General features: G+C 67.2%; 48 protein-coding genes (2 of these 48 running past the window's edge). 16 read left to right on the top strand and 32 right to left on the bottom strand.

Features of this window, described 5'->3' with window-relative positions; all coding sequences use genetic code 11:
- A protein-coding gene (gene hisG, locus ACT54L_RS14210; RefSeq protein ID WP_476086271.1) for an ATP phosphoribosyltransferase crosses the window boundary here: on the top strand, positions 1–676 show its 3' portion. Its footprint begins 305 nt before the window's first position; 676 of the gene's 981 nt are visible here — the last part of the coding sequence; its start codon lies off the left edge, out of view; the stop codon is at positions 674–676.
- Here the strand turns inward: hisG and ACT54L_RS14205 are convergent.
- The gene (locus ACT54L_RS14205) at positions 640–1,854 is read right to left on the bottom strand and encodes an acyltransferase family protein (protein ID WP_476086270.1); all 1,215 of its coding nucleotides are present in this window, start codon (positions 1,852–1,854) and stop codon (positions 640–642) included. The two genes, hisG and ACT54L_RS14205, sit on opposite strands and share 37 nt — an antisense overlap.
- A 226-nt stretch (positions 1,855–2,080) precedes the next feature.
- Between ACT54L_RS14205 and pepN the strand changes: the two genes are divergently transcribed.
- From pepN to ACT54L_RS14190, 3 genes are all read left to right on the top strand, one after another.
- Positions 2,081–4,714: an aminopeptidase N gene (gene pepN, locus ACT54L_RS14200; RefSeq protein WP_476086269.1), complete on the top strand. Its 2,634-nt coding sequence runs from the start codon at positions 2,081–2,083 to the stop codon at positions 4,712–4,714.
- Between the two features lie 228 nt (positions 4,715–4,942).
- Complete coding sequence (locus ACT54L_RS14195; protein WP_476086268.1) at positions 4,943–5,221, top strand: hypothetical protein; 279 nt, start codon at positions 4,943–4,945, stop codon at positions 5,219–5,221.
- A gap of 130 nt (positions 5,222–5,351) precedes the next feature.
- Positions 5,352–6,293, top strand: a complete 942-nt coding sequence (locus tag ACT54L_RS14190) for a LysR family transcriptional regulator (RefSeq protein ID WP_476086267.1) — start codon at positions 5,352–5,354, stop codon at positions 6,291–6,293.
- Here ACT54L_RS14190 and ACT54L_RS14185 read toward each other — a convergent pair.
- Positions 6,263–6,814, bottom strand: a complete 552-nt coding sequence (locus ACT54L_RS14185) for a formaldehyde-activating enzyme (RefSeq protein WP_476086266.1) — start codon at positions 6,812–6,814, stop codon at positions 6,263–6,265. The two genes, ACT54L_RS14190 and ACT54L_RS14185, sit on opposite strands and share 31 nt — an antisense overlap.
- A gap of 236 nt (positions 6,815–7,050) precedes the next feature.
- Between ACT54L_RS14185 and ACT54L_RS14180 the strand changes: the two genes are divergently transcribed.
- On the top strand, positions 7,051–9,366 hold the full coding sequence (locus ACT54L_RS14180; protein WP_476086265.1) for a sensor histidine kinase: 2,316 nt from the start codon (positions 7,051–7,053) through the stop codon (positions 9,364–9,366).
- Between the two features lie 155 nt (positions 9,367–9,521).
- On the opposite strand, the gene ACT54L_RS14175 is transcribed toward ACT54L_RS14180, so the two are convergent.
- The 10 genes from ACT54L_RS14175 to ccmI all read right to left on the bottom strand — a co-directional run bounded on the left by ACT54L_RS14175 (position 9,522) and on the right by ccmI (position 23,481).
- Positions 9,522–12,494: a bifunctional [glutamine synthetase] adenylyltransferase/[glutamine synthetase]-adenylyl-L-tyrosine phosphorylase gene (locus tag ACT54L_RS14175; RefSeq protein WP_476086264.1), complete on the bottom strand. Its 2,973-nt coding sequence runs from the start codon at positions 12,492–12,494 to the stop codon at positions 9,522–9,524.
- 125 nt (positions 12,495–12,619) lie between these two features.
- On the bottom strand, positions 12,620–14,023 hold the full coding sequence (locus ACT54L_RS14170) for a sensor histidine kinase (RefSeq protein ID WP_476086263.1): 1,404 nt from the start codon (positions 14,021–14,023) through the stop codon (positions 12,620–12,622).
- Positions 14,024–14,075: 52 nt separating this feature from the next.
- Positions 14,076–14,792 (bottom strand): response regulator transcription factor, encoded by a 717-nt coding sequence (locus ACT54L_RS14165; RefSeq protein ID WP_476086262.1) that lies wholly within the window; start codon positions 14,790–14,792, stop codon positions 14,076–14,078.
- A gap of 284 nt (positions 14,793–15,076) precedes the next feature.
- Complete coding sequence (locus ACT54L_RS14160; RefSeq protein ID WP_476086261.1) at positions 15,077–16,627, bottom strand: Do family serine endopeptidase; 1,551 nt, start codon at positions 16,625–16,627, stop codon at positions 15,077–15,079.
- A 166-nt stretch (positions 16,628–16,793) separates the two neighbouring features.
- Complete coding sequence (locus ACT54L_RS14155; protein WP_476086260.1) at positions 16,794–17,777, bottom strand: Bug family tripartite tricarboxylate transporter substrate binding protein; 984 nt, start codon at positions 17,775–17,777, stop codon at positions 16,794–16,796.
- Between the two features lie 124 nt (positions 17,778–17,901).
- Positions 17,902–18,834, bottom strand: a complete 933-nt coding sequence (locus ACT54L_RS14150; RefSeq protein ID WP_476086259.1) for a dihydrodipicolinate synthase family protein — start codon at positions 18,832–18,834, stop codon at positions 17,902–17,904.
- A 392-nt stretch (positions 18,835–19,226) separates the two neighbouring features.
- Complete coding sequence (locus ACT54L_RS14145) at positions 19,227–19,703, bottom strand: cytochrome c-type biogenesis protein (protein WP_476086258.1); 477 nt, start codon at positions 19,701–19,703, stop codon at positions 19,227–19,229.
- A gap of 2 nt (positions 19,704–19,705) precedes the next feature.
- Entirely contained in the window at positions 19,706–21,691 is a 1,986-nt protein-coding gene (locus ACT54L_RS14140) for a heme lyase CcmF/NrfE family subunit (protein WP_476086257.1), read from the bottom strand.
- Complete coding sequence (gene ccmE / locus ACT54L_RS14135; RefSeq protein WP_476086256.1) at positions 21,688–22,221, bottom strand: cytochrome c maturation protein CcmE; 534 nt, start codon at positions 22,219–22,221, stop codon at positions 21,688–21,690. Before ccmE ends, ACT54L_RS14140 begins: the two co-directional genes overlap by 4 nt.
- Positions 22,222–22,284: 63 nt before the next feature.
- The gene (gene ccmI, locus ACT54L_RS14130) at positions 22,285–23,481 is read right to left on the bottom strand and encodes a c-type cytochrome biogenesis protein CcmI (RefSeq protein WP_476086255.1); all 1,197 of its coding nucleotides are present in this window, start codon (positions 23,479–23,481) and stop codon (positions 22,285–22,287) included.
- Positions 23,482–23,663: 182 nt separating this feature from the next.
- On the opposite strand from ccmI, the gene ACT54L_RS14125 reads away from it, so the two are divergent.
- The 3 genes from ACT54L_RS14125 (at position 23,664) to ACT54L_RS14115 (ending at position 26,044) form a co-directional block, all read left to right on the top strand.
- Positions 23,664–24,041: a YidB family protein gene (locus tag ACT54L_RS14125; RefSeq protein WP_476086254.1), complete on the top strand. Its 378-nt coding sequence runs from the start codon at positions 23,664–23,666 to the stop codon at positions 24,039–24,041.
- 92 nt (positions 24,042–24,133) lie between these two features.
- Positions 24,134–24,838, top strand: coding sequence for an SDR family oxidoreductase (locus ACT54L_RS14120; protein ID WP_476086253.1), 705 nt, complete (start codon positions 24,134–24,136; stop codon positions 24,836–24,838).
- Between the two features lie 18 nt (positions 24,839–24,856).
- Positions 24,857–26,044 carry an MFS transporter gene (locus ACT54L_RS14115; protein ID WP_476086252.1) on the top strand — a complete coding sequence of 396 codons (1,188 nt, stop codon included), beginning with the start codon at positions 24,857–24,859 and terminating at the stop codon, positions 26,042–26,044.
- A 5-nt stretch (positions 26,045–26,049) separates the two neighbouring features.
- Here ACT54L_RS14115 and queD read toward each other — a convergent pair whose 3' ends face one another.
- The gene (gene queD, locus ACT54L_RS14110; RefSeq protein ID WP_476086251.1) at positions 26,050–26,406 is read right to left on the bottom strand and encodes a 6-carboxytetrahydropterin synthase QueD; all 357 of its coding nucleotides are present in this window, start codon (positions 26,404–26,406) and stop codon (positions 26,050–26,052) included.
- Positions 26,403–27,035 (bottom strand): 7-carboxy-7-deazaguanine synthase, encoded by a 633-nt coding sequence (queE, locus tag ACT54L_RS14105; RefSeq protein ID WP_476086250.1) that lies wholly within the window; start codon positions 27,033–27,035, stop codon positions 26,403–26,405. Before queE ends, queD begins: the two co-directional genes overlap by 4 nt.
- A 228-nt stretch (positions 27,036–27,263) precedes the next feature.
- On the opposite strand from queE, the gene ACT54L_RS14100 reads away from it, so the two are divergent.
- The 3 genes from ACT54L_RS14100 to ACT54L_RS14090 all read left to right on the top strand — a co-directional run bounded on the left by ACT54L_RS14100 (position 27,264) and on the right by ACT54L_RS14090 (position 30,302).
- Positions 27,264–28,211, top strand: a complete 948-nt coding sequence (locus tag ACT54L_RS14100) for a ring-cleaving dioxygenase (protein ID WP_476086249.1) — start codon at positions 27,264–27,266, stop codon at positions 28,209–28,211.
- Positions 28,212–28,579: 368 nt separating this feature from the next.
- Entirely contained in the window at positions 28,580–29,236 is a 657-nt protein-coding gene (locus tag ACT54L_RS14095) for a hypothetical protein (RefSeq protein ID WP_476086248.1), read from the top strand.
- A gap of 37 nt (positions 29,237–29,273) precedes the next feature.
- Positions 29,274–30,302, top strand: a complete 1,029-nt coding sequence (locus tag ACT54L_RS14090) for an AbiJ-NTD4 domain-containing protein (protein ID WP_476086247.1) — start codon at positions 29,274–29,276, stop codon at positions 30,300–30,302.
- A gap of 398 nt (positions 30,303–30,700) precedes the next feature.
- Here ACT54L_RS14090 and ACT54L_RS14085 read toward each other — a convergent pair whose 3' ends face one another.
- Entirely contained in the window at positions 30,701–31,720 is a 1,020-nt protein-coding gene (locus tag ACT54L_RS14085; RefSeq protein WP_476086246.1) for an acyltransferase family protein, read from the bottom strand.
- 224 nt (positions 31,721–31,944) lie between these two features.
- Between ACT54L_RS14085 and mutL the strand changes: the two genes are divergently transcribed.
- Together mutL and ACT54L_RS14075 are read left to right on the top strand one after the other, a co-directional pair.
- The gene (mutL, locus tag ACT54L_RS14080; protein WP_476086245.1) at positions 31,945–33,846 is read left to right on the top strand and encodes a DNA mismatch repair endonuclease MutL; all 1,902 of its coding nucleotides are present in this window, start codon (positions 31,945–31,947) and stop codon (positions 33,844–33,846) included.
- 420 nt (positions 33,847–34,266) lie between these two features.
- Positions 34,267–37,995 (top strand): vitamin B12-dependent ribonucleotide reductase, encoded by a 3,729-nt coding sequence (locus ACT54L_RS14075; RefSeq protein ID WP_476086244.1) that lies wholly within the window; start codon positions 34,267–34,269, stop codon positions 37,993–37,995.
- A gap of 321 nt (positions 37,996–38,316) precedes the next feature.
- On the opposite strand, the gene ACT54L_RS14070 is transcribed toward ACT54L_RS14075, so the two are convergent.
- The 3 genes from ACT54L_RS14070 to ACT54L_RS14060 all read right to left on the bottom strand — a co-directional run bounded on the left by ACT54L_RS14070 (position 38,317) and on the right by ACT54L_RS14060 (position 41,642).
- Positions 38,317–39,396 (bottom strand): hypothetical protein, encoded by a 1,080-nt coding sequence (locus tag ACT54L_RS14070; protein ID WP_476086243.1) that lies wholly within the window; start codon positions 39,394–39,396, stop codon positions 38,317–38,319.
- A 273-nt stretch (positions 39,397–39,669) separates the two neighbouring features.
- A complete protein-coding gene (locus ACT54L_RS14065) occupies positions 39,670–41,148 on the bottom strand; it encodes a hypothetical protein (protein ID WP_476086242.1) in 1,479 nt (492 codons plus the stop codon).
- Between the two features lie 17 nt (positions 41,149–41,165).
- Positions 41,166–41,642 carry a tail fiber protein gene (locus ACT54L_RS14060; protein ID WP_476086241.1) on the bottom strand — a complete coding sequence of 159 codons (477 nt, stop codon included), beginning with the start codon at positions 41,640–41,642 and terminating at the stop codon, positions 41,166–41,168.
- A gap of 605 nt (positions 41,643–42,247) precedes the next feature.
- On the opposite strand from ACT54L_RS14060, the gene ACT54L_RS14055 reads away from it, so the two are divergent.
- A complete protein-coding gene (locus tag ACT54L_RS14055; protein WP_476086240.1) occupies positions 42,248–42,964 on the top strand; it encodes a DUF2161 domain-containing phosphodiesterase in 717 nt (238 codons plus the stop codon).
- 36 nt (positions 42,965–43,000) lie between these two features.
- Here ACT54L_RS14055 and ACT54L_RS14050 read toward each other — a convergent pair whose 3' ends face one another.
- On the bottom strand, positions 43,001–43,630 hold the full coding sequence (locus ACT54L_RS14050) for a trimeric intracellular cation channel family protein (RefSeq protein WP_476086239.1): 630 nt from the start codon (positions 43,628–43,630) through the stop codon (positions 43,001–43,003).
- Between the two features lie 240 nt (positions 43,631–43,870).
- On the opposite strand from ACT54L_RS14050, the gene greA reads away from it, so the two are divergent.
- Entirely contained in the window at positions 43,871–44,359 is a 489-nt protein-coding gene (gene greA / locus ACT54L_RS14045; RefSeq protein WP_476086238.1) for a transcription elongation factor GreA, read from the top strand.
- Between the two features lie 54 nt (positions 44,360–44,413).
- On the opposite strand, the gene ACT54L_RS14040 is transcribed toward greA, so the two are convergent.
- The 4 genes from ACT54L_RS14040 to ACT54L_RS14025 all read right to left on the bottom strand — a co-directional run bounded on the left by ACT54L_RS14040 (position 44,414) and on the right by ACT54L_RS14025 (position 48,391).
- Complete coding sequence (locus tag ACT54L_RS14040) at positions 44,414–45,922, bottom strand: esterase-like activity of phytase family protein (protein ID WP_476086237.1); 1,509 nt, start codon at positions 45,920–45,922, stop codon at positions 44,414–44,416.
- Between the two features lie 96 nt (positions 45,923–46,018).
- The gene (locus ACT54L_RS14035) at positions 46,019–46,714 is read right to left on the bottom strand and encodes a sulfate transporter family protein (RefSeq protein WP_476086236.1); all 696 of its coding nucleotides are present in this window, start codon (positions 46,712–46,714) and stop codon (positions 46,019–46,021) included.
- Positions 46,715–46,850: 136 nt separating this feature from the next.
- Positions 46,851–47,399 (bottom strand): NADPH-dependent FMN reductase, encoded by a 549-nt coding sequence (locus ACT54L_RS14030; RefSeq protein ID WP_476086235.1) that lies wholly within the window; start codon positions 47,397–47,399, stop codon positions 46,851–46,853.
- A gap of 155 nt (positions 47,400–47,554) precedes the next feature.
- Positions 47,555–48,391, bottom strand: a complete 837-nt coding sequence (locus ACT54L_RS14025; protein WP_476086234.1) for a universal stress protein — start codon at positions 48,389–48,391, stop codon at positions 47,555–47,557.
- Between the two features lie 509 nt (positions 48,392–48,900).
- Here ACT54L_RS14025 and ACT54L_RS14020 point away from each other — a divergent pair.
- A complete protein-coding gene (locus tag ACT54L_RS14020; RefSeq protein WP_476086233.1) occupies positions 48,901–49,536 on the top strand; it encodes a MarC family protein in 636 nt (211 codons plus the stop codon).
- Positions 49,537–49,572: 36 nt separating this feature from the next.
- Here the strand turns inward: ACT54L_RS14020 and ACT54L_RS14015 are convergent, their stop codons facing one another.
- The 9 genes from ACT54L_RS14015 to nifV all read right to left on the bottom strand — a co-directional run.
- Positions 49,573–50,247 carry a sulfite oxidase-like oxidoreductase gene (locus ACT54L_RS14015; RefSeq protein ID WP_476086232.1) on the bottom strand — a complete coding sequence of 225 codons (675 nt, stop codon included), beginning with the start codon at positions 50,245–50,247 and terminating at the stop codon, positions 49,573–49,575.
- Positions 50,248–50,269: 22 nt separating this feature from the next.
- On the bottom strand, positions 50,270–51,277 hold the full coding sequence (locus ACT54L_RS14010) for an LLM class flavin-dependent oxidoreductase (RefSeq protein WP_476086231.1): 1,008 nt from the start codon (positions 51,275–51,277) through the stop codon (positions 50,270–50,272).
- 187 nt (positions 51,278–51,464) lie between these two features.
- Positions 51,465–51,749: a ferredoxin family protein gene (locus tag ACT54L_RS14005; RefSeq protein WP_209103359.1), complete on the bottom strand. Its 285-nt coding sequence runs from the start codon at positions 51,747–51,749 to the stop codon at positions 51,465–51,467.
- A 39-nt stretch (positions 51,750–51,788) separates the two neighbouring features.
- A complete protein-coding gene (locus tag ACT54L_RS14000; protein WP_476086230.1) occupies positions 51,789–53,096 on the bottom strand; it encodes an FAD-dependent oxidoreductase in 1,308 nt (435 codons plus the stop codon).
- Between the two features lie 11 nt (positions 53,097–53,107).
- The gene (locus ACT54L_RS13995) at positions 53,108–54,220 is read right to left on the bottom strand and encodes an electron transfer flavoprotein subunit alpha/FixB family protein (RefSeq protein WP_476086229.1); all 1,113 of its coding nucleotides are present in this window, start codon (positions 54,218–54,220) and stop codon (positions 53,108–53,110) included.
- A 14-nt stretch (positions 54,221–54,234) separates the two neighbouring features.
- On the bottom strand, positions 54,235–55,089 hold the full coding sequence (locus ACT54L_RS13990) for an electron transfer flavoprotein subunit beta/FixA family protein (protein ID WP_476086228.1): 855 nt from the start codon (positions 55,087–55,089) through the stop codon (positions 54,235–54,237).
- 149 nt (positions 55,090–55,238) lie between these two features.
- The gene (nifW, locus tag ACT54L_RS13985) at positions 55,239–55,610 is read right to left on the bottom strand and encodes a nitrogenase stabilizing/protective protein NifW (protein WP_476086227.1); all 372 of its coding nucleotides are present in this window, start codon (positions 55,608–55,610) and stop codon (positions 55,239–55,241) included.
- Between the two features lie 40 nt (positions 55,611–55,650).
- A complete protein-coding gene (gene cysE / locus ACT54L_RS13980; RefSeq protein ID WP_476086354.1) occupies positions 55,651–56,376 on the bottom strand; it encodes a serine O-acetyltransferase in 726 nt (241 codons plus the stop codon).
- 56 nt (positions 56,377–56,432) lie between these two features.
- On the bottom strand, positions 56,433–56,706 hold the 3' end of the coding sequence (gene nifV / locus ACT54L_RS13975; RefSeq protein ID WP_476086226.1) for a homocitrate synthase. It continues 920 nt past the right edge of the window; the window shows 274 of its 1,194 coding nt (coding positions 921–1,194); its start codon lies beyond the right edge, outside the window; it ends in the stop codon at positions 56,433–56,435.

Here is a 56,706-nt window from a genome sequence, read left to right as displayed (position 1 = left end):
GGTGGTGGCGGTGCCCCAGGCCTGGATCGATGTGTCCACCATGGATGACCTCGACGACGTGGCCAGCCATTTCCATGGCCGCACCGGGCGCCGGATCCGGGTGGCCACGAAATATGTGAACCTCACCCGCGCCTTCTTCGCCCGCCACGGCATCGTGGACTATCGGATCGTGGAGAGCGCCGGCGCCACCGAGGGCACACCCGCCGCCGGCTCGGCGGAGCTGATCGTCGACATCACCACCACGGGCGCCACCCTTGCGGCGAACGCGCTGAAGGTGGTGGACGACGGCGTCATCTTGCGCTCGGAGGCCAATCTCGTCGCTTCCCTCACCGCGCCCTGGACCATGGGCGCCCGCGCGGCGGCCCGCGCCATGTTCGACCGCATGGCGGCGGAACGGCGGGCCCGCACCATGCGCGAGGTGCGCACGCGCTTCGAGCAATGCGATGCCAGCCTCGTGGAGCGGGCGGTGGCGGATTTCCGCTGCGTCGCGCCGTTCGGCGGGCCCACCTCCTCGGGCATGCTGACCCTGCATTGCCCGCCGGACACCTTGCATGGGCTCGCCACTTTCCTGCGCGCCCACGGGGCGAGCATGGTGACGGTGGGGGCCATCGAATATGTCTTTGCTTCCGACAATCCCCTCTACGAGGCCCTGGAGGCTCGGTTGTCGGGCCGCTGACGGGCCAGCCGGTAGGCGCGGCGCACCTCCATGCCGCGCTCCATCCGCGCCGCCATGCGGTTGAAATGCGCCTGCGCCGGCCGCTCGATGCGGGCGTGGGTGAAGGCGGAAAGGGCCAGCACGGCGGCGAGGATGGCCGCCAACAGGGCAAGGCTCGCGGGCATGCCGCCGAGGTCGTAGAGGGCCTTGGCGTGCCCCTCCACCATCACCCGACGCTCGAGATTCACCCCGAGGAAGCCCGCCATCGCCCAGGCGAGGAAGGCGGCGACCATCAGCACCCATTGGTGCGTCATATAGATGGAATAGGACCACGCCCCGAGACGGGCGAAAGGCTTGGCCAGCAGCAGGCGGGAGACAGCTCCTCCTTGGCGGGCGAACACCAGCACCGCCCCGGCAAAGACCAGCGGCGCGGCAAGGCTTAGGGGCGCCACCTGGTCCGGGCCATGGCCGGCCGCCACAACGAAGCCCGCCACCGCCGCCACCGCCAGCACCTCCACGACGCTCGCCGCCGGCAGCCGCGCGGGGCCGATGCGCGCATGCAGCTGATAGGCGGCCACGCCCAGGAAAAAGCCGGCGACGCAGCGGAAGAGGCCGAAATCGGCCGTCGAGTTCATGTAGGTGGGCGACGCGAGGGCGAGCACGGCAATGCCGGCGAAGGAAAGCAGAAGCGCTGCCGCCCACAGCCGGCGCGCGGCCAGCACCACCACCGCGCCGAACAGCAGGTAGGTGTAGAATTCCGCCCCGATGCTCCAGCTCGGCGCATTCCACGACATGCCATGGAGGTTCGCCGCGTTCAGCAGCGCCAGATGGATGGGAATGGAGACAAGGGAGTATTCGCTCGGCAGCACGGTCAGATCGAACCGTCCGGGATGTGGCACGAGGTTGACCAGCCCGATGAAGGTGACGAAGGCCGCCAGCATCGCCGCATGAAGCGGCCACAGGCGCCCCAGGCGACGCACCACGAAGCTGCGCCAGGAGGCCAGCGAGCCGAGCCGGTGCCCATAGGCGTGGCAGACCACGAAGCCGCTGAGGACAAAGAAGAAATCCACCAGCAGATAGGCGTTCGAGACCAGCCGCACGTCGGTGAGCGGCGAGACGAACACGAAGCAGAAGTGGAACAACACCACCAGAAGGGCGCAAATGCCGCGCCACGCATCGAGAGCTTCAAACCGATCCATGCGGCCACCTCCGCTCCCTTGAATGGCGCAGCGGCCCAGGGGTTCCCCAAGGGGTCATGTGCCCCGCGGGTGGCAGGCGGACGCCCCGTGCAGAGCGACGGTTCTGTGGTGCGGCGGGTGCGCCGCGGCAGGCCGGTCTTTCGTCCGTGCGCCGCAGGTCCTAAAGTCGCCTCCAGAAGTGAACAGGAAGGGGCGCCGCGCGTCCCCTCAGGGCCCGGAGTGAACGATGCGTGATGCCGAACCCCGTCCCGTGCGCCTGGCGGACTATCGTCCGCCGGACTGGCTGGTGGAGACCGTGCATCTGGATGTCAGCCTCCACCCAGAGGCGACCCGCGTCGTCTCGCGCCTCTCCCTGGTGCGCAATGCCAAGGGCCGGCCGGGCGCGCCGGTGGTGCTGGATGGCGACGGCCTGACCCTGGTGCGCGTGGCCATAGACGGGCTTCCCACCACGGGCGGTGCGTTCGAGGCCAATCCCACCGCCCTCATCATTCCCCACCCTCCGGCGGATCGCTTCGTGCTGGAGGTGGAGACCCTCATCGACCCCACCGCCAACACCCAGTTGATGGGGCTCTATCGCACCTCGGGCACCTATTGCACCCAGTGCGAGCCGGAGGGCTTCCGCCGCATCACCTACTTCCCCGACCGCACCGACGTGCTGGCGGTCTACACCACCCGCATCGAGGCGGACCGGGACGAAGCCCCCGTGCTGCTGGGCAACGGCAACCTCGTCAAGAGCGGCCCCATCGCCGGCACCAACCGCCATTACGCGGTCTGGCACGACCCCTGGCCCAAGCCCAGCTATCTGTTCGCTTTGGTGGGCGGCAAGCTCTCCAAGGTGCCCGGCCATTTCGTCACCGCCTCCGGCCGGCCGGTGGACCTTGGCATCTATGTGGAGCCCGGCAAGGAAGCGCGGGCGGCCTATGCCATGGACGCGCTGCGCCGCTCCATGCGCTGGGACGAGACCGCGTGCGGGCGGGAATACGACCTCGACGTATTCAACATCGTCGCCGTCTCCGACTTCAACATGGGGGCGATGGAGAATAAGGGGCTCAACGTCTTCAACGACAAATACGTGCTGGCGAGCCCGGAGACCGCCACCGACGCGGACTATGCCCATATCGAGGCGATCATCGCCCACGAATATTTCCACAACTGGACCGGCAACCGCATCACCTGCCGCGACTGGTTCCAATTGTGCCTGAAGGAGGGCCTCACCGTCTTCCGCGACCAGGAATTCTCCTCCGACCAGCGCTCGCGCCCGGTCAAGCGCATCGCCGATGTGCGGCTTCTCAAGGCGCAGCAATTCACCGAGGATGGCGGGCCGCTCTCCCATCCCGTGCGTCCCGATCTTTATCGGGAAATCAACAACTTCTACACGGCCACCGTCTATGAGAAGGGCGCCGAGGTGGTGCGCATGCTGCGCACCCTTCTGGGCGAGGACGGCTTTCGGGCCGGCATGGACCTCTATTTTGCCCGTCATGACGGCGATGCCGCGACCATCGAGGATTTCCTCACCTGCTTCAGCGAAGCGACGGGGCGCGACCTGACGCAATTCTCCCTCTGGTACACCCAGGCGGGCACGCCGAAGCTGCGGGTGGAAACCCATTATGACCCGCAGGCGCGCACCTATCGCCTGGACGTGACCCAATCCACCCCGCCGACGCCGGGGCAGCCGGAGAAGAAGCCGCTGGTGATCCCGCTGGCGGTGGCCCTGCTTGGCCCCAATGGCGATGCCCAGCCCCTCGTTCTGGCCGATGGCACGACGGTGGACACCGGCGTGCTGGAAATCAGCGCGCCGCACCAGACCTTCACCTTCACCGGCCTCGGCGCCCGCCCCGTGGCCTCGCTCAATCGCGGCTTCTCGGCGCCGGTGAACCTGGAAGTGGATCTCACCGCCGAGGACCTGGTCTTCCTCGCCGCCCATGACAGCGACCCCTTCAACCGCTTCGACGCCCTCCAGGGGCTCGCCTTCGACCTGCTGAAGCGCGGCGCGCGGGAAGGCGCCTTGCCGCCGGCGGATGCCCTGCTCCATGCCGCCGGGCTCCTGCTGGCCGATCCGGCCCTCGACCCGGCCTTCAAGGCCCAGGCCCTGGCCTTGCCCGGCGAGAACGAGATCGCCCGGGAACTCGCCACCCTGGTGGACCCCGATGCCGTCCTGAAGGCCCGCCGCCAGTTGAAGCGGGCGGTGGCGCAGGCGCTGGCGCCGGCCTTTGAAACCACCCACGCGGCCCTCACGTCGGGCGTCCCCTATTCGCCGGACGCGGCGGCGGCAGGCCGGCGGGCCTTGCGCAATCTCTGCCTGGATTATCTCACCGTGCCCGGCACGCCGGAGGCGCTGGGGCGGGCGCGAGGGGAATATCTCGCCGCCGACAACATGACCGACCGTTTCGCGGCTCTGGCCGTGATCGCCCAGCACGACAGCCCCATCCGCGCCGAGGTTCTGGAGGACTTCCACCAGCGCTATGAGCGCGACCCGCTGGTGATCGACAAGTGGCTGAGCCTGCAGGCCCAGATCCCCGAGCCGGGGACGCTGGACCGGGTGCGGGCACTGACCTTGCTGCCCTCCTTCTCCATGACCAATCCCAACCGGGTGCGCGCCCTCATCGGCGCCTTCGCCATGGGCAATCCCACCCAGTTCCACCGCCTGGATGGGGCCGGCTACGACTTCCTCGCCGATGTGGTGCTGACGCTGGACGGCACCAATTCGCAAGTGGCCTCGCGCATGCTGTCCGCCTTCAAGACCTGGCGGCAGATGGAACCCCGCCGCGCCGCGCTGGCGGAGCGCGCCTTGCGCAAGGTGGCCGACACGCCCGGCCTTTCCCCGGATGTGGCGGATATCGCCTTGCGCTCGCTGGGATGAATGAGCGGCACCTCGTCCGCCGTCCAAAGAAACGGCGGACGAGGTGTCGCGGCGCGCGCCTTGCCCGCGTGGGAGGCAAAAAACGGCGAGAATGCGGATCGATTGCTGCCGAAACCGGCAGAGTGTGCACCGCAAACTGCGCATTATCGCAGCGCAGGCTGGGACCTATCTTCCCGTCATCGAAGGCGCCGGCCTCGCCGGCTCCCAACCTGACAAAGGATACGTCCCATGCGTTACCTGACCATCGCCCCCCTCGCCCTCGCTGCCGCCATTGGCTTCGCCTCCATCGCCCAGGCGGACGAATATGTGACCGAGCAGAACAAGGAGAATTATGCGGTGGCCGCGGAGACGACCCTCGCCCCCGCAGCGGCCGCCCATGCGGCGCCTCTGGCCTATGCCACCCCGTCGCACACCGCCAATCCCCTCTCCCAGATGCCGGCCCCCCAGGCCAGCGCGGCAGACCAGGTCACCTTCAAGATCGGTGACCGCGGCCTCGGCACAAACTGAGTGGCGCGCAGCGGGCCGGACACGTTGAGCGCGACAATGTGAACGAGGGGCGGCGGTCCAGAGCGGACCGCCGCCCCATATGCATGGCAGCGGCGGGTCCGACCCGCTCCCCTGGCCCGGAGGCGACGGCATGTCTCGTCTGGATGATGTGGAAGTGTTTCTGCGCGTGGTGGAGCGCGGCAGCTTCAATGGCGCGGCCGAGCAATTGGGCATGCCTGCCACCTCGGTCAGCCGCAAGATCAAGGCCTTGGAGGACCGGCTGGGCGTCCAGTTGCTCCATCGCACTACGCGCAAGGTGTGGCCGAGCGAAGCAGGGCAGGACTATTATCAAAAGTGCGTGGACGCCATGGCCACCCTCGACCGAGCGGATGCTTCGATCCGGGCGCTGACCCAGGAGCCGGAGGGGCCGCTAAAGGTGCTCATCACTTATGCGCCGGCCATCCTCATCCTGGAGCCGGAACTGGAGACCTTCCGGGCGCGCTATCCCAAGGTGCAACTGCACCTGACCCTGGACAACCACCCGATCGACCTCATAGAGCACGGCTTTGACGTGGGGGTGCGCACCGGCCCCGTGCGCGATTCCAGCTATCATGTGCGCCGCCTCGGCCAGCAGAAGCTGTCCTTGATGGCGAGCCCCTCCTACCTGGACCGGCGAGGCCGCCCGGCCCAGCCCTCCGATCTTGCGGACCACGATCTGATCGCCATCCGAAGCCATCCGGGGCCGCTGACCTGGGACCTTGAGGGGCCAGCCGGCCCTGTCTCGCTCAAGATCACGCCGCGCATGGTCACCAATGACGCCATTCTGGCCTTGCGGCAGACCCTGGGCGGCGCAGGCATCCTGATGATGTCCCGATGCCTCGCCCGCCGACGCCTCGACGCCGGCGAGCTGGAAGACGTGCTGCCGGACTGGCAGCGCCAGGAACCTTTGGACACCGTCGCCCTGTTCCCGGCCCGCGCCACCCTCGACCTGAAGGTCCGGGTGTTCGTCGACTTCATGGTGGAAGCCTATCATCGCTGGATCCAGGCCGACAGGACGCCTGCTCAGTATTCCACCACCCCATCCAAGGCGTAGTGCTTCACACTTCTGCGGTTGGCGATCAACTCGTCCACCGTCGGCTCGCCCTTCAGCGCGCGGGCGATGGCGAGCTTGGTGGCCTCGTAATTGGTGCGGTAAAGGTCCGCCTTGTCCAGGTTGGGGTCCTCGGGGCAGCGCGGATCGAGCCAGATCATGATGATCATGCAGATCTCGTCGAGCCCCTCGCGCGGCAGGATGCCCTCGATGATGCAGTCGATGATGGCATCGCCGGTGGCGCCCTGAACCACACCGCCCAGCAATTCCACATACTCGGCCGTGTGGATTGTGGCCTTGGTGGTCATCATGGTCGCCGGACGGACCAACTGGTTGAGGTCGCGCACCACGAACATGCGGGTATGCCCCTGCACCTGGCCCATCATCGAGGCAAAGGCGGTGCCGGCCGGCCCGCGCACCGAGCCGATGAGCACTTCCGGCATGGCATCGGTGAACTGGCCCTCGGCGGCGAGCACGGTCGCCTCCCCGGTTCGGAACCAGATGTCGGCAGCGGAGTGAGGCATGGCGAGAATCCTTGAGAGAAGGAAGTTTCTGCCTACATGGTGCGGACTGGAAAATCAGGCCGGTCCCCGCAATTTTTCGCCCCTTGACTCCCCCTGACTCTAGACAACACACCCCCGATTCGATTCCAATCGGCCTTGATTCGGAGAGATGCGGCACGTCCCTCCAAGTCGAACGAGGACGATAGGTCAAGGGGTGTGGCAGCCCTGCGACCGGACATTCCGAAGGGAGGCCGGCGATGGCACGCGCCAACGCTGCGAGCGCTGGCGTGCGCGGGCAAGCCATTGGGGGACTTGCTCGATCCGTAGCACGCCCCGCCTATCAGCGGCTGCTGGAAGCCGAACCCTTCCTGCGTCGCGTCGTCCCCGCCTTGATCGTGACCTTCCTCGGCGTCATCGGCGTCGGCGCGGTGGTGCAGGTGCACGCCCAGCGCCAGGCTGCCATCGACGCCGCCAAGGACGACATCGCCCTCCTCGCCCTCGCCACCGCGGAAAGCCTCGGCCAGCGCCTCGGCGGCACGGCGGTGCGGGCTCAAGCCGCCCTGCTGGACAGCCTGCCGCCCCGCGCCACCCAGGAAGGCCGCCGCGTCTATGTGACGGACCCTGCCGGCCGCGTCATCGCCTCGGCCCCGTCCGGGCTGCCGGCCGCGAAGAGCCTCGCCGACATTCTCGACCCCTCCCAGCCCCTTACCGTGTTTGCGGAACGGGCCGGGGTGCTGGAGGTGCCCGTCAACGGGGAAGAGGCGCTCGCCACCGTGCGCAACCTCAACCCGCCGCTCGGCCAGATCGTCTATGTGCAGCCCGTCAAGCGGGCGCTGTCCGTCTGGTCGGAGAGCACCACGCTCACCATCACGCTGTTCACCACAACCGGCGCGGTGCTGCTGATCCTCGGCTTTTCCTTCCACTGGCAGGCAAGCCGGGCGCGAGAGGCGGACCACATCTACGACACCGTGCGCATGCGCATCGACACCGCGCTCAATCGCGGTCGCTGCGGCATGTGGGACTGGGACATGGCCCGCGGGCGCATGTACTGGTCCGACACCATGTTCGAGATCCTCGGCCTCGAGCGACGGGACGAGCTCTTGTCCTTCGGCGAGATCGCCAACCTGGTGCATCCCGACGACGGCGACCTCTATGAGCTCGCGCAGGAACTGGCTGACCGCCCCGGCGCCTCGGTGGACCGGGTGTTCCGCATGCGCACCGCGCGCGGCGACTATGTGTGGCTGCGCATGCGCGCCGAGGTGGTCCAGCAGGCGGGCGAGGATGGGCCCCACCTGATCGGCATCGCCATGGACGTGACCGAGGCCCAGCACATGGCCGAGCGCACGGTCACCGCCGACATGCGCCTGCGCGACGCCATCGAGAGCATCTCGGAAGCCTTCGTGCTCTGGGACAGCCAGAACCGCCTGGTGCTCTGCAACTCCAAGTTCCAGACCCTGCACGAACTGCCCGACGAAGCCATCGTCGCCGGCACGCCGTTCGACACCATCGCGGCGGTGGGCCGCCATCCGGTCACCCGCACCCCCTTGAAGCCGGAAGACAAGCCCGAGGAAGGCTCGCGCGCCTTCGAGGCGCAATTGTCCAACGGCCGCTGGCTCAAGATCGCCGAGCGCCGCACCAAGGATGGCGGCTACGTCTCGGTGGGTACCGACATCACCCCGCTCAAGCGCCATGAGGAACGCCTCATGGACAATGAGAAGCGCCTGATGGCGCTGGTGGCCGACCTGCGCAAGTCCCAGCAGACCCTGGAGCACCAGGCCCAGCAACTGGCCGAGCTCGCCGAGAAGTATTCGGAAGAGAAAAACCGCGCCGAGGACGCCAACCGCGCCAAGAGCGAATTCCTGGCCAATATGAGCCACGAGTTGCGCACCCCGCTCAACGCCATCATCGGCTTCTCCGAAATCATGGAGAGCGGCATGTTCGGCCCGCTGGGGTCGGACAAATATTCCGAATACTGCACGGACATCCGCACCTCCGGCACCTACCTGCTCGACGTCATCAACGACATCCTCGACATGTCCAAGATCGAAGCCGGCCGCATGCAGCTGGAGCTGGAGGATGTGCGCCTGGACGAGATCGTGGCCGATGCCATGCGCGTCATGGCGCTGAAGGGCGAGGAGAAGCGCCTGGTCATGACCGCCGACACCAGCGATGCGCTGGCGCTGCGCGGCGATAAGCGGGCGCTGAAGCAGATCCTGCTCAACCTGTTGTCCAACGCGGTGAAGTTCACCCCCGAAGGCGGCAAGGTGGCGGTCCGCGCCCGCATCAATGGCGGGGCGGCGGTGATCGCCATCGAGGACACCGGCATCGGCATTCCCCAGGACGCGCTCGCCAAGATCGGCCGTCCCTTCGAGCAGGTGGAAAGCCAGTTCACCAAGACCCACAAGGGCTCGGGCCTCGGCCTTGCCATCGCCAAGTCGCTGACCGAGCTGCATGGCGGGGCCATGCGCATCCGCTCCACCGAAGGCGTAGGCACTTCGGTGGTCATCCGCCTGCCCCTGGATGGGCGCGCCGCCAATGCCAACGAGGCGCCGCGCCTCAGCGCGGTCATGTGAGGGCTTGACCTCGAGGCCCTGGCCCCGACTTGGCCTCAAGGATTTGGCCTCAAGGACTTGGCCTCAAGGACTTGGCCCCAAGGACTTGGCCTCAGCGTGGTCATGTGAGGTCGGGCCGAAGCCCGCCGGGCCAAACTCGGGCGCACCGGAAAGACTTATTCGGCCGCCCCTTCGAGCACGCGGGTGAAGATCTCCCGCACCTTGGCCTGCGTCTCGCCGAGATCGGCATCAAGGGTTGAGAAGTCCGGCATCTGTCCGGCGCGGGCGAGAAGCGCGCGCAGGGCCGGGCTAACCTCGCCGGTCAAGGCGTGGGTGTCCAGCGACAGGCGCAGCACCTGGGTGAGGTCCTGGTAAAGGCCGCAGGCCTTCGACAGCGTCTCCACATCCGCCGCCGGCAAAAGGCCCAGCCAGCCGGCCACCGCGAGCACGCGGGCGGTGGCGGTGTCGACGATCTCGGGATGGACGGCCGCATGCACCAGCACCAGATACTGGGCCAGGAATTCCACATCCACTTGCCCGCCTGCCGCGTGCTTCAGATTCCAGCGCTCGCTTTCGCCCTTCTCCGCGGCGATGGCCCGGCGCATGTCCAGAATGTCGCCGGCAATCCGGCGGCGATCGCGGGGCCGACTGAGCACCTGGAGGATGACCGCTTCCACCCGCTCGGCAAAGCCGGACGTCGCGGCGATCACCCGGGCGCGGGTGAGCGCCATATGCTCCCAGGTCCAGGCTTCCGTGCGCTGGTAGCTCTCGAAGGAGGCAAGGCGCGTCGCCACCGGGCCGGCGCGGCCGGAGGGGCGCAGGCGCAGATCCACGTCGTAGAGCTTGCCGGCATTGGTCAAAGCGGTGAGCGCCGAGACCAGGCGCTGGGTGAAGCGGGCGAAATAATGCGGCCCCACCAGCGGGCGGCGGCCATCGGAGACCACGTCCGCGCCGCCCTCATAGTCATAAAGCACAATGAGATCGAGGTCGGACCCGGCGGTCATTTCCCGCCCGCCCAGCTTGCCCATGGCCACCACGGCGGTGGCCGCTCCTGGAATGGCGCCGTGGGTCTCCACGAAACGGGCGAAGACGCGCTTGTGCAAGGCGCGGATGATGACATCGGCCAGCGCCGCATAGGCCTCGCCCGCCCGCTCCGCCGCCAGCGTGCCGGAGACGATGCGCACGCCGATGAGCACATGCTGCTCCTGCCGGAAGCGGCGGGCGCGGTCGAGCTGGTCCTCGTCATTCTCCGCCGTGTCCAGGAGCGCATCGAGGCGGCACTCCAGGGTGGCGGCATCGGGCAGGATGTTGAAGAAGGCGGGGTCCAGCAGCGCGTCCAGCAAGGAGGGCTGGCGGGCCAAGGTCTCGCCGAGGCGGGGCGCGGTGGTCAGCACATTGGCCAGCAGGCGCACCAGATCGGGATGGCGGTGCAGCGCGGGCAGGAGCTGGCTGCCGGACAGGTCGGTCAGGAAGCGGTCCATGGCCACCAGGGCGCCATCGGGGTCGTCGCCCCGGGAGAATTGCTCCAGCAGCAAGGGGGCGATGGCGGCCAGGTGCCCGCGCGCGGCCTCGCTCTTCAGGGCCCGATAGCTGCCCGCCAGCCAGCCGCGCACCCGCGCACTCGCCTGCACTGGCTCGCGGAACCCGAGGCGCGCCAGGGCGGCCAGCGTGGCGCGGTCGTCGTGATCGGCGGGGAAGGACAATTGGCCGTCGAGCGCGGCGGGCGGCGGGGCATCCTCGAACAATTGGGAATAATGGTGCTGGACGCGGGTGAGGCGGTCCACCAGCGCGGCAGCGAAGGCATCGCGGTCGGCATAGCCCATGAAGCGGGCGAACTGGGCGAGCGCGTCCGCCTGCTCGGGCAGGACATGGCTCTGGGCGTCCGCAACCATCTGGATGCGGTGCTCCACCCGGCGCAGGAACACATAGGCGTCCGCCAGGTCGTCCCGCACCGCCGAATCGATCCAGCGGTCCAACACCAGCGCGTCGAGGGCGGACAGCGTGCGCGGGGACCGCAACGTGGGATCGCGCCCGCCGGCGATCAATTGCTGGGTCTGGACGAAGAATTCCACCTCGCGGATGCCGCCGCGCCCGAGCTTCACATTGTGCCCTTCAACCGCCACCATATCGTGGCCGCGGAAGGCATGGATTTCGCGCTTCATGGCATGGACATCGGCGATGGCCTGATAGTCCAGCACCCGCCGCCACACGAAGGGGGAGAGGTCCGCCAAATAGGCGCGACCCACTTCCAGGTCACCCGCCACGGCGCGCGCCTTGATATAGGCCGCCCGCTCCCAGGTGGCGCCCTCGCGCTCGTAATAGGCGAGTGCGGCAGCGGTGGAGAGGGCGATCTGGGTGGAGCCAGGATCGGGCCGCAGGCGCAGGTCCACCCGCAGCACATAGCCATCGCCCGTGCGCTCCTGGAGCATGCGCACCAGGCCCTTGGTGATCTTCACGAAGAAGGGCGAGGGCTCGACGCCGGCCTTCAGCGGCGCCACGTCGCGGTCATAGACCACGATCAGGTCCACGTCGGAGGAATAGTTCAATTCGCGGGCGCCGTGCTTGCCCATGGCGATGACGGCAAGGCCACAGCCTCGCGCCGGATCCTGCGGATCGGGGCTGAGCAGGCGCCCCTCCCCCGCCGCCTCCCGCAGCAGAAAGTCCAGGGCGCTTGAGACCGCCGTGTCCGCCACATCGGTGAGCGCGCCGGTGACGGCGGTGAGGTCGAACACGCCGCCGATGTCGGCGAGCGCGATCACCAAGGCGGCTTCCGCCCGCATGCGGCGGAGCGCCGTCATGGCCGCGCCCTCGTCTGCGGCGGTGCGCACCGCCGCCCGCCCCTGCGCCACCAGGGCCGCGATGAGGTCGGCCGGCGCCGTCTCCAGCGCCGTTACCAGGCGCGCCGGATCGGTGCGCACCACCTCCAGCAGGAAAGGAGAGGCCTCGGCGATGCCGAGCAGGACGCGCCGGGCCAGCGGATAGGCCTCGAAGGTGTCCTCAAGGGCCGCGCGACGATGAACCTCCAGGCCCTCGAGCACCTGTGCGAGGCGGACCGAGGCGGCAGCCGGATCGGCAACGACCGGCCCTTCCCGCATCAGCGATGCGAGGCCGGAGGAAGGAGACGAATCCGTTGCGTCGCAGCGATCCATTGCCTTCCTAAAGGGCACGATGCCACGCGCCTGTGCAAGCCCTTACCAGCGCGATCCTTAAAGGAGATCACACAAGATTGCGCGGCCCGGAAATGCACGGGGAACAGGCAAAAATCCGCGCCGGCTCAAGGCCCTGTCGGACGCACCGGCAGATGCAGGCAGACCCGCAGTCCCGGCGCCCCATCCTCCAGCACGATGCGCCCGCCGTGCAGCCGGGCCACCGCCGAAACCAGGGCGAGGCCCAGCCCCGAGCCGGGCCGGCTGCGGCTGGCGTCCAGCCGCACGAAGCGCTCCAGCACCCGGTCCCGATCCGCCGCGGGAATGCCCGGACCGGTATCGCGCACGCCGATGACGGCTTCCTCGCCCACCCGGGCGAGGGTCACTTCGATGCGGCCCCGGACGCCATCGGCCGAGACGCCGTACTTGATGGCATTGTCCACCAGGTTGGCCAGCGCCTGGGCCAGCAGCTCGCGCACCCCATGCACCTCCACCGGCTCCACGGCGACGGTGAGGTCGAGGCCCTGTTCGTCGGCCAGCGGCTCGTAGAGCTCGGCCACATTCTCGACGATGGCGGCAAGGTTCAGATCCACCATATTGCCCCGCGCCTGCCCGGCCTCGGCCCGCGCAATCATGAGCAGGGCATCGAAGGTGCGGATGAGGCCGTCGCTCTCCTCGATGGTGGTCTCCAGTGCCGCCCGCCATTCCTCCTCCCGGGAGGCATTGCGCAGCGCCTCCTCGGCACGGTTGCGCAGGCGGGTGAGCGGGGTCTTCAGGTCGTGGGCGATGTTGTCGGAGACCTCCTTGAGGCCGGTCATCAGCGCCTCGATGCGGTCGAGCATGGCATTGAGGCTGTGGGCGAGGCGATCGAACTCGTCGTCGGTGCCATCAACCGTGAGGCGCCCGCTGAGGTCGCCGGCCATGATGACCTCCGACGTGGCGGTCATGGAATCGATGCGCTTCAGCACCCGTCGGGTGACGAAGAAGCCGCCCACGAGGCCGAGGACCAGGATGATGGCCAGCGCCCCCTGCGCGGGCCGCACCACCATCTGGCGCAGCGTGTCGCGCTCCTCGATGTCGCGCCCCACCAGGAGGCGGAACCCGCCGGGCAGGAGGAACACCTGGACGAAGGCCAAATTCTCCTTCGCCCCCGGCTCCTCCGACCGCCGATAGGGCGTGAAAGTGGTTCCGGGCTTGTCGAGCAGGCCCAGCGGCAGGTCGGAGACGTTGGAAGCCAGGACCTCGCCATTATAGGTGGCCAGCAGATAGATGGAGGAGCCCGGCCGCCGGGTCCGCCGGTCGATGACCAGGACGAGCCGCTGGATGCCGCCGATGCGATATTGCTCGGCCAGCGCCCGCACTTCCGTCTCCACATTCTCGGCCACCTGCGCCTCGATGAGCTGGCGGGTGTGCCAGGCCACATAGCCGATCATGAAGACCGCGAAGAGCGCGAAGATGATGAGATAGGCGGCCAGCAGCTTGAAGGCCGTGGTGCGCACCAGGCGGAACAGGTCGCGCCGCACCCGCCTCATGGCAATGACGCCCCGGAGGCCGCGGGCGCGAGGGCGGGCCGCAAAGCCGTGGTCACCTGAAGCCTTCTCGCACCATGTAGCCGGCGCCGCGCACCGTGTGCAGCAGCGGCACGTCGAAGCCCTTGTCGATCTTGGATCTGAGGCGGGAGACGTGCACGTCGATCACATTGGTCTGCGGATCGAAATGATAGTCCCACACATTTTCCAGCAGCATGGTGCGGGTGACCACCTGCCCGGCATGGCGCATGAGATATTCCAGGAGCCGGAACTCGCGCGGCTGGAGCGGAATGTCCTTGCCGGCGCGGCTCACCCGGTGGGCGAGGCGATCCAGCTCCAGGTCCGCCACCCGATAGATGGTATCCGCCGCATGGGGCGCCGCGCGGCGCGACAGCGCCTCCACCCGGGCCAGCAATTCGGTGAAGGCATAGGGCTTGGGCAGATAATCGTCGCCACCGGCGCGCAGGCCCACCACCCGGTCATCCACCTGCCCGAGGGCGGACAGGATCAGCACCGGCGTCTTCTCGCCCCGGGCGCGCAATTCGGAGACCACGGACAGGCCGTCGCGGCGGGGCAGCATGCGATCGACCACCAGCACGTCGAAGCGGCCGTCCAGGGCAAGGCTGAGCCCTTCTTCCCCGTCGGCGGCATGTTCGACCACATGCCCGGCCTCGCGGAAGGCCTTGCGCAGATAATCGGCCGCGTCCCGGTCGTCCTCGATGAGGAGCAGGCGCATGGAGAACGGATCACCCTGGTCCAGATTCGTCGTCATCGCAGTCTATAGCCCATCTGCGGATGGTTTGCCGTGAAAACGAGAAAGGCGCGGAGAGCGAAGGGCTCCCCGCGCCGGCCCAACCGGGGCGGCTTTGGGCGACGGAAGCGCCACCCCGGTTCGACAGGTCCGCGCCGGGCGCGGTTGACGGGGGCGTGAGTGGGTGGGGCAGCCCGGCCCCCGCTCCGCCGGAGCGGAAACCGGACGGCCGGGCGCCCCCACCACGCGCCGTGCCCGATCGGGTGCAGCCTTTCAGCGCGCCACCCGATGGGCTCGGGCTGTCCTCAGCCGCCCGCCTTGGTGTCGAGGGCGATGGCCACGAACCGCACGCCCTGGTCATTCTTCACCCGCACCAGCACGGCCTTGCGGTTCTCCGCCTTGGCGGCGGCGAAGCCGTCCTGCACGTCCTTCGGCGAGGCGACGGTCTTGCCGCCCACATCGAGGATGACGTCGCCGGAGCGGATGCCGCGCTGGGCGGCAGGGCCCGAGGGGTCCACCTCCGTCACCACCACGCCCTCGGAGCCGGCGCCCTGCACGCTCTTGGCGGGGGCAAGCTGAAGGCCGAGGCGCGGCACATTCTGGCCGGGCTGGGCGCCGTCCTTGTCGGAGAGGCTGGCCTGCTGCTCGCCGGGCAGCTGGTCGAGCTTCACCGCCACCTGCATGGGCTTGCCGTCACGGATCACCGTGAGCTGCACCGAGGTGCCCGGCTTCATCATGCCGATCTTCTTGGACAGGTCGCGGGCGTCCTTGACCACCTCGCCATTCACCCTGGCGATCACGTCGCCATTCTTCAGGCCGGCCTTGGCGGCGGGGGCGTCCGGCTGCACCTGGGCGATCAGCGCGCCCTCGGAGGCATTCAGGCCGAGGCCGGAGGCCAGATCATCGGTGACCGGCTGGATCTGCACGCCGATATAGCCGCGCGCCACCTTGCCACTCTCACGCAGCTGGTTGACCACCGTCTTCACGGTCTCGGCGGGGATGGCGAAGGCAATGCCCACATTGCCGCCGGAGGGCGACACGATGGCGGTGTTCATGCCGATGACTTCGCCATTCAGGCCGAAGGTCGGGCCACCGGAATTGCCCCGATTGACCGCCGCGTCGATCTGGATGAAGTCGTCATAGGGGCCGGCGCCGATGTCGCGGCCGCGGGCCGAGACGATGCCGGCGGTGACGGTGCCGCCGAGGCCGAAGGGGTTGCCCACCGCGATCACCCAGTCACCCACGCGCGGCGGTGTGTCGGAGAGCTTGACCCAGGGCAGGTCGGTCTTGCCGTCGATCTTCAGCAGCGCCACGTCGGTGCGCGGGTCGGTGCCGATGACCTTGGCCACATAGTCCTTGCCGTCGGTGGTGGTGATGTCCACCTCGCTGGCGCCGTCCACCACGTGATTGTTGGTGACCACATAGCCGTCGGCGGAAATGATGAAGCCGGAGCCCTGGCCCACCACGCGGCGCTCGGACGGGCCGCCCCGGTCCGCCTTGGGACCACGGGGACCCATCTGGCCCTCAAGCCCGAAGCGCTTCAGGAAGCGCTCGATCTGGGGCGGCACGTCGCCGCCGAGGCCGCCCATGCCGTCCTCGCCCATGGCCATGGACTGGGCATTGACGTCCTTCTTGATCTTCACGGACACCACGGCCGGCGTCACCTTGTCGACGATGTCGGCGAAGGAGTTCTGCCCGGGCGCCGTGTTGGTGGCGATCTGCGCCATGGCCGGGCTGGCGTAAGGCGGAATGAACTGGCCGGCCACCGCCCCGGTGATGGCGAGGCCGAAGACGCCCGCGAGCAGGAGGCTGCGGCGGCGACGGATGCGAGAGGAAGAAGGCGTGGTTCCAGTCATCGGGACGTCGTCTCTCAGGTTCTGCCCCCCCGGGCTCCCTTAAGAGGCATCCTAGGAGCGTGACCCTTACGGCGCCCTGGCGACGAGGTTACCGATCTGTAATGCCCGTCACGGCTGCGTGAGACCCGTAAAGGGGGAGTAAATCCCTTCCCTCCCCCGCCGGTCTTCAGGTCGGCTCGAACCGCGCCGCCTTCAACAGGTCCGTGCCCTTCTTCAGATAGGCGCGCTGGAAGGCGTCGAACGCGGCGGGGGTCTCGGCGGTGGGCTCGACGCCGATCTTGGCGAGCTGGCCGGACTGGGCGAGGGCGAGCACCGCCGCATTGATCGCCCCGTTCAGGGTGGCGACCAGATCGGCCGGCATGTCCTTGGGGCCCCACACGCCATACCAGGAAAACTGGTTCAGCCCGGGCATGCCGCTCTCGGCGGCGGTGGGCACGTTGGGCGCCAGCGCGGTACGCGCATCGGAGGTGAGGGCGATGGCCTTCACATTGCCGGACTGGGCGGAGGGGAGAAGCGCCAGCACCGGGTCGATCATCAGCTGGACATTGCCGCCGGACACGTCCAGCAGCCCCGGCGCCGTGCCGCGATAGGGGATGACGTCGAGGTCGAGGCCGGCGAGGCGGTTAAATTCCAGCTCCGCCAGATGGCCGGGCGAGCCCATGGCGGAGGCAGCGAAGTTCCATTCGGTGGGCGTCTTGCGGGCCGCAGCGACGATCTCGGAAATGGTGGTCTGCGGCCGCTTGGGCGACATGACCAGGATCATGGGCGCGACGCCGGCCCGGGCGATGGGGGTGAAATCGGCGATGGGATCATAGGGCGCCGCCTTCATGACGGAGCCCACCATCACCTGCGTGCCCGCCGAAAAAAGGATGTTGTAGCCGTCGGGATCGGACTTGCGCACCGCATTGCCGCCCACCGAGCCATTGGCGCCGCTGCGATTGTCCACCACGACGGTGTAATTCTTCAGGTCGCGCAATTGCTGGGCGATCAGGCGGGCGAAGACATCGACGCCGCCGCCAGGCGCGAACGGCACAATCATCTTGATGGGCCGGTTGGGGAAATCGTTCGCCGCCGCCGGCAGGGTGGCGGACAGGAGGCCGGCGCCCATGAGGGCGGCCGAGGAAATCAGGAAGTCGCGTCTCTTGAGCATGGTTTCCTCCAAGGCGCCCGTCTTGTTTTTGGGGGGCGGCCGTTTGTATCGGACGTTATCGTCTCTTCAGGCTGGGGGGCAGGCGCCTCCCGCCGCCCAGGGCCGGCGGGAGGCGCGAGGGGCGTCAGGCGGCGAGCGCGGTGTCCACGAGGGGATAGCCGGCAGCCTTGACGGCGGCGCGGATCTCGGCGTCGGCGGCATCGCCCAGCGGCTTCAGCGGCTCGCGGATGTTGACATTGTCGATCAGGCCGCGGGCGCGCAGGGCATGCTTGAGCGCAACCGTGCCTTCCATGTGCGAGCCGCGGTGATAGACCGCGCGGGTCAGCGGCAGCAGCTGCTCATGATACTTGCGGGCCAGCGTATAGTCCTGCGCCTTGCCGGCCTTCAGGAACTCCAGCAGCAGCTCGGGCGCCATGTTGCCATAGCCCACCAAGAGGCCGTCCACGTCGAACATGGTCGGCAGCAGCCATTCGTCGTGGCAGGACATGATGGCCAGGTTCGGGAAGGCGTTCTTCAGCGCGGGGATCTCATTGTACCAGCGCTTCATGTCCCGCACGCCATTCTTGGTGGCGGTCACGCCGGGGATGGCGGCGATCTCCAGCTGGGTGTCGAGGTCGTAATTGGCCTTGGTCACCGCCGGATACTGGAACAGGATGCACTCCAGGCCGGACTGGGCGACGGCCTTGTAGCGGTCCTGCGGCGCGCCCTTCTGGTAGCCGAAGCGCAGCCAGCCGTGGTTGGGATAGACCAGCGCGGCGCTGGCGCCGGCGTCGATCTTCTGCTTCGCCTCGATCTCGGCCACCTTGGTGCCCTCGCCGGTGATACCGGCCACCACGGGCAGCGGCGTGGCGTCCTTATAGACGCGGATCAGTTCGAGCTGCTCGTCATGGGTCAGGAACGTGCCCTCGCCCGCATGGCCGAGGATCACCAGGCTTTTGACGCCCGGGATCGCCGCCAGCCACTTGGCCAGGCGCGCATTGCCCTCGAAGTCCACATCGCCATTGTCCTTGAACAGGGTCACAGGCGCCGGGTTCAGGCCCTTCCAATCGATCGCCATTTCTCTTGTCCTTCCTTGGGTTCTCGTGGGCGCGGCGCCGGATGACGGGGGCGCCTGCAAGCGATCCCCCAACGTGATGCCCTCTTCGGAGGATCGTTAGCGGGAACGTTCCCAATCCTTGCCTGGAACGCTCCCGCTGTCAAGCGGCCCGTTGCGGCACACGCCACCGGGAGGCAGATCGCCCCCCGGTCGCGTGATGCCGCACCATCAGATGCAGATCACCGGTTCCGTCGGGACGGCGCTTGGTGGCAGCGGTCGGGGAGGATCGGGGGTGCGCGCCGGTTCAGAACGCTTTCCGAGCGAACGGAACCCGCCGCGCGTGAAGGACGTGCGGCCAAACACGGAGGCAGGTCGCTTCCGTGTCTACATGACACTCTGAAGCGACCCAGGCCTCAGCGCTCCTCGCCGGGCTCGCTGGCCAGCAGGCGGGCGATGCGCGCTTCCTCGTCCGGTGTCAGGCGGGCCACCTCGGGCGGGGCGCCGCGCCGGCGCAGGGCGAGGAGCACCACGACGCCGCCCAGCATCACGGCCAGGATGGGCGCACCCCATAGCAGGGCATTGCGCCAGGACAGCACCGGGCGCATCAGCACGAACTCGCCGTAGCGGTCCACCATGAAGGACAGCACCTGCCGATCGCTGTCGCCGGCCTTGAGGCGCTCGCGCACCAGGAGGCGCAGGTCGCGGGCGAGCGGGGCGTCGGAATCGTCGATGGACTGATTCTGACAGACCATGCAGCGCAATTCCTTGGACAGTTCCCGCGCCCGCGCTTCCAGCGCCGGGTCGGAGAGCACCTCGTCGGGCTGCACCGCATAGGCCGGCGCCGTGCCCAGCGGCACCAGCAGCGAGAGAAGGAGAAGCAGGACGCGCATGGCTATTCCGCCGGAACCGAGGCCGCGACCCGCCGGCGGGCCGTGCGCGGCGCCCCCACCCGCAGGCGCCGGTCGGCCAGGGACAGGCCACCGCCCAGCGCCATCACCACGGCGCCGAGCCAGATGAGCGTCACCAGGGGCTTCCAGGTGGCGCGGACGGAGACCACGCCGTCGGTGCTTTCCTCGCCCATGGCCACATAAAGCTGGCTCAACCCGAAGGTGCGGATGCCCGATTCGGTGGTGCCCATCTGGCGCGCCGCGAACTGGCGCTTGCCGGCCTCGATGGTGCCCTGGCTGACGCCGCCCTCGCGAATGTCGAAGACGGCGACGCGGGCGCGATAATTGGGGCCGGTGCGGTTCTCCATGCGGGCGAGCGTCAGCTCCCGTGCGCCCACGGTGATGGACTGGCCCACCCGCACCGCGCCGATGGTCTCCAGGCTCCAGGTGCTCTCGGACACGATGCCGAGCAGGCACAGGCCCACCCCGAAATGGGCCACCGCCGTGCCGAAGGCGGAGCGCGGCAGCCCGCGCAGCCGGCGCAGCGCCGTGGAAAAGGGCAGGCGCGCAAAGCCGGAGCGCTCGGCAATGTCGGTCAGGGCGCCCATCATCACGAAGACCGCGATGCCGATGGCCACCGGCGCGAGCACCGGGCCGCGCCCCTCCGCCGCCGCCGTCACCACCGCCGCCACCACGGCCAGCGCCGCTGCCAGCATCAGGCGCTGCCCCACGCCCAGGAGGTCGCCGCGCTTCCAGGCCAGCAGCGGGCCGAAGGGCATGGCGAAGACAAGGGGCAGCATCAGACCGCCGAAGGTGAGGTTGAAGAAGGGTGGCCCCACCGTGATCTTGTCGTCGGTGATGGCTTCCAGCGCCAGCGGATAGAGCGTGCCCACGAACACCGAGGCGGTGGCCGCGGTGAGGAATAGATTATTCAGCACCAGCGCCCCCTCGCGGGACACCGGCGCGAACAGGCCGCCCTGCCGCAAGTCCCCTGCCCGGAGCGCGAAGAGGCCGAGGCCGCCGCCGATGAAGACGGTGAGGATGGCAAGGATGAAGACGCCGCGCGCCGGATCGGTGGCGAAGGCATGCACGGAGGTGAGCACCCCCGAGCGCACCAGGAAGGTGCCGATGAGGGAGAGCGAGAAGGCAAGCACCGCCAGAAGGATGGTCCACACCTTCAGGGCGTCGCGCTTTTCCATCACCACGGCGGAATGCAGCAAGGCGGTGGCAGCGAGCCACGGCATCAGGGAGGCATTCTCCACCGGGTCCCAGAACCACCAGCCGCCCCAGCCCAATTCGTAATAGGCCCAGTAGGAGCCCATGGCGATGCCCAGCGTCAGGAACACCCACGCCGCCAGCGTCCAGGGCCGCACCCAGCGCGCCCAGGCGGCATCGATCCGCCCCTCGATCAGCGCCGCCATGGCGAAGGAGAAGGAAATGGAGAGGCCGACATAGCCGAGATAGAGGAGCGGCGGGTGGATGGCGAGGCCAGGGTCCTGGAGGATGGGATTGAGGTCCCGCCCCTCCGCCGGCGCCGGAACCAGCCGCAGGAAGGGGTTGGACGTCAAAAGGATGAACAGCAGGAAGGCGGTCGCCACCGAGCCCTGCACCGCCAGCACGTTCGCCCGCAGGCGATCCGGCAGGTTGGCGCCGAACACCGCCACCAGCGCCCCGAAGGTGGCGAGCACGAAGACCCACAGGAGCATGGAGCCCTCGTGATTCCCCCAGGTGCTGGTGATCTTGTAGATGGTGGGCATCTGCGAGTGGGAATTCTCCACCACATTGACCACCGAGAAATCGGACGTGAGATAGAGCGCCACCAGCGCCCCGAAGGCGAAGGTGATGAAGCCGAACAGCACCAGGGCGACCGGCACCGCCACCCCCATGAGCACGCCGTCGCCCCGCGCCGCTCCCCAGGCGGGGACCACGGTCTGGAACAGGGCCAGAGCCAGGGCCAGGATCAGGGCATATTGGCCGAGCTCGGCGATCATTGGGTCAGGCTCCCGGAGGCGGGCTTCTGTGGCGCGGGATTGGCGGACGCGGGCTTTGCTGCGGCGGGACCGTCGGCCGCGCCGGGCTTGGCCTTCTGGGCGTCCTCCATCCAATGGCCCTGCTGCTTCAGGGCATCGGCCACCTCGCGCGGCATGTAGCGCTCGTCATGCTTGGCCAGCACCGTGTCGGCCTTGAAGGTGCCGTCCGGCTGGACGGCGCCTTCCGCCACCACGCCCTGCCCTTCCCGGAACAGGTCCGGCAGGATGCCAGTATAGGCGATGGTCACGCGGGCATTGCCGTCGGTGACGGCAAAGCGCACGGACGGGCCCTCTTTCACCAGGCTGCCGGTCTCCACCAGCCCGCCGAGGCGGGTGCGGGTGCCAGGCGCGACCTTGTGCTCCGCCACCTCGGTCGGGGTGCGGAAGAAGACGATGGTGTCGTTCAGCGCCGTCAGGATCAGGCCTGCGGCAAGACCGAGCACGGCGAGCCCAACCCCGATCAGAACCAGGCGGCGACCTTTTCGCGTCACGTCCTCACACCCTCCACCTTGGCCCCTGCCTTCCCCCGAACCTTCTCCTGGACGCGGCGCGGCTCAACCGCCCACGCCCAGTTCCTGCGCCACCGCGTCGATCCGGGCGGTGGCCTCGGCATCGCCGCTGAAGGCGGACCGCGCCTGATCCAGCGCCCCGCGCGCCTTGGCCGGCTCGCCCAGCACCTGGAAGGCGCGCGCCAGCCGAAGCCAGCCATCCAGATCCTTGGGAGAGGCCTTCAGCCGCTGCTCCAGGCGATCCACCATGCCCTGCACCATGGCCGAGCGCTGGTCCGCCGAAAGGTTCGAGGCCGCGGCCACATCTTGGGCGCTGGGGCCGGGAATGGCCAGTCCGGGAGACGCCGGAGGCGAAGCCGGCTTCATCTGCGCCTTCGCTTCCGGCGCGGGCGCGGGCATCGGCGCGCCGGCACGGGCGAGCGCGGCGCGCACCAAGCCCACCCAGGGCGCACCCGGCGGCGCCTCTTCCACCATCCTGGTCCAGATGGCCACCGCCTCGGCGCGCCGGCCGTCCTGCTCGGCGGCGAGACCCAGGAAATAGCGGGCCTTCGCCATGTCCGGCTCAAGCGCCAGCGCGGCCTTGAAGGCCCGGGCGGCATCCTCGTTCACAATGCCGTCGGCCCGCAGCACCAAGGTCTCGCCCAAGGCCGCCTGGCGCTCGGCGGTGGAGCCGAGGATGCGGATGGCCTGGGCATAGGCGCGCACCGCATCGTCGAGGCGGCCCATGCGCACATAGACCGGGGCGAGCAACTCATAGCCCTGGCCGTCGGTGGGATTGGCGGCCAGATGCTCCTCCACCTTGCGCACCAAGATGGCCACATCCGTTCGGTCGGCGGGCGCGGCGAGACGCTCGGCCAATGGCGCCCCCGGCAAGGCGGGCGAGCCCAGATAGGCATAGAGGCCGGCACCGATCACCGGCACCGCCACCAGCGCCAGCGCCGCCACCATGCGCCGGCGGCCGGTTCCGGCCTTTGCCGGGAGGGCAGGCGCATCGGCGCCCGTCTGGTCGGCCGCAGCCAGCATGCGGCGGGACACCTCCACCCGCGCGCCCTGGGCCTGTTCCGGCGAGAGAAGGCCGGCGGCCTGGTCGCGGTCCAGTTCGGCCAGCTGGTCGCGATAGACGGCAAGGTCCGCCTCCCGCGCCTCGCGGGGAGCACGTCGACGACTGAGCGGCCACAGCACGGCCATGACCGCCACCGCGGTCATCAGGGCCAGCGCCGCGAAGAGCGGAGCGGAGATCATGCAAATGCCGTTAGCGGAGGATGCGGGCAAAGCAAAGGCTGCTTTCCGTCGCGGGGGGCGCTAGGAAGGCCGACTTCAGGAAAGCGTGATCGCCCGGGCCCCCGCGACCATCGTTCGGGTTGCGTCGGCGGCCGGTTCGCGCTTTTTGATCAAACGTACAAAGACCAGAAGGAAGACGGCCCATGGCCCTGTTGGACAAGCTCAGCGGCGGGCTGGGCGGCCTCATCAATTCCGGCCTCGCGGGGGCCATGATGGCCGGCCTGCCGGCCAAGCTCCAGGCGGCGCTCGCCTCCAGCCCCTATGGCGACCTCGACGGCCTGCTGGAGCGCTTCCGCGAGGCGGGATTTGGCGACGAGGTGGCCTCCTGGCTGTCGCCGGGCGAGAATCTCCCCCTCACCCGCGAGCAGATCATGGAAACGGTGGACCCCATGACCATGGGGGATCTGGCCGCCGCCATCGGCGTGCCCGCCCCCATGCTGCCCGGCCTCATGGCGCAATATCTGCCCGTGGTGGTGGACAAATTGAGCCCGAGCGGCACGCTGGAAATGCCCAAGCTCTGACCCGCCGGGCGCCTTGACGAAAGGCGCGAATTGGCGCCCAAGACCGCCGCAAGGGCGGCACACCCGGCCGACCGCGAACGGAGGGACATCCCATGGGCGATCAGAAGGTGGCGGTGGTGACGGCCGGCGGTTCCGGCATGGGGGCTGCGGCGGCGAAGCGGCTGGCGGCGGACGGCTTCAAGGTCGCCATCCTCTCCTCCTCCGGCAAGGGCGAGGCGCTCGCCGCCGAACTGAGCGGTATCGGCGTCACCGGCTCCAACCAGTCCCATGACGACCTCAAGCGCCTGGTGGACCTCACCGTCTCCACCTTCGGCCGCATCGACGTGCTGGTGAACAGCGCCGGCCACGGCCCCCGCGCCGCCATTCTCGACATCACCGACGAGGACTGGCACCGGGGGATGGACACCTATCTCCTCAACGTCATCCGCCCCACCCGGCTGGTGACGCCGATCATGCAGGCGCAGAAGGCGGGCGCGATCATCAACATCTCCACCGCCTGGGCATTCGAGCCGAGCCCCATGTTCCCGACCTCCGCGGTGTTTAGGGCGGGGCTGGCCGCCTTCACCAAGCTGTTCGCCGACACCTATGCGCCCGACAATGTGCGCATGAACAATGTGCTACCCGGCTGGATCGACAGCCTGCCCCAGCAGGACGCCCGCCGCGACGCCGTACCCATGGGCCGCTACGGCACCGCCGCCGAGATCGCGGCCACCATCGCCTTCCTCGCCTCGGAGGGTGCCGGCTACATCACCGGGCAGAACATCAAGGTGGACGGCGGGCTCATGCGCTCCGTCTGAGCGCGCGGGGTGCCCGCCATGCTGGATGAGGATCACGCCCGGCGCTGGCCGGTCATCGCCGCGCTGGGCGTGATGATGATCTTTGCCTGGGGCTCGTCCTTCTATCTCCTGGGCGTGCTGGCGGGGCCCATCGTCGCCGACACCGGCTGGCCGCTGACCTTCGTCATCAGCGGGGTGTCGCTGGGCCTGATGGTGAGCGGGCTCCTTTCGCCCGCCGTCGGGCGCTTCATCGGGGCCCATGGCGGGCGGCCGGTGCTGGCGGCCTCCACCTTGCTGCTGGCGAGCGGCCTTTTGATGCTGGCCTTCGCCCCCGGCCTGCCGATCTTCCTTCTCGCCTGGATCGTGCTGGGGCTGGGCATGGGCACCGGGCTCTATGATCCGGCCTTCTCCACCCTGACGCGGCTGTACGGCGCCTCGGCCCGGCGCGCCATCGCCACCTTGACCCTGTTCGGCGGCTTTGCCTCCACCATATGCTGGCCGCTGACGGCCATGCTGGCGGACATGCTGGGCTGGCGGGGGGCCTGCGCGAGCCTTGCGGCGCTGCAGGTCTTCATCTGCCTGCCGCTGGCGCTGTTCGTCATTCCCGCCGCCCCGGCGCTTCCCGCTCCGCCCGCCGGAACGCCGGCGCCGGCCATGGCGCTGCGGCCGAAGGAGCGGGCGCCCTTCGCCATTCTCGCCGCCATTCTGGTGCTGGGCGGCACGGTGATGACGCTGCTGTCGGTGCAGCTCCTCGCGCTGCTGCAGGCGCGGGGGCTGGAGCTGTCCGCCGCCGTGGCGCTCGGCACGCTCCTGGGGCCGGCGCAAGTGGGCGCCCGGCTGCTGGAAATGGCGGGGCGGGGGCGCCACCACCCGCTCTGGACGCTCACCCTGGCCTTGGCCATGGTGGCAGGGGGGCTTGCCTTGCTGGAACTGGGGCTTGTGGGCCCGGCCGCGGCGATCATTCTTTATGGCGGCGGCAACGGCATTTATTCCATCGCCCGGGGCACCTTGCCCCTCGCCTTGTTCGGTGCCGAACGCTACGCGCCGCTCATGGGGCGGCTGGCGCGGCCCGGCCTGGTGGCGCAGGCGCTCGCCCCTTCGCTCGGCGCCTTCGCCCTCGCCCGCTTCGGGGCGGATGCCACGCTGGCCATGCTGGTGGCGGTGGCGCTGGTCAATGTGATGCTCGGCCTGTCGCTTTGGCCGCTGGCCCGCCGGCTGGACCGCTGATCGCCTCAGCGCCCCTCATATTCCGCCCAGGAGAGGGGCGTCTCGAACACCCGCACGGTGGCGAGCGGCGGCAGGAGGGGCTTGGCCCGGTCCCAGATCCAGATGGCGATGTTCTCGGCGGTGGGGTTTTCCAGCCCCTCCACCTCGTTGAGGCAATAATGGTCGAGCCGCTTCAACAGGGGGTCGAACACCGCTTCCACGTCGAAGAAATCCACCACGAAGCCCGTATGGGCGTCCACCGGCCCCTCCAGCACCAGTTCCACACGGTAGGAATGGCCGTGCATGCGGAAGCAGCGGTGGGTCTGGGGCACGTTCGGCAGGCGATGGGCCGCCTCGAAGGTGAAGGCCTGGGTGATCTTCATGGGATGCCGACCATCTTGTGGGTCTGGACGGAGAGGCGCCAATGCGGGTGGTCGAGGCAATAGGCCACCGCCGCGGCGGTGTTCTCGGCGCGCGCCGGGCCGTCCATGGGTTGCAGGAAGAAATGGGTGAAGGCGAGGCCCGCCATATCCGCCGGGTCGAGCCCCGCCTGCGGATAGACCAGCTTCAATTCCTGGCCGGCGGTGAGATTGAGCGCCGCGCCCGCCTTGGGGCTGACGCAGATCCAGTCGATGCCGGCGGGCGGCAGCAAGGTGCCGTTGGTCTCGATGGCGATCTCGAAGCCTTCCGCATGGGCGGCTTCCACCAAGGCGTCATCCAGTTGCAGCAGCGGCTCGCCGCCGGTGAAGACCACCAGCCGCCGTGCCCGCTCCGGCCCCCACACGCGGGAGAGCGCCGCCGCCAGCGCGGCCGCATCCGCGAAGCGCCCGCCGCCCTCGCCATCCATGCCGACAAAATCCGTGTCGCAGAAGCGGCACACGGCGGTGGCGCGATCCTCCTCGCGCCCCGACCACAGGTTGCAGCCGGCGAAACGGCAGAACACCGCCGCCCGACCCGCCTGGGCGCCCTCGCCCTGGAGGGTCTTGAACATTTCCTTCACCGCATAGGACATGGGCCAAGCCCATATCGCCGCAGGGGCGCGGAGGGAAGCCTCTGAATGGCCGGCCATGCCGCCTCGCAAGCCCCGTTTGCGAAAGCGCAGATCGCAATCCCGGGTTCGAGGCCCTAACTGTGCATCAACGCCCTCAACGCCCCCGCCTCCCCCCTCGGTGGAGCGGGAACAGGCGGGCCAGGGTTTCCCATTTTTCGGCGGCGATCGCCCGCCGACAGGAGAGGCACCATGCAGCTCACCGGCATTCACCACCTCACCGCCATCACGGCGGATGCGGCCTATAATCACCATTTCTACACGGACACGCTGGGCCTGCGCCTCGTCAAGAAGACGGTGAACCAGGACGACACCTCCGCCTACCACCTCTTTTATGCGGACGGCGAAGCCAATCCCGGCACCGACATCACCTTCTTCGACTGGCCAGCGGCGCCCGAGCGGCGCGGCACCCATGCCATCGTGCGCACCGGCCTTCGGGTGCGCGACGAGGCGGCGCTCGATTTCTGGGCCGGGCGGCTGAAGGAGAAGGGGCTCGCATCCTCCGGGCTCGTGTCCCGCGACGGGCGCACCGTGCTGGATTTCGAGGACAAGGAAGGCCAGCGCCTGACCTTGCTGGCCGATGGCGGCACCGGCCCCGGCGTGCCGTGGGAGAAGAGCCCCGTGCCCGCCGATCACCAGATCCGCGGCCTCGGCCCCATCACCCTCTCGGTGCCGGACCTTGCCCCCACCGACGCGGTGCTCACCCATGTGATGAACATGCGCCAGGCCCGCATCTACCAGGCCGATGGCGCGGACGTGGCCGTCTATGAGATGGGCGAAGGGGGCCCGGCCGCCGAGCTTCACGTGCGCATCGAGCCGAAGCTCCGCCCTGCCGGCCAGGGCGCGGGCGGCGTGCACCATGTGGCCTTCCGGGTGCCGGACTTTGCGCAATACGACGCCTGGGCCGAGCGCCTCGCTTCCCTGCGCGTGCCCTCCTCCGGCCCCGTGGACCGCTTCTATTTCCGCAGCCTCTATTTCCGCGAGCCCAACGGCATCCTCTTTGAACTGGCCACCGACGGCCCCGGCTTTGCCACCGACGAGCCGCTGGAGAGCCTGGGCGAAAAGCTGTCCCTCCCGCCCTTCCTGGAGGGGCGCCGGGCGCGGATCGAGGCGGGGTTGAAGCCGTTGGTTACGGTGTGAGGGAACGAGCGGGCGGGCGGCCCGGGGGGGGGCCGCCCGGCGGTGGGGGTCGCGACAGAAGAGGATATTATTGGAAGCGTTCATGCAGGTCTGGTCCCGAGCCCATTTCGGTCGTTCAGCGGCTCGTGAGTAGTCCCTGAAAGCTGCCAATCGCCTTGAATTCTCCTCCGTTACATTTGGAGCCGAGAGCGGCATTTTCTGTTCTAATGACATGCTGCGCTCTATTTGGACGTCTCCGCTTCTTTGCCTGACTGTGCATCTGCCGCTTAAATTTAAAAATTTCATGTTGGCTCAGTTTAGGAGCCAGTGTGATTAGGCACAATTTTCTGTAATGCTCGGCAAGATTGCATCGCATCAATGGGGGTAAGATGTTGGACGATGAAAACCGCCGCCTCATAATGGATCGGCTTGGCGGGGCGGTGGATGATCTCGTGGCGGACTTGTACTCACACACCGCAGGCGGTGTCAGTGTGGTGCAGGAAGCCGAGATCACGTCGCGATTGTGCCAGCGCCTGGAAGACAGGTTGGATAACTCGCAGGCAGGAGAATATATCTTTCGAGTAATAGCCCAGTCATTGCCGGATCGCGGACCAAACTCGATGGAAAAGCTTTTCGGCGCGGACCTTTTCCTGTCGATCTCGCTCGATGGGGCTGACGGCTTTGACAAAGGCATTTTTATCCAGGCGAAGTATGACCGCAACATCAACCGCACCGAGCTGAAAGATGCTTGCCGCCGTATGGAGGCAATAGCAGAACGCCAAGGCGTTTACGTCTGGGTGTATGAGCCTGATGGCGTCAAAGTGCTGTCATCGCACCAGGTGGGTCAGATGAAGCAAAACTCTCTCGCCGGAATCCAACCACGGACGATGACCGGCTTCACTGGGCGCATCTTGGATTGTTATGCGGGCAGTCGAGCCTGGGGGATTCCGTCTATTGGAGACCGGCGTAAATTAGTTGCTGAACGCCTACTTGAAGCGAGAGCGAGCAATCTCCTGGACATCAAACTGAAAAAAGATCGATGCTAACGACCGAAACGCCCGGTCGCCGTGACGGATAAACCCCATGCTTGTCGATATTTTTGCTCGCCGATACGAAGGAGTTCAGCTTCGTGCAGCGTTTGAAGAGCGGGACAGTCGCCTGCTTGTCCAATCGTTCCGTATCCTCGCGGAAGACCTGGCGCCTTACTATCTGGATGGTCAGGAGAATTCTGCATCCGTCAGTTTCTGGACGACTCTTGAAAGCAGCCTGTCACGCGAACTTGGCGTGAAAGAGCTTTCCCAAAACTGGTCATACTATACCACCAATGGGCGAGTTCAGTCGTTCAAAAATACCATGCTTTCGGTCTGCGAAAAGTGGCTGACCCAGCCCCCTGCCGGTTCACCAGATACCCACTTAAAGGAGCGGTTGAGCCTCATCGAACTTGGCTTCCGCGCCAAGGAAGCCGATATTGCAGCAATGAATGCTAGGGATGTAACGGATGGCGAGAAGCTACTTGCATCGCTCACCCGCCCAGGACTGAGAGTGCCTGGAAATCCAGAAGACGGTGCCCGCGCTCGACGCGCTATGCTAACAAAGGCATTTCAAACCGCTGTAGACGAGTTGAACACTCGCTTCCGCCAAGCCAGATATCCTTTGAATTACCATAACGGCTTCATTCAGATAGTGACCGACGATCTGGTGCAGATCGAGGTTGAGACCCCCTTTTGGTCTCTCCTGGCAGCCCCACAATGGCAAAACGTTGATATCGACATGAAAGAGGCGCTCGACCTCCGCGACAGTGACGGCAGGGACCCTGCTTTTTATGCGGCACGAGCGTTGGAAAGCACGATCAAAATCATCTCCGACACCAAAGGGTGGACGCATGGAAAAGAGAGGGGTGCCCACAATTATATTGATAACCTCTGCTCTAAGACAAATGCCTTCATAGTCCCTTGGGAAAGTGCCTCGATCAAAGACTTCTTCACCCACGTTCGAAATCCATTCGGGCATGGGGCTGGTAGCTCAACCATGCCGTCGCTGACGAGACCACAAACAGAATGGGCAATCGAGTTCAGTATGAGCTGGATAAAGAACCTGATCCGGCGCATGTAGTGGTGCCAGTCGGCTTCCGTATCTTCGCAATTGGCGCTTTCCTGAAAGGACACGGCGGATCTAAGGCGATGACACCTATTGCTTCAACGGCCGACATGAGGGCGCGCTGCTATCACACTACAGCACACTCCAACGTCGCCTTTTGCACGGATGCCGTCCGATACCGAACAGTCTCCTTCCCACCAGATCTCAGATGCCCCCCATCCCTTGCCCTCTGCCCTATACTCCCCACTCCCGTCCCCTGAGTCGAAGCGTCCGCGCTTTCCATGCCCATCCGTCGCCTGCCCCCCATCCTGATCGACCGCATCGCCGCCGGCGCGAATGCACCGGATGCTCCCGCGAGCGCCATCTCGGGCTGATCAGGCGCACCCACCCCCGCCACTCGCCCCCTCGCCCCCTCACACCACCGCCGCCCGCTTCCCCCGCCCCGACAAAGCCCGCGTCAGGGGCACTTCCACCCAGTGGTGGACGAGGAGGCCGACGAGGCTCGCTGAGATCAGGGCGGTGGCGATCCAGCTGGTAAATTGCAGCCAGCCATAGGGCATATGGTGCACGAACACCGCGCGCAGCCCGAAGATGAACAAAGCGTGGGTGAGATAGATGGAATAGCTGGCATCCCCCAGCCGCTGCAGCAGGCGGCAGTTCCAGCGGGCGAGGCGCGGCTCGTTGGCAAGGCCTCCCAGCACCAGAAGGGGGGCGCCGAGGAAGAGGAGGAGGTCCTCCGCCCGCCCGCCAAAGGCAATGGCCAGGAGGATGAGAGCGCCCCCCAGCGGCAGGCAGAAGCCCCATCGGGACAGGTCGCGGGTGTCGTACATCCAGCCGATGAACAGCCCCATGAGGAAATAGAGCAGGATATAGTCCGTATAGGTCAGAAGCACCGGCCCGCTCACCGCCACCAGCGCGCCCACCGCCACCAGGGCCAGGATGACGAGGCTATTGACCAGCAGCACCGCCCCAAGCGCCAGGGACAGAGCGAAGATGGCGTAGAAGAACATCTCGTAATTCAGCGTCCATCCGGGGATGAGGATGGGCCACAATTCGTCCGGCCATTTCAGCGAATAGTGGGGAATGAAGAAGAGCGAATAGACATAGCTCATGAAGAATTCATGGGCCCGCGGCGCCCAGTCCTGCACCTTGTAGAGCAGCACCGCCGCGATGGTGGTGCAGATCCAATAGAGCGGCACCACCCGCACGATGCGGCGATAGAGGAAACGCAGCGGGGTCTCCGTGCGGCCCACCCGATACATGATGAAGCCGCTGATGACGAAGAAGACATAGACGCCGGCAACCCCGATATTGAAGCCGCTCAAGGGATTGAACAGGCCGGGGTCGGGGTTGCGCGCATGGTGCAGCACCACGGTGAGCGCCGCGAGCGCGCGCAGATATTGAATGGAGACAATGGTCCTTGATCCGGTCATCGGCTGTTGGCCCCCGCCCGCGTGCCGCGTCCTCAAGCGGCCCGTCGCCGCGGGGCGGAAGGTAAGGCGGGGACGCCCGGGCGGGGAATGAACAAAAATAGCCCGGTCTGCCCGACGGTCCCCTCTCGCCAGGGAACCCGGCGCGACCGGCGCGGACGGCCTATACTGGGGCCACATCTGTTCCGAGTCGCCCCGCGTCCCATCGTCCCGTTTCGAGCCGTGCCATGCCCATCCGTCGCCTGCCCCCCATCCTGATCGACCGCATCGCCGCCGGCGAGGTGGTGGAGCGGCCGGCGGCCGTGGTGAAGGAATTGGTGGAGAATGCGCTGGATGCAGGCGCCCGGGCCATCGAGGTGGTGATCGATGGCGGCGGGCGGCGGCTGATCCGGGTGGCCGATGACGGCTCCGGCATGGGGCCGGACGAATTGGCGCTCTGCGTCGAGCGGCACGCCACCTCCAAGCTGCCGGACGAGGATCTGCTCGCCATCTCCACTTTGGGCTTTCGGGGCGAGGCGCTGCCCTCCATCGGCTCGGTGGCGCGGCTGTCCATCACCTCGCGCCTGAAGGGCGCGCCCCATGCCTTCGAGATCAAAGTGGAGGCCGGGGTGGTCTCGGCGGTGCGGCCGGCGGCGCTCGGCGCCGGCACGCGGGTGGAAGTGCGCGACCTCTTCTTCGCCACCCCGGCGCGGCTGAAATTCCTGAAATCCGACCGGGCGGAAGCGGCGGCGGCCACCGACGTGGTGCGGCGCCTGGCGCTCGCCCGTCCGGACGTCGCCTTCACTCTGGTGGCCGAAGAGCGCGGCCCCCTCACCTTTCCCGCCCGCGCCGATGACCCGGAGGGCCGCGCCGCCCGCATGGCCGATGTGCTGGGCGCCGAGGCCGGGCGCAATGTGATCCCGGTGGAGGGGATGAGGGAGGGGGCGCGGCTGGAGGGCCTCGCCGGCCTGCCCACCTTCTCCAAGGCCAATTCCCTCTCCCAATTCCTGTTCGTGAATGGCCGCCCGGTGCGCGACAAGCTGCTCATGGGCGCGGTGCGCGGCGCCTATGCGGACCTGCTGCCCTCCGACCGCCACCCGCTGCTGGCTCTCTTCATCACCCTCGATCCGCGCGAGGTGGATGTGAATGTCCACCCGGCCAAGACCGAGGTGCGCTTCCGCGATGGCGGCAACATCCGCGCGCTCATCGTCCGCACCCTCTCCACTGCCTTGGCCGAGCGTGCCCCCAGCACCGCCGCCACCATGGCGGATCGCCTGGTGGCGCTGGCCCGCGCGCCGGAACTGGAAGGGGGACCGGCATCGCCCGCCCTGCCCCCCGGCCTTCCCCGCCCCCTGCCCCGCCCCGATGGCGGCTGGTCCGGCCGGTTCCGCGCGCCCGAGCCCCTGCCCGCCGGCGGCCATGACTGGCGCGCCTCCCCCGCCCGGCCGCTGGCTGTCGATCCCGTGGCCGCCGCCGTGCTGGCGGAGCCGGTGCAATCGGCCTTCGAGCTGGGCGCGCCCTCCGTGGATGCCCGCCCCGCCTTCGGCCCCCTGGAGGCGGCCGATCTCGACCGGCCGCTGGGCGCCGCGCGGGCGCAATTGCACGAGACCTATATCGTCGCCCAGACCCGCTCAGGGATGGTGCTGGTGGACCAGCACGCCGCCCATGAGCGGCTCGTCTATGAGAAATTAAAGCACGCCCTGGAGCGCGACGGGGTCGCCCGCCAGGGGCTCCTGGTGCCCGTGGTGGTGGATCTCGACCCGGCGGAGGCCGATCGCCTCGCCGAGCGGGCGGGCGACCTGGAGCGGCTCGGCCTGGTGCTGGAATCCTTCGGCCATGGCGCGGTGCTGGTGCGCGAGGTGCCGGCGCTGCTGAAGGAGGCCGATACCACCCGCCTGGTGCGCGACCTCGCCGAGCATGCGGCCGAATGGGACGATGCCTTGCCCCTGGAGCGCCGCCTCCTCCATGTGGCCGCCACCATGGCCTGCCACGGCTCCGTGCGCGCCGGCCGCCGCCTGCGGTTGGAAGAGATGAACGCCCTCCTGCGGGAGATGGAGGCGACCCCCAATTCCGGCGAGTGCAATCACGGACGGCCCACCTTCGTCACGCTCTCGTTGTCGGACGTGGAGAAACTGTTCGCGCGTCGGTAGCGGGGCCAATCCCCCGCATGACGCGCGAAAGACACACCGCGCGATTGTTGGTTCGCCGGCTGTGGATGACGTGCATAACGCTGGGGCCCGCCGGCCCGCCTTGTCCACAGGGCCAAACGGGCCGAAACCCGCGTCGGGCCAAGGACGTTTACGACTTGTTAACAGGGATGGCGCGACTATATTTAGTAGGCAGCCAACGAATGGAGCCCCAAAATCTGTGTTTGACGGCGGCGCCAGACTCGCACTAGCGTCCACCTCCTCGACAGCGGGACACATTGGCCGAAGGCCGGTATTCACCCACTGTCGGTCCCAAACACAGCAGTCCGGTCTCCGGGACGGCGCGAGCCGTCGTACCCGCGCGTTTGCGTTCGGCTGCCGCCATCTTTGCTGAATGCCCTTGGGGGGCTGAGGAGTCTCGATATGCGCGTCGAACGCCGCTACACCACGGCCGGACAGTCGCCCTATGCCGGCATCGCCTTCCGCGAGACCGTCAGCGAGATCCGCAATCCGGATGGCTCGGTGGTCTTCCGCCAGGACGGCATCGAGGTGCCCGCGCACTTCTCGCAGGTGGCGAGCGACATCCTGGCGCAGAAGTATTTCCGCCGCGCGGGCGTGCCCTCGCGCCTGAAGAAGGTGGAGGAGAATGCCGTCCCCTCCTTCCTGTGGCGCGCCAAGGCGGACCTGGATGCGCTGGCCTCCCTGCCCGTGGACAAGCGCTATGGCGGCGAAATCTCGGCCAAGCAGGTGTTCGATCGCCTGGCCGGCACCTGGACCTATTGGGGCTGGAAGGGCGGCTATTTCGACAGCGAGGCCGATGCGCAGGCCTTCTTCGACGAGCACCGCTACATGCTGGCCATGCAGATGGTCGCCCCCAATTCCCCCCAGTGGTTCAATACCGGCCTGCACTGGGCCTACGGCATTGACGGCCCCGGCCAGGGCCATTTCTACGTGGACCATGTGACGGGGGAGGTCCATGCCTCCACCTCCGCCTATGAGCGGCCCCAGCCCCATGCCTGCTTCATCCAGTCGGTCGGCGACGACCTGGTGAATGAAGGCGGCATCATGGACCTGTGGGTGCGCGAGGCGCGCCTGTTCAAGTATGGCTCCGGCACCGGCACCAATTTCTCGTCTCTGCGCGGCGAGGGCGAGAAGCTCTCCGGCGGCGGGCGCTCGTCCGGCCTCATGAGCTTCCTGAAGATCGGCGACCGCGCGGCGGGCGCCATCAAGTCCGGCGGCACCACCCGCCGCGCCGCCAAGATGGTGGTGGTGGATGCGGACCATCCGGACATTGAGGCCTATGTGGACTGGAAGGTGGTGGAGGAGCTCAAGGTCTCCGCCCTCGTCACCGGCTCCAAGCTCAATGCCAAGCACCTCAAAGCCGTGCTCAAGGCCTGCGTGAATTGCGAAGGCTCGGGCGATGCCTGCTTCGATCCGGAGAAGAACCCGGCCCTGAAGCGTGAGATCCGCGCCGCCCGAAAGGCCCATGTGGCCGATGCCGCCATCCGGCGCATCATCCAGTATGCCCGCCAGGGCTATACGGACATCGACATCGACATCTACGACACCGATTGGGACGGCGATGCCTATCTCACGGTGGCCGGCCAGAATTCCAACAATTCGGTGCGCGTGACCGACGCCTTCCTGCGCGCGGTGGAAGCGGACGGCGACTGGGAGCTGATCCGCCGCACCGACGGCAAGGTGCACAAGACGCTGAAGGCCCGCGAGCTGTGGGAGAAGATCGGCGCCGCCGCCTGGCATTGCGCCGATCCCGGCATCCAGTTCCACACCACGGTGAATGACTGGCACACCTGCCCGGCCGGCGGCGAGATCCGCGCCTCCAATCCGTGCTCGGAATATATGTTCCTGGACGACACGGCCTGCAATCTCGCCTCGCTGAACCTCCTCCAGTTCCGCGACGCCGAGAAGCGCTTCGACGTGGAGAGCTTCGAGCATGCGGTGCGGCTGTGGACCGTGGTGCTCGAAATCTCCGTGCTGATGGCGCAGTTCCCCTCGCGCCGCATCGCCGAATTGTCCTACGAATACCGCACGCTGGGCCTGGGCTATGCCAATATTGGCGGCCTGCTCATGTCGTCGGGCATTCCCTATGACTCGGCCGAGGGCCGCGCCATTTGCGGCGCCATCTCCGCCATCATGACCGGCATCTGCTATGCCACCTCGGCCGAGATGGCCAAGGAGCTGGGCACCTTCCCGGCCTATGAGGCCAATGCCGAATCCATGGCCCGCGTCATCCGCAACCATCGCCGCGCCGCCCATGGCGAGGCCGCCGGCTATGAGGGCCTGGCCGTCGACCCGGTGCCGCTGGATCACGCCTCCATCAAGGACGCCCGCCTCTCCGCCCATGCCCGCACGGCCTGGGACAAGGCGGTGGAGATGGGCGTCCAGCACGGCTATCGCAACGCCCAGGTCTCGGTGATCGCCCCCACCGGCACCATCGGCCTGGTGATGGATTGCGACACCACCGGCATCGAGCCCGATTTCGCGCTGGTGAAGTTCAAGAAGCTGGCCGGCGGCGGCTATTTCAAGATCATCAACCGCGCCGTGCCGGAGGCGCTGCGTGCGCTCGGTTATGGCGAGGCGCAGATCGCCGAGATCGAGGCCTATGCGGTGGGCCACGGCTCGCTCGCCCAGGCCCCTGGCATCAACCATACCACGCTGAAGGCCAAGGGCTTCGACGAGGCGGCGATCCAGAAGGCGGAGAGCGCGGTCAAGAGCGCCTTCGACATCAAGTTCGCCTTCAATCGCTGGACCTTCGGCGAGGAATTCCTGGCTAAGACGCTGGGCGTGGCACCGGCGCAGCTGGCGGACCCCAAGTTCGACCTGCTGGCGCACCTGGGCTTCACCAAGGCCGAGATCGACGCCGCCAATGTCCATGTGTGCGGCGCCATGACCTTGGAAGGCGCCCCCTTCCTGAAGGCCGAGCACCTGCCGGTGTTCGACTGCGCCTCCCCCTGCGGCCGTCTCGGCAAGCGCTTCCTCTCGGTGGAGAGCCACATCCGCATGATGGCGGCGGCGCAGCCCTTCATTTCGGGCGCCATCTCCAAGACCATCAACATGCCCAATGACGCGACGGTGGAGGACTGCAAGTCCGCCTACCTCCTGTCCTGGCGCCTGGCGCTGAAGGCCAACGCGCTCTATCGCGACGGCTCCAAGCTCTCCCAGCCCCTCAACGCCCAATTGGTGGCGGACGAGGAGGACGAGGACGATGCGGTGGAGGCCCTGGTGGCCCAGCCCGCCGCCGCCCGCACCGCCTCGGTCACCGAGAAGATCGTCGAGCGCGTGGTGGAGCGCATCGTCGAGCACCGGGTGCGCGAGCGCGAGAAGATGCCCGACCGCCGCAAGGGCTATACCCAGAAGGCGGTGGTGGGCGGCCACAAGGTCTATCTGCGCACCGGCGAATATGATGACGGCCGCATCGGCGAGATCTTCATCGACATGCACAAGGAGGGCGCGGCGCTCCGCTCGCTCCTCAACAACTTCGCCATCGCCATCTCGCTCGGCCTGCAATATGGCGTGCCGCTCGAGGAATATGTGGACGCCTTCACCTTCACCCGCTTCGAGCCGGCGGGCCCCGTGCAGGGCAACGACACCATCAAATATGCCACCTCCATCCTGGACTATGTGTTCCGGGAGCTGGCGGTGTCCTATCTGTCGCGCAGCGATCTCGGCCATGTGGACCCCTCCGACACCGGCTTCGACGCGCTCGGCAAGGGCGTGGAAGAAGGCAAGGCCCCCTCGGCGGCCGCGGCGCGGATCGTCTCCAAGGGTCTGGTGCGCGGCAAGACGGTGAACCTGCTGGCCCAGGCGATGGCCCCCGCCGAGCCGCGCGCCTCGTCCGATAAGGTGACGGTGCTGCGCGCCCGCACGGACGGAGCCACCGCCCTGAAGGCGGAGCCGGAGCCCGAGGCCCTGCTGGAGGTGGATGCCGAGGCGGTGGAAGAAGCCGCCACCAGCGTGCTGGACAAGCAGCTCCCCTGGAGTCCCAAGGCCCGCGCCGCCGAGCGCCGGGCGGAGGCCCGCGCCAAGGGCTATGAGGGCGAAGCCTGCCCCGAATGCATGAACTTCACGCTGGTGCGCAACGGCACCTGCCTGAAGTGCGACACCTGCGGCTCCACCACCGGCTGCTCGTGAACGAAACGGGGCGCCCCTGAGGCGCCCCGAAACGTTTTTTGGGCCCCCACGTCCCTCCCGAGCGGGCGGGCCGTTCGCGGCCCCCTCACACAAAGGGCGCCCACCCCGATTGACGCGGGTGCGCGCACGAGGGAGTGAGGCTGGTATTCGCGTTAAGCGGCGCCTCCGGGCGTCCCCCCTGCCCCTCTCCATCGCGCCACCCATCCCTGGCACTGCCCCAGCAGGAAACCAAGGGAGAGAAAGGTTCAAGGGTGGGATGGCCCGTCCCCCCATGCAAGCGGTACCGGCGGCACCGGAGGGAAGGCCGCGCCATGTCCGCCGTCAGAACTTCTGGAAAAGCTTATTGCGATTGCCAATGGGACCCTTAAGGGGCGAGAGGCGGGGTTTCTGGAGTTCGGGTTCCCTGAGTTGCAACATGGCATCGGGAGGCTTGAACTCAGGCTGCTTGATCTCGGGTAGAAGGACTGACCCCGTTTTCTTGCCAAAGCCTGAGGTGTTCTTTTGGGGCAGGGGTTTCTGCGTCAGCCAAATGGAATCCCTGTCTTTCGCCGCCTTGATCTCGGCAGCGAGTTTTTCTTTGAGTTCCTGCGCGTTGGCGATCGGTGCGAGGGGCTGGCCCACGCCGGCCTTTTTGACGAGCAGCTTGCTCGCCAACGGGTCCGGCTTGCCGAACGTCGGCGTCTCCCGGAATTTGAATGGGCTCTTGTCGCGCTCCTGCGCTTGGCCGTCCAAATGTAGCTGCGCGGCCTCTTTATTTGCGGCGAGATCAAGCGTGACTCGGGAGACATACTGATCGACGGTCTGCGTCATAGGAAACTTGGAATCCATCAACTTGACGTCGATGAACTTGAAGCCATCCTCGGTGCGCAAGACGTTATGGTGGGTCTCGTCCCACGATGTCCCGGTCTTCTTGAGTGCAGTGGCGAAGGTCCGCAAGCTGTCAACAAACGGCTTCAATTCCTCATTCCGGATACGTTTAGGCTGGCTGCTGGTCACCTCAATCTTTGACATGACGTAAGCGGGCGCGGTTCCGCCACCATCGATCCTCGCTTCGCCCGTGTCCAAGGGCTTCGGCACGAGGTGGGGCACAACCTTGTGAAGGCGAGCGAGCGCTGCAAACTCGGAATCGCGCCGCTCCGGCCAGTTATATTTGTACACCTTGAAGACGTTCTGACCGTCGGTATAAGTGACCGCCTCCATTCCTTTTCCCAATGAGGTGACTTCGCCCTCCCAGGCGCTTTTGGCTCCCTTTGCCTTATACTCGATGGCGTAGCGCTGTACCGGGAAATGGAAGCCGGCTTCGTTGTCCACCGGCTCCCTGTTGCGGCCGAAGGGGGTGGCTCTGCCTTCCGAGACTCCCCTGGTTTCCCGCGTCTTGGTTTTCTTGGTGCCGCACATCATGGCCTCCCTTGCGCGCGCGTCTGGCGCCGCCTTGTCATGGCCCGACCGTTCCTTGCGACGGGCACGTGCCGCGTCCGCCGATGCGTTCCGTGAATGCCTCGGCCGGGTCGAGGCCTTCCGTCCTGGACAGTCCTCACCAAGACTTGTCCGCCCTATCGGGCAAATTTTACTTTCGCGATCGGCGCGTTAGACTGAAAACCTCGGCACCCAGCCCTTGCTTCAGGCCAAGGGCGGCGCCTCTCACCGCGGGCGGGAGAGGCGCCGCCCCCGGGATCAGCCGACCGCGAGCGCCATGATCTGATAGAAGGACGGCGTGGCTGCATTGACGGGGGTGATCGTAATGACCACCGTATTCAGGCCCATCTGCAAGTAGTCACAATAGTCGATCGACGTGAAGTCCTGATTGCGCAGGACGATGGACGTCACATTGTCCCCGCCGGAGCCGGCCTCGGGTGCGTCGACGAACTTGGTCAAGGCCGCGTTTCCGTTGACGACGATGCTCAACTGCACAGCGACGCCGACAGATGTCCAGTTCTTGAGCCAGAGCGTGACGTCTTTCGCCGCATTGATGGTCTTGAAATAGAGGGTCATCTTCACGGGGCCGGTGGTGAAGTCCGTGCTCATGACCTCATTGAACCCCGCACCGCGCACCAGCAGCGTGTTGTTCACCGAGGTGATGGCAAACGGCCCACCCGCCGCCGTCGGAGCCACATCAAACTGGTTCGCCACGAAGCCGAGCACAGCCGAGCTGCTGTCGCCGGTCATGATGGGATCGAGCGCGAGCACCGGAAGGTCCAACGTCTGCGACGTATAGAGGATCGGCGCATACGTTGTCAGCTTTGCCACCAGTTTACTGGCGGTCACTTGATGGGAGGCGGCACCATAGTTCACGCTATGGTTGAAGGCGATCTCCTGAGGCCCGGCGATGCCAGCGTTGGGCACCACCAGCCAGGACGCGCTGGCCACGAAATCCACCCCCAGCAGAGACAGCTCCGAGGGCGGATAGATGACCGTGCCGTCAAACAGGCGCTGCTGAATAAAGCCAGGTAACAGGATGTTGCCGTTGCTGTCGACCCCTCTGAACTGAATGACGTTCCAGGGAAATTCCTGGCCCCAGACCCAGGTTGGCGTCTGGTCGCCCACATCCAGCTGCGAATAGCTGCCCCAATCCTTGATGGTCATCGAATTTGAGTTCGACAATTGGGTGCCTTTGTCCACCGATTGCCCCGTGCTCAGCGACCGGGACGTTTCGTCTGTGGAGGAGTGCTGGTAATTTCCGGAAAGGTCGCCCACCGGCATGGGGCCAAAAAACCCAATGGAGGCGGAGGCGCCGTAGCTGTTGGTCTGGGAGTGGGCCGATCCCGTGGTGGATTGCTGGGAGACCTGAAAATCCTGGTTTGTGGTCTGGTTTTGGCTGGTCGCCACGGCTGTATTCAGCGTGCGCGGCGTATAGTCCATCAGCAGTGTCGACTGCAGAATGTTGTTTGGATCAGAAATCGCAATCTGGTTGGTGAGCAACGCCGGATAATTCAGGAAGCTGGTTATGGTCTCGGCCTGCGGACCGAATGGCGAGGGATTGGGAAGCACCAGGCGCTGCGTACAGGTGACGATATAGGATTTGACCCTGCCCAGATTGCGCGTGTCGACGTAAGAGCGCACCTCATATTGGATGACGGTTTGCCCAAGCGTCACGTCGGACGACGAGAGCGGTACGGTCTCCGTTTGCGTGTAGAGGTCCCTGAGAATAATCATGTCACCCTCCAGGCCTTTCAGTAATTGATGATGAAATACAGATATGCATTGAGGGGCCTCGTCTCAGTGCTGGTCTGATACACTTTCGCGTCGGCCAGCGCCGTGTTTTGGGTCCCATTCTGCCAATATCTGCCGCTGGCAATATTTCCTTCGCCGTTGGGGAACGAATTGTAGGCATGGACGTGGTTCTGGAAGGCGTGGGACTGGATCGAACCGACGCCCGAGGAAAGAATGGTCGGGGTTTGCATGTCGGTCCGCGTGTTCTCATCGGGGTCGCGGCCGGCGCCGTCATCGACACCACGGATGAATCGTCCGCGCAGATCTGGAAGGTAAAACTGCCCCTGCGGCGGGTTCGCGCCGAAATTGAACTGAATTGCGCGGAATAAATTGGAATAAACGGACTGGCTCAGGAGCGTGCCGTCGCAATGAAGCCAGCCCGCGGGAATATTGGTGAGCGACCCACCCCACATCATGATTGTTCCAGGAATACTCATGTTTTCCTCCTTGGGTGATGTTGGATTGTTGAGTGCGGCCGCGCCTTCTGGCGCGTCCGAGCCTGCGCCAGGGCTCCCCTCCTCGTGGCAAAGAGGGGGCGCGCCCCATCGGTCCCGTCACGCAGGACCCTGTCGCAGAATGGATCAGACAACCTCTTCGCCGGATCGCCCTTGCCACGCGCAGGACGTGCGTCATGGGTGCCGCGCCTGAAGATGCGTCAGCGCCGCGGCCGGTGTCCGTGGACAGATGTCTGTGAACCGAGGTCTAAAGTGGGATTGCCTCAAGCGAAACTATGCGGCGATGCATAATTCTCCCCCCCGACAAGTGGACCGCGCACTGATTGCTTCATCGCGCGACCACAACTATGACGCTAGCATCGTTCGCCCCAGGCGTACAGGTACCATCTGAAGCTTTAGGTGAAATTTTATGTACCTCAGGTTGTATTCTTGACCCGACGCGCCGCACGGGTGGCCACGGCTTCACCCTTCACAGTGAATCGCGCAGGCGATTCACTGTGAAGGGATCCGGCCCTAAGGTCCCGCGTTTGCGGCTCTGAAACCTCTCCCGGACCATAGTCCGCGCGAGTGAAAAGCGGAGGCGTGAGGTGGAGACATCCCTGTACGAGCCCGTAAAGCGCTTCCTGGAGCAGCTGGGCTACACCGTCAAAGGCGAGGTGGGGCCTTGCGACATGGTGGGCGTGCGGGAGGGCGATCCTACGGTTGTGGTGATCTGCGAACTGAAGCTGACGTTTAATCTGGAGCTCATCCTTCAGGGCGTCGACCGGGCGACCATGGGAGACGAGATCTGGCTGGCGGCGCGGCTCTCCGCCCGGGGCAAGGGGCGGGAGAGCGACCCGCGCTATCGCAACCTCTGCCGGCGCCTGGGCTTCGGCCTGCTGGGCGTCTCGGCGGCCGGGCGGGTGGACATCCTCGTCTCTCCCGTCGCCCCCTTGCCCCGCAAGGATGCCCGCCGCCGGTCCCGGCTGGTGGAGGAGCACAAGCGGCGCCAGGGCGATCCCGTGGCGGGGGGCGGCACGCGCAAGCCCATCATGACCGCCTATCGGCAGCAGGCGCTGGCCTGCGCCGCCGCCATGGCCGCCGCACCCCAGCGGCCGCGGGATCTCAGGCCCACCTGCCCCGATGCCCAGAAAATCCTCCGCCGCAATGTCTATGGCTGGTTCGCGCGCGCCGAGCGCGGCGTCTATATGCTGACCGATCTCGGCCGCAGCGCGCTGGCCATCTGGCTGCCACCGCTGCCCTCGCCGGACCGAGGGCCGACGCCGGAGGGCAGCGCCAGCCCGCCCGCCTCGCCCTTGGACTGACGGGACCATGCCCCACGCACCGGCAAGGGGCGCCGCTCACGCCTCGGGCGGCACCTGGCGGGCGCGGGGCAAGTGCCAGCCGCAATAGATGGCCATCACGCGCAGGAAGAAGCAGAGGCCAGCCCCCGGCAGCAGGGTGAGCAGCACCGGCACCCCATACGCATGGCCCACCGCCACCAGGGCGCCCCCGGCCAGCGCCGCCACGGCATAAATGTCGGTGCGCAGCACGATGGGCACTTGCGCGGTCAGCACATCCCGCATCATGCCGCCGCCGATCCCCGTCACCATGCCGAGCACCACCGCCATGGCCGGGGGAATGCCGAACTCCAGGGCCTTCTGGGTGCCGGTCACCGCGAAAATGCCAAGGCCGGCGGCATCGAACAGCAGCACCGGAAAGCGCAGCCGGGCGATGTGCGAGGGGAAGAAAAAGGTGAACAGCCCCGCCCCCACCGCCAGGGCCGCCGGCTGCCAATGGCCGATCGCCTCGGGGGGAACGGCGCCGATGACCACGTCCCGCACAATGCCGCCCGCCACCGCCGTGACAAAGGCCAGGACGAGGGCGCCGAACAGATCCATGCTCCGCTGCACCGCCACCATGGCTCCGCTGATCGCGAAGACAGCGGTGCCGAGGATGTTCAAGACCTCGACAATGTCTCTCTCAGTCAAGGGCTTATCTTCCATGGCGGGCGGAGTGGAAGGGCGGAATCATAAGGTTTGGCGCGGAGCGTGCCAAGATGAGGCCAAGCGAGGGCCCATCGTCCCGGGACAGCCGCCGCCTGGGGCGCGGCGGTGGCACGGGAAACCTGTCCGCGATCCGGCCCGCCCAGGCTGGCGCCCGATCCCCCCAGTCCCTATCTCTGTTGCTTAGCCGACCGCCCCCCTCTCACCCGGGAACCTGTCCCCCTCATGTCCGTTGCCTTCACCCGCGAAAACGACCTGGAAGCCACCGCCGCCGATCTGCCGGACCGGCCCATTTCGCCGCATCCCAATCTGGTGACGGCAACGGGGCTGGCGGCGCTGGACGCAGCATTGGCGCAGGCGCGGGCGGACTATGCGGCTGCGCAATTGGGCGATGTGCAGGCGGACCGCACCGCCATGGCCCGGGCGACGCGGGACCTGCGCTATTTCAGCGCCCGCCGGGCCACCGCCCAGCTGATCGAGCCCCCCGCCGATGCGCAGACCGTGCAGTTCGGCACCCGCGTGACGCTGGACCGGGAAGACGGCCGGCGGCAGGTGTTCCGCATCGTCGGCGAGGACGAGGCGGACCCGGCCAAGGGCACCGTGTCCTATGTGTCTCCCCTCGCCCATGCGGTGATGGGAAAGGCGGTGGGCGAGGTGGCCCGCGTGGCGGGGCGCGAGGTGGAGATCGTGGCCATCGAGACCGCAGCGGACTGAACCGGTCGCAACCGGTCGCCGCCGCCACCGGGCGCACCGCGGCGCGCCCCCTCCTCACGGCGCGAGGGTGATCCCCGGCAGGCGCAAGCGGTAGACCAGCACGGTGGTGGCATTGTCGAACTTGTCCGCATAGGGCTTGCCCTGCATCACCCCGTTGCGGGTGATGAAGTCATTGTCGTTGCCCACGAACAGAAAGAAGGTGTCGGGCGCCTGCGGGTCCAGGGCCGGCGCCAGCGCCATGGCCTCCCACTTCTCCGACAAGGTGTTCTCGTCGGGCGCCTCATTGTGGATGTTGAGGCCGAACCGACCGAGATCATCGGGGTTGAGCAGGTTCACCAGCACCGCGGTGGTGGCGGGACGAATGGCCGGGTCGAGTACATTGCGCCCGTCCTGCGCCGGGGCGATGGGGCGGGTGGTGATCTCATAGTCGGTGCCGGCCAGATTGGTGGCCCCGCTCACATCCACCAGCAGCACGGCCTTGAACACCTCCGGCCCGGGCTTGGAGCCGAGCCCGATGCTGTCCCGCGACAGGATGAGGAAGCGGTGGTCGTCCAGCGCCACCATTTCCGACTGGGCGGCGGTGCGGTCGATCTTCCCGTCGCCTTTGGAGGCATAGACCGGCAAGGTGAGGGCATAGACGCCCACCGGCGCCCTGGGGGTGGGATCGACCGAAATGTCATAGACGAGGATGCGGGTGTTGGCGCGGTTCGCCTGGTCCTTGGAGGCCGAGGAATCCTGGACGGTGGCGCTCTGGAGCACGGCCACCAGCTTCTTGCCGTCCGGTGTCACCGCCAGGGCCTCAAGGCCCTGGTTGTTGCGCCGGCCCGTGTCGGGCGCCTTGATGGAATTGAAATTGAGCGCCCCGGCGGTCATCGGCGCCAGCGCCGGATCGGGATCGATGGCGCCCGTCATGCGGCCGTCGGGGCCGAACAGGAAGATGCCGGGCGTATATTCGTCGCTCACATAGAAGCTGCCGTCGGAGCGCATGGCCAGGGCTTCCGCGTCCAGGGACACCTTGCCCGCGCCCAGCGCATCGGCCTTGGGAGAGGGCAAGGTGTGGCCGGCTTCCACCTCGGTGCCGTCTCCCGGGTCGGCGCCGGTGGTGCGCCGGCCCTCGAAATCGGAGAGCGGAATGCCGCCGAAGGGCCTCAGCGTAAAGCTGCGGCCGGGCTCGAAGGTGAGGTCGAAGGCGATGAGGCGATTGGCATAATCCACATATTCGCCCTCGTCGGGGGAATTGCGGCCCCGGTCCGGCAGGGAATAGAGGGTCGCCCGATAGGTGGTATCGGTCTTGCGCCAGGTCCCCGGCACGATGGCCATGCCGGACATGGAGCCGAGTGTATCGCCCAGGAAATCCAGAACGTCCGCCGGCACGCGGGCGACGCCCACCAGGCCCAGATTCTGGAAGGCCTGCCCCTCCGACAGCACGGGCGCATCGCCCGTCCCCTTGGCGATGAGCGGGGTGGGCACCTGGATCTGCTGGGCCAGGGCCGCCCCGGCAGTCAAGAGACCGAGGGCGGCGACGGAGGCGATCAGAGTGTGGCGCAGGCAGGAGAGGATCATGGGCGTCCGGCGGCTCCCTGTTCCCCGCGCCAAGCGCGGGCTCGGCCATCATAGACGGGAAAACACGATGATGCGGTGAAAGCCGGCGCGCCGTCCTCAGCGCAGGCGCGCCGCACGGGCCGGGGTACGCAGCAAGGCGGGGGCGAGGCGCTTGTGCAGATGCACCATGAAGGCGGTGCCGAACACCGGCATGACAAGATTGAGGATGGGCACCATCAGGATGGGCGTCATCAGGAGGCCGGCCAGGAAGACCGTGGTGGCATTGGCCTGCCGAAGCGCCCGCGCCTCTTCCGGGGAGGCATAGCGCATGGCGGCCATCTCGAAATATTCCCGGCTCAGCAGATAGGCATTGGCCAGGAAGAAGGCGATGAGGTTCACCCCGGGCACCAGCAGCAGCATCAAGGCGGCGATGTTGACCAGGAGCACGATGCCGAAGAAGCGCGCGGAATAGACGAGCGAACGGACCACCGGCTGGGGCGTGCCCACCGGCTCGCCGGGATAGGAGGCCTTTTCCACCGCCTCGGCCACATCGTCGAGAAAGAGGCCGGCCACCACGGCCGACACCGCCGGCACCATGTAAAGCGCGCCCACCACGGAGCCCACGCCCACCAAAATGGCGATGGTGGTTTCCAGCCACGGATAGGGCAGCACCACCATCTGCTCCAGCAGCAGATTGAGGCCGATGGCGAGCACCACCACCAGCCCCACCGCCAGCAGGACCGATTTCAGCAGCACGCCGCGCAGAAGCGGCGAGAACACCTGCCCGAAGGCGGTCAGAGCATCGGAAAGCATGGGTCTTGGATCACTCCGCGCGGATCGCCCGCCATGGTGCAGAGATGGGAAGCGGCGCCCGCCCCCTCAAGGCCCGGCGCCGCACCGCAAAAAAGGGCGGGCTATGCCCGCCTTGATAACGAAGAAAGGGGGCGGGCTATGCCCGCACCCGCTCCACATAGGTGTGGAAGGCCTTGAGCTGGCCGGCGATGAAATCGCGCGTGCCCTCGTCGGTGAGGGTGCCGGTCTCGTCGATCTTCTTCTGCGCCTGGCCCACCATCACCTCGGGCACGTTCATGACGAAGGCGTCGAGGAAGACCATGATCTGGCGCAGGTGATACTGCGCCCGCGCCCCGCCCAGCACGCCCATGGAGGCGGACTGGATGAGGACGGGCTTGCCCTTCAGCGGCGCGTCCGGCAGACGGGAGACCCAGTCGATGGCATTCTTCAGCCCGCCGGGCACCGAGTAGTTATATTCGGGGGTGACGATGACGACGCCGTCCGCGCCCTTGATGGCGGAGCCGAGCCCGGTCACCTCCTGGGGAAACCCCTGGGCCTGGAGATCGGCATCATAGATGGGCAATTGGGCGACCGAGGGCAGAAGCTCCACCGTGACGCCCTCCGGCGCGAGGCCCTGCAGCGCGCGAGCAATGGCGGCGTTATAGGACCCCTTGCGAACGCTCCCCACCCAGACGACCCATTTCATGGCATGCTCCTCTTGCGGCTCGCGGGCGCACGAAGCCGCGCCCCGTTCGCCCGCCGGGAGCATAACGGGCAAAGCTCGCGCTTGGTTTCAAAATCCGCGCACGCGTAAACGGGCCGCACCCGCAGGCCGGCCCGTTCCGGGGAAACCGCCTTGCCTCAATGGGACAGGAAAAGCGGCAGCTTGCTGTCCTTCAGCAGCGCCTGGGTGACGCCGCCGATGAGCCATTCGCGCAGGAGGGAATGGTTGAAGGCGCCGAGCACCAGGAGATCGGCCCGGAACAAGGCGGCCTGCTCCTGGAGCTTGGAGGCCACGTCTCCCTCCGCCGGCACCGCATTGACCGAGACCGGAACGCCATGGCGAGCCAGATGGGGCGCCAGCTCGGCGCCGGGCACCGCATGCTTCAGGGTCTTTTCCGGCGCGATGGACAGGATTTCCACCGCCTCGGCGGCCCGCAGGAAGGGCATGGCGTCATTCACCGCCCGCACCGCCGGCGCGCTGCCGTCCCAGGCAATGACGATGCGCTTGGCGGAAAAGGTATCCGCGCCCACCGGCACCACGATGAGCGGACGCCCGCTCTCGAACACCACCTGCTCGATCAGGCCGCGATCGATGTCGATGGTGGCCTCTTCCGCATCGATGACCGCCAAGTCGTGCACCCGCGCCTGCTTGACGAAGGCATCGAGCAGGTCGGGATAGGACAATTGGGGCGATTCCACCGAGCAGCCCACGCCCGCCGCAACCGCATCGCCCCGCGCCCGCTCTGCCACCGCCTCGGCCAGCGCGCCGATGCGCCGGTTCTCGGCGGAGATGAGGTTGGAGGCCATGGAAGAGACCATGGCATGGGTGAGCACCAGCTTGACCGCCGCCGCCTGCACCGTGATGTGCGCCTGCGCCTGCGCGGCCAGCGACATGCCATAGGCCAAGGCCGAGGACGGCTCTTCCCGGCCCTCTTCGGTCAATCCAACAAGCACGCTCTTGATGTTCTGGATCACTGTCCGATCCTCCCTTGGAGCCGGCGCCCGCCGCATTGCCACCCAGCGGGCCGTCATGGTCTCGCCCGTGTGCCGCGAACCGTCGCGACTTTTGTCGCATATGCGCCCTGCCTCACCTTGAGGCAGGTCAAGGAGGCGGCGGGAAAGCGACACGGCCGCGGACGCGCAGGATAGATCAAACATTCCCTTACGTCACTCGACCCAGCCGGCCGTCGACCGGCGACCCGGGGGGCGCAAGACAACGGAAGGAAACACGCGCTTCCCGCGAGTGGACCAACCGCCGCTGGCAATCTCTCGTCGGTTGCCAGGGCTGCCGGCGCCCGTCACCATGGCGGCGGGATGGATGGGCGGCCGCGACGGGCGCGATCAGGGCAGTGCGGGCAAGCGGCGCGAGGCCGTCACCCGCCATGGACATCAGCCTCATCCGCCGGTGCCCAGGCGCCGGCGGATGGGTGTGCCATGCCCGGTGCCGGCGCGCGGCAGGCCTCATTCGGGGCGGGGATTTGAAAATGACGGATGATCTCAATCTGCTGGTGACGCAGTTCGTGACGCTGTGGGCGGTGCTGGAGCCCATCAGCCATTTGTCCATGTTCATGGCGGTGACCTCCGAGCTGTCGAACAAGGGACGTCGGCGGGCGGCGGTGCTGGCCACCTTCTTCGCCTTCCTCATCCTGGTCTTCTTCATCGTGGTGGGTCAGGCGCTGCTGGAGGCCATGGGCATCTCCATCCTGTCCTTCCAGGTGGCCGGCGGGCTCATCCTGTTCGTTTATGCCATGACCATGATCTTCACCGAGATGGGCAAGCCGCAGGCGCTGGAGATCGACGAGGACAAGCACCTGGCCGCCATCGCCGTCTATCCGCTGGCGACCCCGATCATCGCCGGCCCGGGCGCCATCCTCTCGGTGATGATCCTGGCCAACAACAACCGGCACTCGATCCACGACCAGGTCATCACCATCGCCGTGGTGGCCGCCCTCATGGTCATCATGCTCGTACTGTTCTTCCTGGCCAAATACCTGCTGATGGTGATCCGCCAGTCCGGCGCCAACCTGATCCGCCGCATCATGGGCATCATCCTGGCCGCGCTGGCGGTGGACATCGTGCTCACCTCGCTGGCCAAGTGGCTGAACCTGCCGCCCATCTGAAGACGACCGCGCCCGGCGGGGCCGGGCGCGCGCGCCTTACTCGGAATAGCGCTGCTCGGTCCAGGGATCGCCGCGCTCGTGATAGCCGCGCTCCTCCCAGAAGCCGAGCTTGTCGGCTGGCAGGAACTCGATGCGCTTCAGCCACTTGGCGCTCTTCCAGAAATAGAGGTGCGGCACCACCAGGCGCACCGGCCCGCCATGGGCGCGGGTGAGCGGCTCGCCTTCCCAGCTGTGGACGAGCATGGCATCGGGCGCTGCGAAGTCTTCCAGCGGCAAATTGGTGGTGTAGCCGTCATAGGAATAGAGCAGCACGAAATGGGCCTCGGCGCGCGGGCGCACTAGGTCCATCAGGTCACGGGTGCGCACGCCTTCCCAACGATTGTCATAGCGCGACCAGGTGGTGACGCAGTGGATGTCGGTGACCTCGGTGGATTGGGGCGCGGCCTTGAAGGCATCAAGGTCCCAATGGATGGGGGTCTCCACCAGCCCGTCCACATCGAGCCGCCAGCGATTGGGCGGCAGCATGGGCTGGAGGCCAAGGTCCAGCACCGGCCAGTCCTTCACCAGATGCTGGCCCGGCGGCAGGCGATCGGAGTCGGGGCGCGCCACGCGGCCGGTGAGGAACTTGCCCTCCTCCGCCCAGCGCTCCTTGGTGCGGGTCAATTTGGTGGGGAGGGCCGATGGGGCGCTCCCCTCTGTCTCGTCGCTCATCTGCCCCTCCCTGCGTATGCCATCAAGCCGGCACGGGCGCGCCGGCCAGATCCGCATGGACCTCGGCGAGGATCTCATAGGATCGCTTGCGTGCCGAGGGGTCGAACAGCGCGGAGGCCACCATCAGCTCGTCCGCCCGCGTCCGCTCCAGGAAGTCAGCCAGTTGCGCGCGGACACTTTCCCGCGAGCCGACGAAGGAGCAGGCCAGCATGGACGAGGCCTGCACCTTCTCCATGGGGCTCCAATAGGTCTCGATGTCGTCGATGGGCGGCGGCAGCAAGCCGCGCGTGCCCCGGAACATGTTGGTGAAGGCCTGCTGGGCGGAGGTGAAGAGACGCCGGGCTTCCGCATCGGTGTCGGCGGCAATCACGTTGCAGCCCACCATGGCATAGGGCCGATCCAACTGGGCGGAGGGCTCGAACCGCTCGCGATAGACGGCGAGCGCCTGCATCAGGGCGTCCGGCGCGAAATGGGAGGCGAAGGCATAAGGCAGGCCCAGCATGCCGGCGAGCTGCGCGCCGAACAGGCTGGAGCCCAAAATCCAGAGCGGCACATGGGTGCCCATGCCCGGCACGGCGCGGATCTTCTGGCCCTCCTGCACGTCGCCGAGCAGGGCCTGCAATTCCAGCACGTCCTGCGGGAAGGTGTCGGAGGCGGCGGGGTCGCGCCGCAGCGCCCGCAAGGTGCGCTGGTCGGTGCCCGGCGCGCGGCCAAGGCCGAGATCGATGCGGCCGGGGAAGAGGGTGGCGAGCGTGCCGAATTGCTCGGCGATCACGAGCGGCGAATGGTTCGGCAACATGATGCCGCCCGCGCCCACGCGGATCGTGCTGGTGCCGGCCGCCACGTGGCCGATCACGACCGAGGTGGCCGCCGAGGCGATGCCCACCATGTTATGGTGCTCGGCCAGCCAGAAGCGCTTGTAGCCGAGCGCCTCCACATGGCGCGCGAGGTCGCGCGAATTGCGCAGGGCGTCAGCCGGCGTGCCCCCCTGGGGCACATGGGCGAGGTCCAGAACGGAAAAGGGGGGCATCGGCTCGTCTCTCCTGCGCCATCGCCGGCAGCTTGCGCCCCCGCCGGCCCGCAAGAGATTGGGTCTTCCCGCCCCTCCCGCAAGGGCGGGATTGAAAGCGGCCCGTCCGGCGCACCGGACAGGCCGCCTCCCCCACCCTTTCCCGCCCGGCGGAGAGGTGCCGCCGGCGGGAAACACCAAAGGGCGCTCAGCCGAACTTGAACAGCACCCCGAAGCCGCCGCGCGGATAATTCCACTCGATCTCGCCGGAGGGCTCGCACAGCACCCGGCAGGTGCCGCATTCAAAGCAGCCGTCGGGCACCACTTCCACCTGGCCGGAATCGGTGGTGGCGTAGCAGCCCGCCGGGCACAGGCGCGTCATGGCGAGCAGGTTCGCCGAGGGCGTCTCATGGGGCAGGATCTTGATGTGGGGGCGGCCCACATCCACGAGATACCGGTTCTGGAACAGCTTTTCCTCAACCCGTGCGGTCATGGCGACCTCCTGTGGCGGGACGTAATGGAATGGGGGAAATCAGCGCCAGGCGCGGGCGAGCCGGAAGGCATCGCCGATGAGGCCCGGCCAGGACCGACGCTTGACGAAGGAGCGGACGGTGGCCTTCTCCTTCTCCACCTTGGGCGTGCCGTCCACCCGCAGGAAGTTCTGCGCGGCCTTCGACATCAGCTCGGGATAGGTGAGGAAGAAATTGCGCGACTGGGTGTGCAGCAGCGCCGGCATGTCCTTGTATTTCTTCAAGTCCTTCATGACGAAGGATTCCTCGACCATCTTCTTGTAGAGGGCGAGGTTGGCCTTGTTGAGCGGCTCCTTGCGGCTCTTCAGGTGGAAAATGGCCTCGGCCGCCAGCCGGCCCGTGGTCATGGCGAGGTTGGAGCCCTCGCGGTGGATGGCATTGTTGAACTGGGCGGCATCGCCCACCACCAGCCAGCCATCGCCATAAAGCTGCGGGATCGCCTTGTAGCCGCCCTCGGGAATGAGATGGGCGGCATATTCCTTCACCTCCGCGTCCGCCAGCAGCGGGGCGATGGAGGGATGGGCCTTGAAGGCTTCGAGCAGCCCATAGGGCGTCTCCTGCCCGTCGCGGAAATCGGAGACCAGGCAGCCGAGGCCCACCGAGAGGCATTCCTTGTTGGTGTAGAGGAAGGCCATGCCGGTCATGCCCTTGGAGATGGTGCCGGCGGCCTCGATGACCACGCCCTCATTCTCCTTCAGGTTGAAGCGAGCGCCGATGGCCTCCGCCGACATGAAGTGCATTTCCTTCACGGCGAGGGCCACATGCTCGGGCTTCGGCACCGGGCGCAGGCCGGCGCGGGAGCCCAGCAGGCCGTTGACCCCCTCCGCCAGCACCACCACGTCGCCATGGACGATGCCGCCCGCCCGGTCGGTGCGCACGCCGATGACCTTGCCATAGGCGTCGTGGATCAGTTCCGTGGCGGTGGTCTCGCACAGCACGGTGACGCCGGCTTCCTTCACCTTGGAGGAGAACCACTTGTCGAACTGGGCGCGGATGATGGTGTAGCGGTTGGGCTTGTCCTCGTTGAAGTCGTCGGAGCGGTAGTGCATGCCCACGTGCGAGGTGTCGTCCATCATCCAGAAGCGCTGCTCCACGATGTGGCGCTCCAGGGGGGCGTCCTCGCGGAAGTCGGGGACGAGCTTTTCCAGCATGTCCGCATAGAGGATGGCGCCCTGCACATTCTTGGAGCCGGCATATTCGCCGCGCTCCAATTGCAGCACCTTCAGGCCGCGCTGGGCCAGAGTGAGCGCGCAGGCATTGCCGGACATGCCGGCCCCGACGACAATCGCGTCGAACTTCTCATCGATCATGATGGGCCTCCTCAGCCGGCCAGCCGGTCACGGGAATGGGGGGAAAGCCGCCGGCGGAATGCCTCGGTGAGGGCCGGCAGCAGGCGGATGGCGTCGGTGACGATGCCCACATGGGCAAAGTCGAAGATGGGGGCGTTGGGATCGGTGTTGATGGCGACGATCATGTCCGCCCCCTCCACGCCCACGCGGTGCTGGATGGCGCCGGAAATGCCGGCGGCGATATAGAGCTTGGGCCGGATGGTCTTGCCGGTCTGCCCGATCTGGCGGTCAGACGTGATCCAGCCCTTCTGCACCAGCGGCCGCGAGCCGCCAAACTCGGCGCCCAGCACGGCGGCCAGATTCCGCACCAGCTGGAAATTCTCCGCCGATTGCAGCCCCAGCCCGCCGGCCACCACCACGTCGGCATAGGCAAGGTTCGCCTTGTTGGCATCGCGGTCCGGCACGAAGGACAGGATCTTGGTGACGATGTCCTCTTCCGCCATGTCGAGCTTGTGCTCGACGATGCGGCCCACGGGGGCCTCCACCCGCTCGGGCATGGACATGACGCGGGGGCGGACGGTGGCCATCTGCGGCCGGAAGTTCAGCGTGTAGATGGTGCACAAAAGCGAGCCGCCGAAGGTGGGGCGGGTGGCGCCCAGCGACTTGTCGGCGTCCACGTCCAGTTCCGTGCAATCGGCGGTGAGGCCGGTCAACAGCGTGGTGGCCACCGAGCCGGCGAGATCGCGGCCCAGCGTGGTGGCGCCCAGAAGCAGGATTTCCGGCTTGTGGGTATTGACGATGTCGGTGAGCGCCTTGGTGTAGGGCTCGTTGCGATAATGGGCGAGGATGGGATCCTCGCAGAGATAGACGAGGTCCGCCCCGTAGCAGAAGGCCTCGGCGGCGGCTTCCTTGGTGCCGCCATCGGGCGCGCCCACCACCACGCCGGCCAGTTCGCAGCCCAGCTTGTCGGCGAGCTTGCGGCCTTCGCCCATCAATTCCCAGGACACGGGGTGCACCTGGCCCCGTTCCAGCTCCACGAACACCCACACATGCTTGTAGGCCTTGAAGTGCTCGGGCAGTTCCTTCTTCATCCCGGCGCGGCCACCGGCGGCGGCTTTGGGGGCAGGCTTGGCTGGCGTGGTCATGGGGCGTCTCCTGCTCAGAAGCCGGCGGAGAGGCGGGCCATGTCCGCCTCAAGGCTGGGGGTGCGGGCGAAAACCGCTTCGATGAGCGCATCGGCGGCGGCGGCGGCATCCTTGCCGGAAAGGTCCACCAAGGCGGCCTTCTCGGCGCGGGCGCCGGGGGCGAAGACGCGCTTGACCACCGTGGGCGAGCCGCGCAGACCGCATTTGGTCATGTCCTCGATGCCGGCCTCCGCCGCGCTCCAGGTGACGATCTCGGCGCGGGCGGCGCGCAGCGCGTCGGCCATGGTGCCGCGGCGCATCTCGTTGGTGGCTTCCAGCATGGTGATGAGGCACGGCAGCCGGGTCTTCAGCACCTGCACCCCGCCCTCGGCCCGCCGCTCGATGGTGATGGAGCGGCCGTCGAGGTCCAGCTCGGCGATCTTGGCCACATAGGTCAGCTGCAACAGGTTCAGCCGCTTGGCGATGCCGGGGCCCACTTGGGCGGTGTCGCCGTCAATGGTCTGCTTGCCGGTGAAGACCACATCCGGCGGGCCGAAGGTCTCGCCGATCTTGGCGATGGCGCTGGCCAGCGCGAAGGAGGTGGCCAGCGTGTCCGAGCCGGCAAAGAAGCGGTCGGTGAGCAGCACCGCCCGGTCGGCGCCGAAGGTCAGCGCCTTGCGCAAGGAGTCGGAGGCCATGGGCGGGCCCATGGTGAGCACCGTCACCTCGCCCCCGAATTTGTCGCGCAGGCGGAGGGCTTCCTCCAGCGCGAACAGATCGTAGGGGTTGATGATGGTCGGCACCCCCTGCCGCATGATCGTGTTGGTGACGGGATGGACCCGGATCTGACCGGAGTCCGGAACCTGCTTGATGCAGACCACGATGTGCATGGCGGCAACCTCGCTCTAAAAGCCTCTGCCCTCCTCTCGCATCACCCGTGCCAAATCCTCTGGAAGAAAATAAATTAGTATTTTCAATACCTTGAAGAAATGTACGAGAGGAGGGCAGGCGCAACCTGTCGGCTTTGCGACAGGCGGCGTCAGGAGCGCTCCACGCCCTGGAACAAGGCGGTGAGCGGAACGAACGCGCCCTTGGGCGCGGGGCGGGTGGGATCGCGGTCCTTCAGCACCTTGAACACGCGCTGCTCCAGCGGCGAAGAGGTGAGAAAGTCCCGATAGGCGCGCTCCAGCGTGTCGGCGCAGGTGGCGCGGATGGCCTCCTCGCTCATGCCGGCAAAGTCGGTGGAGGCCAGATGCTGGCCCATGCGCTTCAAGATGTGCAGGCGCGCCACGTTCACGACACGCTTGTCGTAGGGCACGTCGAGGACGGAGAAGAAGTCCTCCGCCGAGGACAAGTGGCGCAATTGGGTGAGAACCGACGAAACGGGAGCGGACGTGTCGGAAGCGGACATTGGGACCTCCTCTTGTCGCCCTTGCGACGGGATGGCGGGTTCAGGCGACGGGATCGCCATCGCACGGGTCGGCCTCGGACCGGCCCCGGCGCTGGAGGTGGGCGAGCCGCGCCTCCAAAAATTCGATGCGGTCCAGCAGGGAGGCGATGGCCTCGCCCACCGGGTCGGGCATGAGGTGATGTTCAAGATCGATGCGGCCATCACCGAGCCGCCGGCGCTCGGCCGTCGGCTTCACCGGGCGGCCGGGAATGCCCACCACGGTCATGCCGGGGGCCACATCCTCGATCACCACCGAATTGGCGCCCACCCGCGCGCCGGCTCCCACCGTGATGGGGCCGAGGATCTTGGCGCCCGCGCCCACCAGCACCCCGTCCTTCAAGGTCGGATGGCGCTTGCCGGGGCTCCAGGAGGTGCCGCCCAGCGTCACCCCGTGATAGAGCGTCACGTCGTCCCCCACCTCCGCCGTCTCGCCGATCACCACGCAGGCGCCGTGATCGATGAAGAAGCGCCGGCCGATGGTGGCGCCGGGATGAATGTCCACATTGGTCAGGGCACGCGCCAGCCAGGACAGGAAACGGGCGGGAAATTTCAGCCGCCGCCGCCACAGGCGATGGGCGATGCGGTGCCAGATGACCGCATGCACGCCGGGATAGGTGAGGACGATCTCCAGCGTGTTGCGGGCGGCGGGATCGCGCCCCTTCACGCAGGCCACATCCTCGCGGACCAAAGCGAAAAGGCCGGGCTCGGATGAGAAGCGAGAGGACATGGGCGGGGCCAGGGGAATGGCGGGATGACGGCGGCGGGTGCCTCCCATAATCATGGTCAGGCCTCCTCGACGGCGATGCGGCGGCGGCGGAGCGCCTCCTGGGTGAAGCTGTCCTCGTAGAAGCGCCGGAGCACCTCCTGGGGCACCACATCCTTGGTGCGGGTGGCAAAATCGCGCACGCGCTTCAGGATGGCCTTGCCGCGCTCGGGGTCCACCTTCAGCCCGTCCTGAGCCAGCGCCCGCTCGATGGCGGCGAGGCCGGAATGCTTGCCCAGCACCACCGTGTGGTCGCGCCCCAGCATCTGGGGATCAAGCGCCTCATAGGTGCGC

This window comes from Aquabacter sp. DMC10 (assembly GCF_056314145.1).
This window is presented reverse-complemented; position numbering and strand designations above follow the sequence as displayed.

Excerpts from the sequence above, each read along its gene's own strand:
- ACT54L_RS14205 (WP_476086270.1), bottom strand. The coding sequence starts at position 1,854 with ATGGATCGGTTTGAAGCTCTCGATGCGTGGCGCGGCATTTGCGCCCTT.
- pepN (WP_476086269.1), top strand. The coding sequence starts at position 2,081 with ATGCGTGATGCCGAACCCCGTCCCGTGCGCCTGGCGGACTATCGTCCG.
- ACT54L_RS14195 (WP_476086268.1), top strand. The coding sequence starts at position 4,943 with ATGCGTTACCTGACCATCGCCCCCCTCGCCCTCGCTGCCGCCATTGGC.
- ACT54L_RS14190 (WP_476086267.1), top strand. The coding sequence starts at position 5,352 with ATGTCTCGTCTGGATGATGTGGAAGTGTTTCTGCGCGTGGTGGAGCGC.
- ACT54L_RS14185 (WP_476086266.1), bottom strand. The coding sequence starts at position 6,814 with ATGCCTCACTCCGCTGCCGACATCTGGTTCCGAACCGGGGAGGCGACC.
- ACT54L_RS14180 (WP_476086265.1), top strand. The coding sequence starts at position 7,051 with ATGGCACGCGCCAACGCTGCGAGCGCTGGCGTGCGCGGGCAAGCCATT.
- ACT54L_RS14175 (WP_476086264.1), bottom strand. The coding sequence starts at position 12,494 with ATGGATCGCTGCGACGCAACGGATTCGTCTCCTTCCTCCGGCCTCGCA.
- ACT54L_RS14170 (WP_476086263.1), bottom strand. The coding sequence starts at position 14,023 with ATGAGGCGGGTGCGGCGCGACCTGTTCCGCCTGGTGCGCACCACGGCC.
- ACT54L_RS14165 (WP_476086262.1), bottom strand. The coding sequence starts at position 14,792 with ATGACGACGAATCTGGACCAGGGTGATCCGTTCTCCATGCGCCTGCTC.
- ACT54L_RS14160 (WP_476086261.1), bottom strand. The coding sequence starts at position 16,627 with ATGACTGGAACCACGCCTTCTTCCTCTCGCATCCGTCGCCGCCGCAGC.
- ACT54L_RS14155 (WP_476086260.1), bottom strand. The coding sequence starts at position 17,777 with ATGCTCAAGAGACGCGACTTCCTGATTTCCTCGGCCGCCCTCATGGGC.
- ACT54L_RS14150 (WP_476086259.1), bottom strand. The coding sequence starts at position 18,834 with ATGGCGATCGATTGGAAGGGCCTGAACCCGGCGCCTGTGACCCTGTTC.
- ACT54L_RS14145 (WP_476086258.1), bottom strand. The coding sequence starts at position 19,703 with ATGCGCGTCCTGCTTCTCCTTCTCTCGCTGCTGGTGCCGCTGGGCACG.
- ACT54L_RS14140 (WP_476086257.1), bottom strand. The coding sequence starts at position 21,691 with ATGATCGCCGAGCTCGGCCAATATGCCCTGATCCTGGCCCTGGCTCTG.
- ccmI (WP_476086255.1), bottom strand. The coding sequence starts at position 23,481 with ATGATCTCCGCTCCGCTCTTCGCGGCGCTGGCCCTGATGACCGCGGTG.
- ACT54L_RS14125 (WP_476086254.1), top strand. The coding sequence starts at position 23,664 with ATGGCCCTGTTGGACAAGCTCAGCGGCGGGCTGGGCGGCCTCATCAAT.
- ACT54L_RS14120 (WP_476086253.1), top strand. The coding sequence starts at position 24,134 with ATGGGCGATCAGAAGGTGGCGGTGGTGACGGCCGGCGGTTCCGGCATG.
- ACT54L_RS14115 (WP_476086252.1), top strand. The coding sequence starts at position 24,857 with ATGCTGGATGAGGATCACGCCCGGCGCTGGCCGGTCATCGCCGCGCTG.
- queD (WP_476086251.1), bottom strand. The coding sequence starts at position 26,406 with ATGAAGATCACCCAGGCCTTCACCTTCGAGGCGGCCCATCGCCTGCCG.
- queE (WP_476086250.1), bottom strand. The coding sequence starts at position 27,035 with ATGTCCTATGCGGTGAAGGAAATGTTCAAGACCCTCCAGGGCGAGGGC.
- ACT54L_RS14100 (WP_476086249.1), top strand. The coding sequence starts at position 27,264 with ATGCAGCTCACCGGCATTCACCACCTCACCGCCATCACGGCGGATGCG.
- ACT54L_RS14095 (WP_476086248.1), top strand. The coding sequence starts at position 28,580 with ATGTTGGACGATGAAAACCGCCGCCTCATAATGGATCGGCTTGGCGGG.
- ACT54L_RS14090 (WP_476086247.1), top strand. The coding sequence starts at position 29,274 with ATGCTTGTCGATATTTTTGCTCGCCGATACGAAGGAGTTCAGCTTCGT.
- ACT54L_RS14085 (WP_476086246.1), bottom strand. The coding sequence starts at position 31,720 with ATGACCGGATCAAGGACCATTGTCTCCATTCAATATCTGCGCGCGCTC.
- mutL (WP_476086245.1), top strand. The coding sequence starts at position 31,945 with ATGCCCATCCGTCGCCTGCCCCCCATCCTGATCGACCGCATCGCCGCC.
- ACT54L_RS14075 (WP_476086244.1), top strand. The coding sequence starts at position 34,267 with ATGCGCGTCGAACGCCGCTACACCACGGCCGGACAGTCGCCCTATGCC.
- ACT54L_RS14070 (WP_476086243.1), bottom strand. The coding sequence starts at position 39,396 with ATGATGTGCGGCACCAAGAAAACCAAGACGCGGGAAACCAGGGGAGTC.
- ACT54L_RS14065 (WP_476086242.1), bottom strand. The coding sequence starts at position 41,148 with ATGATTATTCTCAGGGACCTCTACACGCAAACGGAGACCGTACCGCTC.
- ACT54L_RS14060 (WP_476086241.1), bottom strand. The coding sequence starts at position 41,642 with ATGAGTATTCCTGGAACAATCATGATGTGGGGTGGGTCGCTCACCAAT.
- greA (WP_476086238.1), top strand. The coding sequence starts at position 43,871 with ATGTCCGTTGCCTTCACCCGCGAAAACGACCTGGAAGCCACCGCCGCC.
- ACT54L_RS14040 (WP_476086237.1), bottom strand. The coding sequence starts at position 45,922 with ATGATCCTCTCCTGCCTGCGCCACACTCTGATCGCCTCCGTCGCCGCC.
- ACT54L_RS14035 (WP_476086236.1), bottom strand. The coding sequence starts at position 46,714 with ATGCTTTCCGATGCTCTGACCGCCTTCGGGCAGGTGTTCTCGCCGCTT.
- ACT54L_RS14030 (WP_476086235.1), bottom strand. The coding sequence starts at position 47,399 with ATGAAATGGGTCGTCTGGGTGGGGAGCGTTCGCAAGGGGTCCTATAAC.
- ACT54L_RS14020 (WP_476086233.1), top strand. The coding sequence starts at position 48,901 with ATGACGGATGATCTCAATCTGCTGGTGACGCAGTTCGTGACGCTGTGG.
- ACT54L_RS14015 (WP_476086232.1), bottom strand. The coding sequence starts at position 50,247 with ATGAGCGACGAGACAGAGGGGAGCGCCCCATCGGCCCTCCCCACCAAA.
- ACT54L_RS14010 (WP_476086231.1), bottom strand. The coding sequence starts at position 51,277 with ATGCCCCCCTTTTCCGTTCTGGACCTCGCCCATGTGCCCCAGGGGGGC.
- ACT54L_RS14005 (WP_209103359.1), bottom strand. The coding sequence starts at position 51,749 with ATGACCGCACGGGTTGAGGAAAAGCTGTTCCAGAACCGGTATCTCGTG.
- ACT54L_RS14000 (WP_476086230.1), bottom strand. The coding sequence starts at position 53,096 with ATGATCGATGAGAAGTTCGACGCGATTGTCGTCGGGGCCGGCATGTCC.
- ACT54L_RS13995 (WP_476086229.1), bottom strand. The coding sequence starts at position 54,220 with ATGACCACGCCAGCCAAGCCTGCCCCCAAAGCCGCCGCCGGTGGCCGC.
- ACT54L_RS13990 (WP_476086228.1), bottom strand. The coding sequence starts at position 55,089 with ATGCACATCGTGGTCTGCATCAAGCAGGTTCCGGACTCCGGTCAGATC.
- nifW (WP_476086227.1), bottom strand. The coding sequence starts at position 55,610 with ATGTCCGCTTCCGACACGTCCGCTCCCGTTTCGTCGGTTCTCACCCAA.
- cysE (WP_476086354.1), bottom strand. The coding sequence starts at position 56,376 with ATGTCCTCTCGCTTCTCATCCGAGCCCGGCCTTTTCGCTTTGGTCCGC.